The sequence below is a fragment of the Curtobacterium sp. 22159 genome (genome assembly GCF_052045775.1).
Taxonomy (GTDB): Bacteria; Actinomycetota; Actinomycetes; order Actinomycetales; family Microbacteriaceae; genus Curtobacterium.
Map to the genome: position 1 here is coordinate 45,580 of NZ_JBQEPN010000003.1, position 43,241 is coordinate 88,820.

Below are 43,241 nucleotides of genomic sequence, written 5' to 3' on the forward strand. Positions count from 1 at the left end.
CTGCGGCGAGAACGGCGCCGGCAAGTCGACGCTCATGAAGGTGCTGTCGGGCGTCTACCCGCACGGCTCCTTCGACGGCGAGATCCTGCTCGACGGCAAGCCCGTGCACTTCGGCGACATCAACGACTCCGAGGCCGCCGGCGTGGTCATCATCCACCAGGAGCTCGCGCTCAGCCCGTTCCTCTCGATCGCCGAGAACATCTTCCTCGGCAACGAGCAGTCGAGGGCCGGGTTCATCGACTGGAACAAGACGAACCTCGCCGCCGCCGAACTCCTGCAGCGCGTCGGGCTCAAGGACAACCCGGTGACGAAGATCGTCGACATCGGGGTCGGCAAGCAGCAGCTCGTCGAGATCGCCAAGGCGTTGTCGAAGGACGTCAAGCTCCTCATCCTCGACGAACCGACCGCCGCGCTGAACGACGACGACTCGGCGCACCTGCTCGACCTCATCCGGTCCCTGCAGGCCGAGGGCATGACGGCGATCATCATCAGCCACAAGCTCAACGAGATCAAGGCGATCGCGGACAAGGTCACGATCATCCGCGACGGCAAGACGATCGAGACGCTCGACATGCACGCCGACGACGTCTCCGAGGACCGGATCATCCGCGGCATGGTCGGCCGCGACCTGTCGAACCGGTACCCCGTCCGCGAGCACCCCGTGATCGGCGAGGAGCTCCTCCGCATCGAGGACTGGACCGTCCATCACCCCCTCGACGCGTCCCGCGAGATCATCCACCACGCGGACCTCGACGTCCGCGCCGGCGAGGTCGTCGGCATCGCCGGGCTCATGGGTGCCGGACGGACCGAACTGGCGATGAGCGTGTTCGGCCAGTCCTACGGCGCCGGGATCAGCGGCACCGTGTACAAGCGCGGCGTGCCGATCAAGACGCACACGGTGTCGCAGGCGATCGACAACGGCATCGCCTACGTCACCGAGGACCGGAAACGGTACGGCCTCAACCTCATCGACGACATCAAGCGGAACATCTCCGGCTCGGCGCTCGGGAAGCTCGCGAACTGGGGCTTCGTCAACGCATCGCAGGAGACGACGGTCGCCGCGCAGTTCCTCAAGAACCTCAACATCAAGGCGCCGAACGTCGACGTCGTCACCGGCAAGCTCTCCGGCGGGAACCAGCAGAAGGTCGTCCTGTCGAAGTGGATGTACGCCGACCCGGACGTCCTCATCCTCGACGAACCCACGCGGGGCATCGACGTGGGCGCCAAGTACGAGATCTACACGATCATCAACAGCCTGGCGGACCAGGGGAAGGGGATCATCGTCATCTCCTCCGAGCTCCCCGAACTGCTCGGCATCTGCGACCGCATCTACACGCTCTCCGAGGGCACCATCACCGCTGATGTGCCCCGCTCCGAGGCCACGCCCGAGGTCCTCATGCAGTACATGACCCAGGAACGGGAGACCCCTGTCAATGAACGCGCTTAAGTCCGCCGCCGGCTACCTCACCGGGCAGCTCCGACAGATCGGCCTGTTCATCGCGCTGATCGTCATCGTCATCTTCTTCCAGGTGGCGACGAACGGGATCACGCTCGCCCCGATCAACGTCTCGAACCTGATCGTCCAGAACAGCTACATCCTCATCCTCGCCATCGGCATGGTGATGGTCATCATCGCCGGGCACATCGACCTGTCCGTCGGGTCGGTGGTCGCGTTCACCGGCGCGATGGCGGGCGTGATGATCACCCAGTGGCACGTGCCGTGGCCGGTCGCGGTGGTGCTCTGCCTCGTGATCGGTGCGCTCGTGGGTGCGTGGCAGGGGTTCTGGATCGCCTACTTCGGGATCCCGGCGTTCATCGTCACACTGGCCGGCATGCTCGCCTTCCGCGGCGCTGCGCAGATCGTGCTGCAGAACCAGCAGATCTCGCCGTTCCCGAACGGCTTCCGCTCCCTCGGCTCCGGCTTCCTGCCGTCCTTCGGCACCACCGGGTACGAGCCGCTCACGATGATCCTCGGCTTCGCGGCCGCGGCGGTCATGGTCATCGCGGCGTTCCGGGGCCGCATCACGCGCCGCAAGTACCAGCTCGAGAGCGAGCCGTTCGCGTGGTTCATCGTGAAGACGGCGTTCGGTGTCGTGCTGGTGATCTACGTCGCGCTCCTGCTCGCCAGCTACAACGGCACCCCGATCGTGCTCGTCGTGCTCGGCGCCCTCGTGGTGATCTACTCGGTCGTCATGCGGAGCGCCGTGTTCGGTCGCCACATCTACGCCATCGGAGGCAACGCCCTCGCGGCGCAGCTGTCCGGCGTGAAGACCAAGCGCGTCACGTTCCTGCTCTTCGTGAACATGGGCGTCATCTCGGCCCTGGCCGGCGTCGTGTTCACCGGGCAGCTCAACCTCGCGGCGCCCGGCGCGGGCAACGGGTTCGAGCTCGACGCCATCGCGGCGGTGTTCATCGGTGGAGCAGCCGTCACCGGCGGCATCGGCACGGTGCCGGGCGCGATCGTCGGTGGTCTCATCATCGGCATCCTGAACAACGGCATGTCGATCCTCGGCGTCGGCACGGAGTTCCAGTCGCTCATCAAGGGCCTGGTGCTGCTCGCCGCCGTCGCGTTCGACGTGTTCAACAAGCGCCGGGCGGCGTCCGCGCGCAAGTAACGCTGCCGGCCTGCCGGCCGGCCTGACCCGAGACTCGGGCTGGGCGACACTCCTCGCGCCGATCGGCGAGAGAACGGTCGCTCAGTCCGAGTCTCGTCCGCGTCCGGTCAGCGGGTGAGCACGGCCCAGCCGGCAGCCGGGAGGCGCAGGGTCCCGTCCCGCAGGTCCGCACCGCCCGCCTCCACCCGCGTCGCGTCGGCGGCGGGCACCTCGACGGGATCGTCCGCCAGGTTCAGGGCGGTCACCACGGCAGCGTGCGCGGTCGCGGTCCGCAGCACGACCGCCGTGTTCGTCAGGTGCACGACGTCGGTGTGCGCACCGTGCAGCCACGGGTGCCGACGGCGGAGGGCCACGAGCGCCTCGTACGCGTGCGTCAGCGCGGTGGGTTCCGGCGGGACCGCAGGGAACTCCGGTCGCACCGCGTCGTCGCCGCCCTCGCGTTCCTCCTTCACACCGGTCCAGCCGTACTCGTCCCCCGCGTAGACGATCGGCGTCCCCGCGACCGTGAACAGCACCGCGGCGGCGTGCCCCGCGAACCGCTCCCCCACCGCGGTCGCGATCCGGCTCACGTCGTGGTTGCCGATGAACGTGGTGGGCACGAAGGTCCCGAGCAGGGTGTCGTGCCGCTCGACGGCGTGGGCGAGCTCGAACAGGTTGCGGTCGGCGATCCCGTGCCAGATCCCCTGCCACAGTTCGTACTGCGTGGTCGAGTCCACCGTCGAGGCGCGGACCAGCGCCGCCGCGTCCCCGTGGATCACCTCGCCGCTGAACCAGGCGTCCGGGAAGCGCTCCCGGACCCGCGGCAGCACGCGGGCCCAGAACGACGGGGGCACCGCGTAGGCCGCGTCGAGCCGCCACCCGTCGGCACCCCGTCCGAGCCAGTGGGTCATCACCTCGACGACCAGGTCCTCCACCGCGCGTGAGTCGTGGTCGAGCGCCACGAGGATGTCGTGCCCCTCGAAGGTGCCGGCGGGGACCGGGTCGCCCGGCGCCCACCCGGACCAGTCGACGGCGAAGAGGCCGGCGGTCGGCGCGGCGGGGCCCTGCTCCTCGACCGCTCGGAACGCCGGGTGCGAACGACCGACGTGGTTGAACACCCCGTCGAGCAGCACGCGCACGCCCCGGGCACGGGCCGCGTCGATCAGCGCGTCGAAGTCCTGGTCGTCGCCGAGCCGGGGATCGATCCGGAAGTGGTCGACCGTGTCGTAGCCGTGGGTCGCGCTCGCGAAGACCGGACCGAGCAGCAGGCCGTTCAGCCCGAGACCGACGACGTGGTCGAGCCACGGGGTCAAGCGCGCGAGCCGGTGCTCCACGGGCCGGTCGCCGACGGGCGTCGCGGGACGGACTTCCGCGCCGACGAAGCCGAGCGGGTACACGTGCCACCACGAGACGTGCTCGACCCAGGCGGGTTCGGACGGACGGGGGACGTCGTGGTCGGTGTGCACCGCTCCGATGCTGCCAGCCGAGCCTGGGCTGAGCGCGCGGCTGGACAACGGGACGAGGATGGCACCCATGGGACGAGCGATCAGGACGGCTGCCGACGCGGAGGCCGCGGCGGCGGCGCACGCCGAACGGACCTGCGCCTCCTGCGGGCGTCGGATGCCGGAGTCGGCCTCCCCCGAGGCGAAGTGGTGCTCAGCGGCGTGCCGGAAGCACGGGATCGACGCCACCGACCGTGCGCTCGAACAGCGGATCGACGAACTGCTCGCCGCTCGCGCCCGCACGTCGAGCATCTGCCCCTCGGAGGTCGCCCGGTCCCTCGACCCCGACGACTGGCGTGACCTCATGGAGCCGGCGCGACGAGCCGCGCGGCGCATGGTCGCCCGCGGCGAGGTGGAGATCACGCAGCACGGCAGCGTCGTCGACCCCTCGACCGCGAAGGGCCCGATCCGGATCCGCCGACCGCGCTGACATGGACGACGACCTCCTCGCCGCCACCCGCCGCGCCGACCGCCTCGCCCGGTCCGGCGCCACCGTCGTCGGCATCTCGCTGCAGGCATGCCTCGCGGGGCTCACGGTGCTCTGGGCGCTGCTGTCGTCCGTCGGGCTCGGCCGCCCCATCGGGATCGTCTGGACCGTCCTCGCCGGTATCGGGGCGGTCGTCACCGTCGTGGCCTGGATCCGGGCTCGCCGGACGGGCACCCTCGTGCCGTTCGTCGTCGCCGGAGCCGAACGGCCGGTCGCCGTGCTCGCCCCGGCACGACGACGGGAGCTCCGGCGGCAGCTGCGCCGGGCCGACCCTGTCAGCGAACCGTACGCGGGCCTCGTCCGCAGTCTGATCGGCTGGCAGCGTCGCTCGTCCCGCGCCGCCGTTCCCGTGCTCCTCGGGACGCTCATCACGCTGCTCGGGCTCTCGGGGTCGATCGCGATGGCCACCGGGCTGGGGTGGTCGTTGATGATCGGCACGGTCGCCGCAGCCGCGGTCGTCACCGTACTGGCCCGCGTCGAAGCACGCCGGTGGACCACGGTCCTGGAACAGGCCGAGGGCGATGGTACGGGTGCCACCGCCACACCTCGCGACCGCGGCCGAGACTCGGCCTGAGCGACGTTCCTCGCGCTCCGCCGCCCGAGGTCTGTCGCTCGGACCGAGTCTCGCGCCGGGGTGGCCGAGTCTCGCGCCGGAGTGGCCGAGTCTCGTGGACCGGCCCGGTCAGAAGGCGTAGCGGATGCGGCAGCTCGGCAGGTGCTCGGCCACGAGTTCGCGGAAGCGCTCGACGAGCTGCCCCTTCATGCCGGACCGGTAGCGGACGTTCACGGCGCCGTTCTGCGACACCTTCTGCTCCTGCAGGTCCGGACGCCACAGGAGTTCCTCGGCCTTGGGGTGCCAGCCGAGGTTCACCTCGTGCAGGGGCTGGTTGTGGGTGAGGAAGATCACCTCGGCCGCGAGCTGTGCCTTCGCCACGGGCGACAGCACGTCGTCGACCTGCCGGAGCAGCTCGGCCCAGTCGGACTCCCACGTGGGGGTGAGGATGACCGGCGAGAAGTTGAGGTGCACCTCGTACCCGGCGTCGACGAAGTCGTTCACCGCGGTGATCCGCTCGGCGATCGGGCTCGTCCGGATGTCGGTGACCTTCGCGGTGTCGTGCGGCATGAGCGAGAACCGGATGCGCGTCCGGCCCATCGGGTCCCAGTCGAGGAGGTCCCGGTTGACGTACTTCGTCGCGAAGGAGGCCTTCGCCGTCGGGCTCATCCGGAACAGGTCGCAGAGGTCCCGCACGTTGTCGCTGATCATCGCGTCGACCGAGCAGTCGCTGTTCTCGCCGATGTCGTACACCCAGGCGTCGGGGTCGCACTGGTTCGGCTCGGTCTTCGGGCCCTGCTTGGCGATGTTGCGGGCGACGTGCATCGTGATCTGGTCGATGTTCGCGAACACCGTCACCGGGTTGCTGTACCCCTTGCGACGAGGGACGTAGCAGTACGCGCACGCCATCGCGCAGCCGTTCGCGGTCGACGGGGCGATGAAGTCCGCCGAGCGCCCGTTCGGCCGGGTGACGAGGGACTTCTTCACACCGAGGACGAGCGCCTCGGTCTTGATGCGCACCCACCGCTGGACGTTGCGCTCGTCGCCGTGGACCTCGGGGATGTTCCAGTGCGACGCGACCGGGACGATCTCGGCGTCCGGCCACCGCCCGACAACCTCTTGCCCGCGCGGGAGGTCGAGCGCTGCCTGCTCGACGTAGATGCGACGGACGTCGAGCATCGGACGGGTGCGGGCTTCGCTCATCGTGCCCTGTCTACGCCACACCACCGACAGGGCAGACTCGACCCCATGACCGCCGAACCGGACGCGCACTTCTTCGTCGTCGACGGTCGACGGTGGCGCCGGACGGACCCAGCGCTTCCCGCAGATCTGGCCGCGGCGCTCCGATCACACCTGGGCCGCGGGCGGAACGCCGTCAAGCAGGCGAAGCGCACCGGCGACGAGGACGCCCTCGCCGAGGCGCGACGCCGGAACGGCCTCGCGAAGCACGGTCTCGGCGAGCGCGGGCCGGAGTGGTGGACGCGCCCGGAGGCCGACCGCATCGCCGACGCCCGACGCGCCCTCGCCGACCTCGACGCCCTGGACGTGGGCGAACGCTAGGGGCGGTACTCGTCCGGCTTCGTCGGCGGCGCGCTCGGCGTTCCCCCGTGCCCGACGACGCCGCCCGACCCCAGCGCGCCGAGCGCCCCTGCGAGTGCCTGCAACGTCGTCCTGAGCACCCGTCCGACCGCTCGGAGTACCTGCACCATCGTGTCCCCCTCGACGACCTGTCCGACCACGCCCCACCCGGTCCGGCCACGTCAGACCGGGTCCGACCGGCCCCGGGCCAGCCGGGGCGTCGCTCACGCCTCGGTGTGCCCGAGGTCCGGCTCGACGAGCAGGCACGCCGCGCGTGAGGCGGACGCGTGCACCTCGAACACGACGAGCTCGTTCCGGCCAGCCCGCAGGACCGGTCCGGGCACGGCCAGGGTCTGCTGCGGCCCGCGCGACCAGTACCGGCCGAGGCAGAACCCGTTGACCCAGGCGACGCCCTTCCGGAACCCGTCGAGGCAGAGGTAGCGGTCCTGCACGGTGTCGAGGTGGAACGAGCCGACCGCGAACGCGGGTCCGGCCAGCGCCTCGCCGTCGGCGGGTTCGATCGCGGCGAGGACGTCGAGCGCGGCGGGGGCGATGGGGTCGAGGGCGAGCGGCGACGCGGACCACCGGGCGATCGGGACGCCGTCGACGGCCACTCCCCCGACGAGGCCCTTCGGCTCGCCGATCCGGGGGCCGTAGTCGACGCGGCCCTGGTCCTCGACGAGGAGCTCGAGCGTGCCGGTGAAGGGTGGGAGCGCGATCGCGCGGTCGTGGTGCTCGCGTTCGAGGACACCGACGACCACCCCGTCGACGCTCACGACGGCACGGTCGCGGATCTCGGTGCCGACGGTCAGGACCCCGCCGTCGGGCAGGTCGACCTCCGCCCGGTACAGCACGAAGCCGGACGCGGCACCGAGTGCGTCGAACGTGGGGGTCGTGTCGTGCGTCGACCAGTCCGTGAGCGCGGGCAGCAGGGAGCGCAGCGACGCGACCCGGTCGAGGCGGACGGCGACGTCCGTGGCGGCGGCGGGCCGCGCCTCCAGGCCGGAGGAGGACAGGTGACCCGACCCGCCCGGCTGCATCGATGCGGGCAGCGGCGGGACGGGCGCGTAGCGCTCGATGACCGCGCGGAACGCGTGGAACTTCGCGGTCGGGCGGCCCGCTTCGTCCAGGGGAGCGTCGTAGTCGTAGGACGTCGTGATGGGCCGGTACACGCCCTTGTCGTTCGCGCCGTTCGTGAACCCGAAGTTCGTGCCGCCGTGGAACATGTAGACGTTCACGGAGCCGCCGGCGGCGAGGAGGACGTCGAGGTCGGCGGCGCTGTCCGCGGCGGAGGTCGTGTGGTGGTGCTCGCCCCAGCTGTCGAACCAGCCGTCCCAGAACTCCGAGCACATCAGCGGACCGGTCGGCTGCGCCTGACGGAGACGCGCCAGGCGCTCGGTGGAGCGGGACCCGAACGATCCGGTCTTGTGCAGGCTCGGCAGGGACCCGTCCTCGAGCATGGTGCCCATCGGCTGGTCGACGCTCGTGAACGGCACCGTGAGCCCGATGTCGCGGTGCATCCGCTCGAGTGCCCGCAGGTACTCCGGGTCGGACCCGTACGCGCCGTACTCGTTCTCGACCTGGACCAGCACGATCGGGCCACCCTGGTCGATCTGCCGGGGCACCAGGACGGGTGCGAGCTGCTCGAGGTACTGCTGCACGGCGGCGAGGAACCGCGGCTCGTTGCGCCGGACCCCGACGGTGCCGTCCGCGAAGAGCCAGTACGGCAGGCCGCCGTTGGTCCACTCCGCGCAGATGTACGGGCCGGGGCGGACGATCGCGTGCATGCCCTCGGCGTGGACGAGGTCGAGGAACCGGCCGAGGTCCAGCCCACCGGTCAGGTCGAACACGCCCGGCGACGGCGCGTGCGCGTTCCACGCCACGTACGTCTCGACGGTGTTCAGCCCCATGAGCTTCGCCTTCCGGATCCGGTCCGCCCACAGGTCGGGGTGCACCCGGAAGTAGTGGATCGCCCCGGACAGGATCCGGTGGGGCTCGCCGTCGAGCAGGAAGTCGGTGTCGCCGATGGCGAAGCGCATGGTGTGACTCTTTCAGGAGACGGGGCCGTACGGACGGATCCGCACGGCCCCGGTCGAACAGGGGAAGGGCTACTTGGTCGAGACCGTGAAGCCCTGGTCCTCGCCGTACTTGGCGAGGGCCTTCTGCCAGGCCTGGAGACCGCTCTCGAGCGAGGTGCCGTTCTCGTAGGACTGCCCGACGGTGTCGGCGTAGACGCTGTTCGCGTACACCTGGTACGGCAGGTACGTGAAGTCGTTGTCGGAGGACTTGGAGGCGTCGACGAGCACCTTGTTGATCTGCTGGCCGCCGAAGTAGGCCGGCTTCTCGTCGAGGAACGCCGCGGACTGGAGGTCGGCGGTGGTCGACGGGAACCCGCCGGACTCCATGAACACCTTGGTCGACTCCTTCGAGGAGTTGAGCCACTTCAGGAAGCCGGCAGCGAGCGCCGGGTTCTTCGACTGCTTCATGACGGCTTCGGCGCTCCCGCCGTTGTTCGCGGTCTGCGCGGTGCCGCCGTCGTAGGTCGGCATCGGGGCGACACGCCAGTCACCGCTGGCGTCCGCGACGCTCGCCTCGAGGTTGCCGGGCATCCACGCGCCCGTGATCAACGTGGCGATCTGGCCGTTGCCGAGCTGCTTGTACCAGTCGTCGCTCCAACCGACCGTCTTCGACAGCAGCCCCTGCTCGACGAGCTGGTCCCACGTCTTCGTCCACTTCTGGGTGCCGGCGTCCGCCAGGTCGATCGTCACCTTGTCGCCCTTGGTGGTGAACGGGGTGCCACCGGCCTGGGCGATCATGCTCGTGGTGAAGCCGGCGTCGCCGGAGTCCGCCGCGATGTACGCGTTCGGGTCCGCCTGGTGCAGCTTCTTCGCCGCGGCGACGTACTCGTCCCAGGTCTTCGGCACCGCGATGCCGTGCTCGTCGAACACCTTCTTGTTGTAGAACAACGCCATGGGGCCGGAGTCCTGCGGGAGCCCGTACACCTTGCCGTCGATGTCCACCGAGTTCCAGGTGCTCGATGCGAACTTGTCCTTCAGGTCCCCGAACCCGTACGACGACAGGTCGAGCAGCGAGTCGGACAGGGCGAACTGCGGGAGCGCGTAGTACTCGACCTGGGCGACGTCGGGGGCGCCCGAGCCGGCCTTCACGGTGTTCTGCAGCTTCGTGTACTGGTCCGCGCCGGTCCCGGCGTTGACGAGCTTGACCTTCACCTTGGGGTACGCCTTCTCGAAGGCGGCGACCTGGTCCTTCGCGGACGGCGTCCAGGACCAGTAGGTCAGCGTGCCGCCCTTGGCGAGGGCCTTGTCGATGTCGTCGGACGAGCCGCCGGAGGACGAGCCGCCGGAGGCGCAGGCCGACAGGGCGATGGCGGCGGTGACGCCGATGGCGAGGGCGCTGAGCCCGCGCCGGGTGCGCTTGTGCATTCGGGTGCCTTTCACTTCTTCGTGTTGGGGAGGGGTGCTGCTGCTGTGACGGAGGTCGAGGCGGTCCTGTCGGAGCCGACCCGTTCCTCCCGTCCGGTCAGGCCTTGACCGAACCGGCCGCGAGGCCGGACTGCCAGAACCGCTGGAGGAAGAGGAACGCGACCACGATCGGGATGATCGTGAGGAGCGATCCGGTGACGACGAGGTTGTAGATCGGCTGCGCGCCGGACCCGGTGGCCTGCGCGTTCCACTGGTTGAGGCCGACCGTGAGCGGGTACCACTTCGGGTCGCTCAGCATGATGAGCGGCAGGAAGTAGTTGTTCCAGGTCGCGACGACCGCGAAGAGCAGGACCGTCACGACACCGGGAGCGAGGAGTCGGAGCGCGATGGTGAAGAAGATCCGGAACTCACCGGCGCCGTCCATGCGCGCGGCCTCGAGGAGTTCGGCGGGGATCGCGTCCACCGCGTAGGTCCAGATCAGGTACATGCCGAACGGGCTGATGAGCGACGGCAGGATGATCGCCCACGGGGTGTTGGTCAGGCCGAACTGGGAGAACAGCAGGAACGTCGGGACGGCGAGCGCGGTGCCCGGGACGGCGATCGCGCCGAGGACCACGGCGAACACGGCTCGGCGGCCGGGGAACTGGAACTTCGCCATGCCGTAGCCCGCGATCGTCGCCAAGAGGGTCGCGCCGCCCGCTCCGACGACCACGTACAGCAGGGTGTTGCCGAGCCACTGCACGAAGATGCCGTCGTTGTACGTCAGCGTGTCGACGATGTTCTGCCAGAGGTTGAAGTCACCGCCGAACCACAGCCCGAACGTCGACAGCAGCGACGCCTGGGTCTTCGTGCTGTTCACCAGCAGGTAGAACAGCGGCGCGAACGAGTACACGACGAAGACGACCATGACCGCGGTCAGCAGGCCGGAGCGCTTCACCGTGCGCCCGTCGACCGGCTTGCGGGTCCTGCCGTTCGCCCTGGAGGCGCGGCTCGCCCGGTCGCGCGGGTCGCGCTGCGCCGTGGTCGCCTCGGTGACCGTGGCCGGTCCGGTCGCGCCGGCCGGGCCGGTCGCGGGGCTCCCGGGGCTCGCGGGGTGCTGCAGGGTGCTCATCGGTTCTCCTGGCGGGTTCCGCGGACCTGGACGACGTAGGCGATCACCGCGGTGATGACGCCCATGACGATGGCGACGGTGGCGGAGTAGTTGAACTGCTGCCCGCTGAACGACAGCGAGTAGGCGTACATGTTCGGGGTGAAGGCGCTCCCGATGACGTTCGGGGCGAGGGTCTTCAGCAGGTTCGGCTCGTTGAAGAGCTGGAAGCTGCCGATGATCGAGAAGATCGTGGCGATCACCATCGGACCGCGGAGCGCCGGGAGCTTGATCGACCAGACCGTCCGCAGCGGTCCGGCACCGTCGAGCTCCGCTGCCTCGTAGAGGTCGCCGGGCACGACGCGGAGTGCCGCGTAGAAGATCAGCATGTTGTAGCCGAGGAACTCCCAGGTGACGACGTTGCCGATCGAGGTGAGCACCCAGTCCGGGCTGAACGGCTGCAGCAGGTCGATGCCGAGCGCGTGGTTCGCGGCGCCGGTGAGGCCGAACTGGTTGCCGTAGATGAACCCCCAGATGAGCGCCGCGACGACACCGGGCACCGCGTACGGCAGGAACACGGCGATGCGGAAGAACGACGTGCCCCAGAGTCGGGCGCTGTCGAGGGCGAGCGCGGCGACGAGCGCGAGACCGAGCATGATCGGCACCTGCACGACGAGGAACAGCGCCACCCGGCCGAGGCCCGACCAGAACTTGGCGTCCTGGAAGAGCTGCACGTAGTTGGCGAACCAGACGAACTGGTTGCCGCCGATGAGCTGGTCGCGGAACAGGCTGAGCCACAGTGCGTACCCGATCGGCACGATGAGCATCGCGACGAGGACGAGGACGAACGGGCCGACGAAGAGCCATCCGGTCCACCGGCCGCGCGGCCTGGCGCGGCGTCGCGGGGGCGCGGTCGGAGCGGTTGCTCCGGCTGCGCGCGCTTCGAGCGTGCTCATGTGACTCCCTTGTCGTGCTGTCGTGCGGCTCGTTCATGTTGACGTCAACATCGAACGACGCGACGATAGCATGGCAACGTCAACATGCGCTAGCGTGCGGGGAACCGGGGTCGCACCCCGGTCGCGGTCCGGGTGTTCCGGGCCGTCGCGGTCCGGGTGTTCCGGCCCGTCGGGGTCCGGGTGTTCCGGCCCGTCGCGGTCCGGGTGTTCCGGGCCGTCGCGGTCCGGGCGGTCCGGTCCGTGAGCGAGTGCACCGGGTCCGTCGGCCGGTGCGGGAGGGGGCGAACGTGACCACCGAGCTGTCCACCGCCGCCCGCCGCTCCCCCTCGATGGCCGCGGTGGCCGAGGCCGCCGGGGTCTCCATGCAGACCGTGTCCCGGGTGGCGCGCGGGTTCGACAACGTCTCGCCGGAGACCCGCGACCGGGTGCAGCGTGTGATGGACGACCTCGGCTACCGACCGAACCGAGCCGCCCGGGCGCTGCGGTCCGGGCGCTTCCGCACCATCGGCGTGATCATGTTCACCCTCGCCTCGTACGGCAACATGCGCACGCTCGAGGCCATCGCCGACGCAGCCGGAGCCGCCGACTTCACGATCACACTGCTGCCCATGGCCTCCCGCACCGAGGAAGGGGTCCGCTCGGCGTTCTCCCGACTGCACGAGCAGGCCGTCGACGGGGTCGTCATCATCATCGAGTCGCACATCATCGACACGGCCGAGGTCGTGCTCCCCGACGGCGTCCCGATGGTCGTGGTCGACTCCACCGGCACGACCCAGCACCCGGCGATCGACACCGACCAGGCCGACGGGGCACGCCAGGCGACACAGCACCTGCTCGACCTCGGCCACGAGACCGTCTGGCACGTCGCCGGCCCGACGTCGTCCTACTCCGCCGCCCGACGGCTCGCCGCCTGGCAGGCCACGCTCGAAGCCGCCGGACGCACCGTCCCGCCAGTGTTCCACGGCGGCTGGAGCGCCGACTCCGGGTACCGCGCCGGCCTCGAGATCGCCCGGCGCCCGGAGATCACCGCGGTCTTCGCGGCGAACGACCAGACGGCGCTCGGTGTGCTCCGCGCCGCGCACGAGGTCGGTCGCCCCGTGCCGGCCACCCTGAGCGTCGTCGGGTTCGACGACTCCCCCGAATCCGACTCGTTCTGGCCGCCGCTCACCACCGTGCACCAGTCCTTCGACGAGGTCGGGCGCCGGGCGGTGACGAACCTGCTCGCCCAGATCGACGGGTCCCCCGCGCAGACGACCCCGGACCTGGTGCCGGTCCGGCTCGTCGAACGGGCGAGCACGGCCGCGCCTGGCCGCTGAGACTTCGCCGGGCGCACTACCGCGGCCAGCCGGCGCGGCGTACTGTTCGCCAGGAGCCGTCTTGCTGTCCGGCCCCGGGTGTGCGCCGTTTCCGTGTGTCCGGAGTACGCGTCGTCACCCCAGTGGTGCGATCGTCCTCACTCCTCCACCACGGCTCCTGGATCATGAAGAACATCGTCTACGGCCTCACCGCTGTGCTCACGTCCGACGAGGCTGCCGCCGCCGTGCTGGACTACGCCGCGGCCCTCGCCCACGCCGGCCTGGTGGACACGGTGGCAGTGCCGACCGTCGACGCGTTCGGGAGCACCACCACCACCTCGTTCCTGCTCGCTCCGGCGCTCGGGCTCCTCGTCGAGGACGCCGCGGAGGACCCGCTCGGGCCGGACACCGCGGCGTTCGTCCACGAGATCTCGTGGCGTGCGCGGGCCGTGCGGAGCGCGCCGCCGACGCTCTGACCGCAGCTCGCTCGGTCGCCGAGCGTGCGAAATACGTCACCCTCGGCGCTTCCTGACGGCAGGACCTGCGCGCTCGGCGACCTGCGGACGGCGCGTCGTGCACGTTCGGCGCGCCTCCGCCGACAGCCGGCGGACGGGAGGCGCGGTGCCCGCCCGCACCGCGCCTCCCGTCCCGCACGCCCGCCGGATTTCGCGCCCAGCGACAGATCTCGCGGCCGCCCGCCCGTGAAGTGTCGGCCAGCACGAGACTCGCCCGCGCGACCGCCCGACGGGAAGGCGGACTACTTCGCGTCCTGGACGTTCTTCTTGAGCTGGGAGACGTACTGCTCGGCCCCTTGCTTCGGCGAGGTCTTCCCGAACTGCACGTTCTGCCAGATCTGCGCCAGCAGGGTGTCCGCGTCCTGCGCGCCGACCGGCGTGATCGGCGCTGGGGGCCCGGACTCGGCGGTGACCTGCTTGACGTAGTCCATGACGATCTTGTCCGACCCGCTGAGGTCGGGAGCGATCTCCTTCTGGAACGCCGGGTTCGCCGGCATGCCCCGCTCGGCACCGAAGATCTTGCCCACCTTGGGATTCGTGGTCAGGAAGTCGATGAGCTCGGCGGCCTCCGCGGGGTGCGCGGACTTGCTGGAGATGGTCCAGTACATCGACGACTTGAGGTACTGCCACCCCTTCTTCGCGTCCGCCGCGGCGGGCATCGGGAGCATGTCGAGCTTCTGCGACGGCGCCGCGACCTGGTAGGCGCTGAGGTTGGACGGGATGAACGTCATGGCGACCTTGCCGGTGGCGATGTCGGACTGGTCGAGGGCAGCGTTCGTGCCTTCGGCGAGTTGTGACGCGCTCGGGGTGACGCCGGCGTGGATCTGATCGAGTGCGTACTGCCAGTAGTCGGCGAGCACCGACGGCTTGAGGACCACCTTGCCGTCGTCGTCGAACACGGCGTTCCCGTGCTGCCTGGCCCAGAGCGTGAGCGACGGCGTGTCCCCGCCGAACGGATCGAGCCCCTTGACCTTCCCGCCGGACTTCTCGGTGACCTCCTTGGCGACGCGGTTCATCTCGTTCCACGTCCAGTCCTTCTCGGTGGGCATGTCGATGCCGTACTCGTCGAGGACGGAGCGGTTCACGGCGACACCGATCGAGTTCAGGCCGATCGGGACGGCGTAGAGCTTGCCGTCGTACACGCCGGTGTCCCGGACGTTCTTCGTGAGGCCCGAGGTGTCGAGGTACTTGCCGTACTGCCCGAGTTCGGCGATTGCGCCGCGCTGGGCGTACGAAGCGATGTACACCTGGTCGAACTGCATGACGTCCGGGGCGCTGCCTCCGGCGACGGTGGTCGCGAGCTTGTCCCAGTAGCTGCCCCAGTCCGTCGACTGCGTCTTGACCGTGATGTTGGGGTGTTCCTTCTCGAAGAGCTTCACCGCCTTCTCGGTCTGGGTGACGCGCGCTCCGGCCCCCCACCAGTTGATGGAGATGGTGACCGGGTCCTTGCTCAGCGCGGCGTTCTTCCCGTTGCTGTTCCCGACGGCGCAGCCGCCGACGGCGAGGACGGACACGGTGGCGATCGCGACGGCGCCGATGACGCGTGATCTCAGTTTCATGATCTTCCTTGCTGTGTGGTGTGAGTGGAGCGACGTGGGGCCGACGCCGCGCGGCGCGGGTCGTGGCGTTGCCACGGAAGCGGTGTCAACTGCCGCGGATCGTGGCGATTCGGCGAGAGCGGCGTCACTTGCCGCCGGTCGTGGCGATGCCGCGCAGGAGGAACCGCTGCCCGAACAGGAAAGCGAGGAACACGGGGACGAGGGTCACGACACTCATCGCGAACAGCGCCCCGAAGTCGGACTGGCCCGTCGGATCGATGAACTGCCGGAGCGCGACGGAGGCGGTGTACTTGTCCGGTTCGGTGACGAAGACCAACTGGCTGAAAAAGTCATTCCACGTCCAGATGAACGTGAAGATCGCGGCCGTGGCCAGTGCCGGTTTCATGAGCGGCAGGATGATCTGGAAGAAGATCCGCGCGTGGCCGGCTCCGTCGATGCGTGCTGCTTCGTCGAGTTCGCGCGGGATCCCGCGGATGAACTGCACCATCAGGAAGACGAAGAAGCCGTCGGTGGCCAGGAACTTCGGCACGATGAGCGGCAGGAAGGTGTTGATCCAACCGAGCTGCGAGTAGATGACGTACTGCGGGATGATCAGCACCTGGATCGGCAACATCATCGTGAGGAGCATCGCAGCGAACGCGATCCGCTTGTACCGGAAGCTCAGTCGGGCGAACGCGTAGGCCGCGAGTGAACAACTGACGAGGTTGCCGATGATCGCGCCGAGCACGATGACCGCCGAGTTGAGCAGGTACACGCCGAACGGGCGCTGCAGCGCACTCCAACCGGTCGTGTAGTTCTTGGTGGCGAACGTGTCGAGCACGAGCCCGGGGTTGTCGAAGATGTGCCCCTCGGGGCGGAGCGAACTCACCACCATCCAGAGGACCGGGTAGAGCATGACGAGGCTCAGCGCGATGAGGAGTGCATGCTTCCCGATGCTCACCAGTCGCGACGGGCCGCTCTTCCTCGGCGCCGGGGTCCCCGCGCTGCGCGGACGCTCGTTCTCGGGTGCGGTGCTCCGGGCAGGACGGAGCGCGGTCGAGTGATCAGTCATCGTAGAAGACCCAGTACTTCGAGGCCCAGAAGTTGAGCGCGGTGGCGGCGCCGACGATGAGCAGGAGGAGCCACGCGATCGCGGAGGCGTACCCCACCTGCAGGCTGCCGAACGCCTTCTGGTAGAGGTAGAGCGTGATGAAGAGGGTCGAGTTCGTCGGCCCTCCCGACCCGTTCGAGATCACGTACGCCTGCGTGAAGGACTGGAACGCGCCGATGATCCCGAGCACGAGGTTGAAGAACACGATCGGGCTGAGCAGCGGCATCGTGATCGATCGGAACTGCCGCCAGGGGGTCGCTCCGTCCGTCGACGCAGCCTCGTAGTACTGGCGCGGGATCTGTCGGAGCCCGGCGAGGAAGATCACCATCGGCGCCCCGAACGTCCAGACGTGCAGGATGATGAGCGTGCCGAGCGCGGTGTCCGGCGAGCCGATCCACGAGGGCCCGTGCACGCCGAAGATCGCCAGGAACGCGTTGAGCAACCCGTCGCCGCCGAACACGAGCCGCCAGAGCACGGCGATGGCGACGCTACCTCCGAGCAGCGAGGGCAGGTAGAGCACCGAGCGGTAGAAGGACAGACCGCGCATGCCCCGGTCCAGCAGGACCGCGACGAGGAGCGCAGCGGCGAGCTGCAACGGCACCGAGATGACCGTGTAGAGGAACGTCACCACCAGCGAGCTGCCGAGGTTGGAGTCCTCGACCATGCGCTGGATGTTCGCCAGACCGGTGAACTCGGGGTTCTGCAGGAGGTTGTAGTTCGTGAAGGACAGGTAGAGCGAGGCGAGGATCGGGCCGAGCGTGATGCCGACCATTCCCACGAGCCACGGAGCGAGGAAGAGCGCGGCGGCCCGGTTGTCCGACCGATCGCTCTTCGTGCGGGACCCTCGAGGAGTCCGCTTCCCATCGGCGCGGAGCGCTCGGAGCTCTCCGAGCGCACTCACGTGCAGCTCGTTCCGTCGGCTTGGGAGCGTGACGCCATTTCCATCTCCTTCGATGGTGTCGATCAGGGACTGGCGCCAAGGTAATCGTTGTAATTCGAAATGGCAAGCGCTTTCCAACCTGTGCATGCGGACCGGAGAGGTCTGGGCTAGCTCAGCGCCTACGATGTGCACTCGGGGTCCGTCAACCGACTGCCGGGAAGGAATGCCACGATGGCCGAACGAGTCGGCGTGCGCCTCGAGGACGTCGCGCGGGCGGCCGGCGTCTCGGTGGCGACCGCGTCCCGGGCACTCAACGGGAGCGCACGCCGCGTCCGCCCGGAACACGCCGAGCGTGTCGCCGCGGCAGCTCGTGAGCTCCGGTACTTCCCGAATGCGCAGGCGCAAGCCATGGCACGCGGCACGACGACCGTGGTGTCGCTCGTCGTGGGTGACATCACCGATCCGTACTTCGCGGAGATCGCATCCGGGGCGATGCGTGCCGCCGACCAGGCAGGGCTCGTGCTCGTCATCACCTCGACGAGCGGAGATCCGGAGCGCGAGGCGACGGTCCTGCAGAGCACCGTCGGCCTCCGTCCCCGTGCCGTCGTCCTCGCCGTGAGTCGGCGGACGACGAGTTCTGCCGAACCGGGCATCCGCGCGCTCCACGAGGGCGGGGCGTCGATCGTCGCACTCGTGTCGGACGACCCGGACGGTCACGCGATCGGTGCGGCGTCCCCGCTGGTGATCGGGAACCGAGCGGGCGCCGCAGCACTGGCTGACGCCCTGGTGGGCCAGGGACACCGCGACTTCCTGGTGCTCGCCGGGGAGCCGGACGTGGTCACGGCCCGAGCGCGGACGGCAGGGTTCGTCGAGGGCCTCACCCGCCGAGGACGCACGCCGTCCGACGACAGCATCATCGCCGGCCCGTTCACGCGGGACGGCGGGTACGACGCGATGACCCGGTTGCTCGCCAGCGGTCGGCGCCCGGGCTGCGTGTTCGCCGTCAACGACGTGACCGCGGTGGGTGCCCTGGCCGCGATCCGGGATCACGGCCTCGAACCGGGCCAGGACATCGCGGTCGCCGGTTTCGACGACGTGCGGATGCTGGCCGATGTCACCCCCTCGCTCTCGACCGTCCACCTACCGCTGGACACGATCGGCGAGGCGGCGGTGCAGACCGCGCTCGGCGAGGACGCTGTCTCGACCTTCGCGGGCACGGTCGTGCTCCGCGCGAGTACACGTCCGCGGCAGTAGGGACACCGCCACTTCCCGTTCTGAGAACTTGCGTGTACGGTTCCGGCAAGCGCTTTCCATGCACGATGGCGCGTATCTGATCGACGGCGATTCCGGAGGAAGCCCGTGACACGACCACCACTCGGCATCATCATGAACGGCGTCTCCGGGCGGATGGGCTACCGCCAGCACCTGGTGCGCTCCGTCCTCGCCATCCGCGACCAGGGCGGCGTTCTGCTCCCCGACGGCTCACGCGTCCAGGTCGAGCCACTCCTCGTGGGTCGCTCCCGACCGAAGCTCGCCGAGATCGCTCAGCGACACGGGCTCGAGCACTGGACGACGGACCTAGATGCCGCGCTGGAAGACCCGCGCTGGGACGTCTACGCCGACTTCCTCGTCACGAGCGCCCGGGTCGGAGCGCTCCACCGTGCGATCGCAGCGGGCAAGGCGATCTACACGGAGAAGCCGACGGCGGAGACCGTCGACGAGGCACTCCGACTCGCCCGCGCCGCCCGGGACGCCGGCGTCAAGAACGGGGTCGTGCACGACAAGCTGTTCCTCCCAGGACTCCGCAAGCTCCGGCGAGTCCTCGACTCGGGGGCACTCGGCCGGGTGCTCAGCGTGCGCGGGGAGTTCGGGTACTGGGTGTTCGAGGGCGACTGGCAACCAGCGCAGCGTCCCAGCTGGAACTACCGCGCCGAGGACGGCGGCGGCATCGTGGTCGACATGTTCCCGCACTGGAACTACGTCCTGGAGGACTTGTTCGGGCGGGTCGAGAGGGTCTCCGCGCGTGCCGTCACGCACATCCCCGAACGCGTCGACGAGCAGGGGCGGCACTACCGCGCCACCGCCGACGACGCTGCCTACGGCGTGTTCGACCTGGCCGGTGGGATCACGGCACAGATCAACTCGAGCTGGACGGTCCGCGTCGATCGCGACGAGCTCGTCGAGTTCCAGGTCGACGGCACCGAGGGCAGCGCCGTCGCCGGGCTGTTCGGCTGTCGGGTGCAGCACCGCAGCACGACGCCGAAGCCCGTGTGGAACCCAGATCTGCGGGACGACCACGACTACCGCGACGACTGGCAGGAGGTCCCGGACAACGAGGTCTTCGAGAACGGCTTCAAGGTGCAGTGGGAGCAGTTCATCCGCCACGTGGTCGCGGACACGCCACATCCCTACGGCCTGCTGTCGGGCGCTCGCGGGGTCGCCCTCGCCGAAGCGGGCCTCCGGTCCGATCGCGAAGGTCGTCGGATCGACCTCCCCGAACTGCGCCTCGACCCGCCGACCTCCGAGCCGGTCGGGACCTCCGGCGAGCAGGAAGCCCCGCAGGTGCTCGCATGACCGACCTGACCCTGCTCGCTCAGGACGGCACGACGTCCACGGCGCCGTTGCGTGCTGCCCCGAGCTGGACACGGCCCGACGGCCCACTCACCCAGCGACTCGTCTACGCCGCTGCGCACGTCGTCCCGCGGACGGCCGGCGACAACACCCCGGGCGCACCGGCGGACATCGACTGGGATGCGACGCTCGCGTTCCGGCACCACCTGTGGTCATGGGGGCTCGGCGTGGCGGACGCGATGGACACCGCGCAGCGGAACGCGGGGCTCGACACCGCGTCGATGCGCGAGTTGGTGCGTCGCAGCTCGGCCGAGGCCCACGCCGTCGGCGGGCGGATCGCGGTGGGGGTGAACACGGACGACATCGCATCCGAGACAGCGACCCTCGACGAGATCGTGGGCGCGTACGTGTCGCAGCTCCGTCACGCCGAGGAACACGGGGCCGTCGCGGTCGTCATGGCGAGCCGTCACCTCGCGCGCGCCGCCCAGGGCAGCGACGACTACCGACGGGTCTACGAGCGGGTGATCGAGGCCGCGTCCGAACCGGTGGTGCTGCACTGGCTCGGCGCCGCCTTCGACCCGGCGCTCGACGGCTACTTCGGATCGACGTCCGTGCCGACGGCCGCGGACACGGTCGTCCGGATCATGGCTGACGCCGGTGAGCGCGTCGCTGGGATCAAGATGAGCCTGCTCGACGCCGATGCCGAGGTCGCGCTCCGGTCGCGACTCCCGGGCGCTGCTCGGATGTTCACCGGGGACGACTTCCACTACGTCGACCTCATGTCCGAGCGTGACGGCCGACACTCGGACGCTCTGCTCGGTGCCTTCGCCGCGATCGCACCGATCGCGTCGTCCGCGATCCAGGCGCTGACGTCCGGGGACGGCGACGCCCAGTTCCGTCGCGTCCTCGCACCCACCGTGGCACTCTCACGCCAGGTGTTCGAGGCACCGACCTGGCACTACAAGAGCGGGATCGCCTTCCTCTCCTGGCTGAACGGGCACCAACCGGCCTTCACGATGGTCGGAGGAATGCACGCGGCACGCAGCCTCCCGCAGCTGTCGGAGACGATCCGGCTCGCGAACGAATGCGGCGCGCTCGAGGACCCGGACCTCGCGGTGGCTCGCTGGCACGGCCTGCTCGCGCTGGCAGGGGTGTCGGTCGGTCCGGCCTGGACGAACGGTGCCGGCCCGCGGGTCCGCTCCGGGAGCGGAGTGGTCGCGTGAACACCGCGGCGCACCCCCGGCTGTCGCTCAACCAGGCGACGGTGAAGCACGCCACGCTCTCCGAGGTGATCACGGTCGCCCGGTCCGCCGGCATCGGTGCGCTCGGCACCTGGCGGGAGCCGGTCCACGACGTCGGACTCGACGAAGCGGCCCGCATGGTCAGCGGATCAGGGCTCCGCATCTCGTCGCACTGCCGCGGCGGGTTCTTCACGGCTCCCGAGGGCTCAGCGCGACGCGCTGCGATGGACGACAACCGGCGGGCGATCGAGGAGACCGCCACCCTGGCCCAGGCCGGGGCCCCAGGGTCGCGAGCGGTCCTGGTCCTCGTGGCCGGCGGCCTCCCCGACGACTCGACCGACCTCGCGAGCGCACGGGGGCGAGTGGCCGACGCACTCGACGAGCTCGTGGCCGAGGCATCGGCGGCAGGCGTGCAGCTCGCGATCGAGCCGCTGCACCCCATGTACGCCGCGGACCGCGCGGTGGTCTCGACGCTCGGACAGGCGCTCGACCTGTCGCAACCGTTCGACCCGGCCACGGTCGGGGTCGTCGTCGACTCCTTCCACGTCTGGTGGGACCCCGAACTGTTCGACGCCGTCGCCCGCGCGGGCCACCAGCATCGGATCGCGTCGTACCAGGTGAGCGACTGGCTCACCCCGATCGCCGCCGACGCGCTGCTTTCGCGAGGGGTGATGGGCGACGGGCACATCGACTTCGGGCCGCTGTCCGCCGCCGTCGACGCCGCGGGGTACACGGGCGACGTCGAGGTCGAGGTCTTCAACCAGGACGTCTGGGACGCGCCCGCAGCCGCCACCGTCGCTCGCGTCGTCGATGCGTTCGCCGAGCACGTCCCGGTCGCCGACGTCCGACCGGTGCTCGGATGACGGCAACGGCAACGGTGGTGCTGGTCGGGGTACGCGGCTTCGGCGCCGTGCACCTCAGCGATCTCCGGCGGCTCCGGGCGTCAGGTGTCGTGCGGATCCTGGGTCTGGTCGACCCGCTCGTCGAACCGGGTTCGGTCGACGACGCGCCGCTGTTCCCGACGCTCGCGCAGGCGTTCGCGGCCGTCGGCATCCCCGACGTCGTCATCGCGGCCGTTCCGATCCCCGTGCATGCAACCGTCACAGCCGAGGCACTCCGCGCCGGCGCCGACGTCCTCCTCGAGAAGCCCCCGTTCGCCCGCATGACCGACTTCGAGGCGGTGCTCGACCTGGAACGGAGGACCGGGCGTGTCGTGCAGGTGGGCTTCCAGAGTCTCGGCTCCCGCGCCCTGACCGACCTCGACACCGACCGCTTCCACCTCGGCACGGTCCGGCACGTGCGGGCGATGGGAACCTGGGTGCGCCGTGCGGCGTACTGGAAGCGTTCCCCCTGGGCCGGACGTCGCTCGCTGGACGGGGTCGACGTGGTGGACGGGGTCGTCACCAACCCGCTCGCGCACGCCGTCGCGACCGCGCTCCGTGTCGCGCACCTGCAGCAGGCGGAGGACGTCGAGCATGTCGACGTCGACGCCTACCGGGCCAACCCGATCGATGCCGACGACACCACGGCGCTCCGGATCGTCCCCGCGGGTCCGGACGGTGCGCGGCCGACGGTGTCCGCCGCCCTGACGCTGGCCGCGGCGGGCGAGGCCGATGTGCCACCGGTCGTCGAGGTCGTCGGAGAGCACGGCACCATCACCTTCCACTACACGGACGACGAGGTCGTCGACCCGTCCGGGGTGTCCTCGGTGAGCGGCCGGACCAATCTGCTCGAGAACCTGATCGCGCACCGCACGAGGGACGAGCCGCTCCTCGTGCCCCTGCGGTCGACGGGTGCCTTCATGCGGGTTGTCGAAGCGATGCGGACAGCGCCGGAACCAGCGCGCATCGAGGGCCGCTTCGTCGACGTCGTGGGCTCCGGCGACGACGCGCATCCGGTGGTGCGCGACGTGGCACGGTGGGTGCGGGCAGCAGCGGACGTCGACGGGACCTTCGTCGACGCTGGTGCACCCTGGGCCGCGGCCGTACGGGACGACGCCGTCGCCGTCGCCGCTCCTGGTCCTGCAGGGCCGCTGGTCACCCTGCAGGACGGCGCCGGGACATCAGCCACCTCGTCGCCGCGGCCCTTCCTCCACCCGGTCCGGACCGTCGGCGGTGTGCAGTTGACCGCTCGACGCCCGGCCGACCACGACTGGCACCTGGGCCTCGGCTTCACCGTCGCCGACGTCGGCGGGACGAACTTCTGGGGCGGCGGCACGTACGTGCAGGGGCGTGGTTACGTCGACGCGGACGACCACGGCCACCAGCGACTGGACCGCGTCCAAACCTCGAGCGAGTCCGGCGCCGACGTCATCACCGCGGAGCTCACCTGGATCGGCAGCGACGGCGCCGAACTGCTGCGGGAGGTGCGCACGGTGACCGCTCGCCCCATCGACGACGCGACGTGGCGACTCGACCTTCGCACAGTCCTCCGCACGGTCGGTGGCGACGTGGTGCCCTTGGGCAGCCCCGGATCGAACGGGCGCCACCGCGCAGGGTACGGCGGCTGGTTCTGGAGGTTCCCCGAGACCTCGGACGTCGAGGTTCGCACTGCCCATGCCCAAGGCGAGGACGCCGTCCTCGGCACCACGTCTCCGTGGCTCCTGTGGAGCGCGGACTTCCGGGGTGCGCCGGGAGCGACGGGGCCCGCGACGATCCTGCTCAGATCCGGCGACGACCGGACGGCCAGGGACCCCTGGTTCGTGCGGATGACCGAATACCCGGGTGTCGGCAGCGCCGTTGCGTGGGAGGAGCACGTACCGGTCGAGCCGGGCGTGCCGTTCGTCCGGTCCCTCCGCGCCATCGTCGCCGACGGCCGTCGATCGGCCGAGGCGCTCCGCCGCCACCTCTTCGACGACTGACCGGGCGGCGCCGCCGCATCTCGCGCTCAGCGACAGATCATGCGCTCGCCGGCCCGCGAACTGTCGGCCAGCGCGAGACTCGCGCCGCGCGGACCGGCCGCCGGACGGGAGGCGCGCTGCCCGCCTGCACCGCCCCTCCCGTCTCACACGCTCGCCGGATCTCGCGCTCAGCGACAGTCCACGCGCTCGGCGGCGCGTGAAGTGTCGGCCAGCGCGAGACTCGCGGAGCCCGGGGCCGTGCGTTGCGGGAGCCGCAGCACCCGCTGGCGCGAGACTCGCGCGCGGCCGCCCATCGGACGGGGGCGCCTCCCGTCCCGCGCGGCCGCCGGATTTCGCGCCCAACGACAGATCACGCGCTCGCAGACGCGTGAACTGTCGGCCAGCGCGAGACTCGCGCCTCGCGACCGGCTGCCGGACGGGAGGCGCGGTACCCGCCCGCACCGCGCCTCCCGCCGGATTTCGCGCTCAGCGACACATCACGCGCTCGGCGGCGCGTGAGGTGTCGGCAAGCGCGAGACTCGCCTCGCGCACCACCCACCGACCCGCCGCGCGCCCCGCGCACAGCAGAGGGCGCCGACCCGCGAAGCGGACCGGCGCCTCCGTGCTCACTCGACACCCGCCGCGGCGTGCGCCGAGGCGTCTCAGCCGATCGACACGGCGGTCCAGGAGACCGGGGGCAGCTCGATCGTGACGGTGTCGCCCTCGCGGCGGACGCTCTCGTTGGTCCGGAGACCCACGCGCGAGGTGTTCGCCAGGTCGTTCACGGCGTGCACGTCGTCGTCCCACACGCCCTCGGCGCGGACCTCCGCGTCGGCGGAGGCACCGAGCCCGGCCAGGTCGATCGTGACCGTCGTCGACTCCGACGGGTGCCGGTTGACCAGGAACACCGCGACGGCGCCGTCCTCGGAGACCGTGGCCGCCGAGTCGACCACGGGGACCTCGCCGTACTTGCCGCCGTCGACCGTGTCGCCCGAGGCCTTCACCTGCAGCGACGTGCCCTGGGCGAGCCGGGACGTGAGCGAGAACGGGAAGAACGTCGTCTGACGCCAGGCCGGGCCGCCGGGCTCGGTCATGATCGGACCGATCACGTTGACGAGCTGCGCGATCGACGCCGAGGCGACGCGGTCGGCGTGGCGGAGCAGCGAGATGAGCAGGCCGCCGACGACGACTGCGTCGGCCACCGTGTAGACGTCCTCCAGCAGCCGCGGCGCCACGGGCCACTCGTCGAGGGTGAACTCCTTCTGCTGCTCGTTCCACTTGGTGATCGACCAGACGTTCCACTCGTCGAACGAGATGTCGATGCGCTTGTCGGACTTCTTCTGCGCCTGCACGTGGTCGGCGGCGGTCGTGACCGTCTTGATGAAGTGGTCCATGTTGACGCCGGAGGCGAGGAAGGAGGCGAGGTCGCCGTCCTCCTCGTAGTAGGCGTGCGCCGAGATGTAGTCGACGTCGTCGTACGTGTGCTCGAGGACCGTGCGCTCCCACTCCCCGAACGTGGGCATCGACGCGCCGGAGGAGCCGCAGGCGACGAGCTCGAGGTCCGGCTGGATCTGCCGCATGGCCTTGGCGGTCATGGCGGCGAGCTTGCCGTAGTCGTCCGCGTTCTTGTGGCCGAGCTGCCACGGCCCGTCCATCTCGTTGCCGAGGCACCACATCTTGACCGCGAAGGGCTCGTTGCGGCCGTTCGAACGGCGGTACTCGGAGAGCGCCGTGCCGGCGTCGATGTTGGCGTACTCGAGGAGTTCGATGGCCTCGGCGGTGCCGCGCGTGCCGAGGTTCACGGCGAGCATGAGCTCCGAGCCGACCATGTCGAGCCAGTGCTGGAACTCGTGGAGACCGACCTCGTTCGTCTCGGTGGAGTGCCATGCGAGGTCGAGCCGGCGCGGGCGCTGCTCGACGGGGCCGACGCCGTCCTCCCACTTGTACCCGGAGACGAAGTTGCCGCCGGGGTAGCGGATGGTGGACACGCCGAGCTCCTTGACGAGCTCGACGACGTCCTGGCGGAAGCCCTGCTCGTCGGCGGTCTCGTGGGCGGGCTCGTGGATGCCGTCGTAGACGTGGCGTCCGAGGTGTTCGACGAACCCGCCGAACAGGCGACGTCGCACCGGCCCCACGGTGAACGCGGCGTCGAGGACGAGGTGTGTGCGGGGCATGGATCTCCTTCGATCGTGCGAGCGGGTCGTACGGGGAGCGGGCCACGACCGGATGCTGTACCGAGTCGGACCGTCACGAAAAGTGAGCGCTCACCCACGAGAAACGCTACCGGGTTCCAGCCCGGTGCGGAAGGGGTGGCGGATGATGGGACCGAGCGCTAATGTGAGCGCTCACGGAGCACCGACCCGCTGCTCCGTGTGCAGAGCAGCGATGCTCTGGCCCGGAGCACCGACCCTGTTCCGGTCTCGGCCCGTCCCGATGGAGTGATGCCATGCCGATCCGACCAGCAACACCCGCGACGCGGTTCTCGCGTCGCGGCTTCCTCGCCGCCGGAGCAGCGGCCGCGACGGTCCTGCCGCTCGCCGCGTGCTCGAGCCCGATCGCAGCCGGGCTCGCCGGAAGCGCGCTCAACCCCGAGACCCTCGTCTTCTGGAACCTCTTCGGCGGCGGCGACGGCGCCCGCATGCAGGCCATGGAGGCCGGGTACGCCAAGCAGCACGGCGGTTCCTCCTCGCTGCAGGCGACGACGTTCGCCTGGGGCAACCCGTACTACTCGAAACTCACACTCGCCACCGTCGGGAACAAGCCGCCGGACGTCGCGGTCGCCCACCTCACCCGGGCGAAGCCGCTCTGGGACGGGGACCTGCTCGACCCGATCACGAGCGACGACCTGGCCAGCGTCGGTCTGAGCGCCAGCGACTTCAACCAGAAGGCGTGGACGGCGCAGAAGACCGCCGGGCACAACATCGCCATCCCGCTCGACACCCACCCGTTCGTCCTCTTCTACAACGTTGACGTGTGCCGCAAGGCGGGCCTGATCGACAGCGACGGCAAGCTCAAGGACCTCTCCGGCATGGACGCGTTCGAGAGCGCCCTCGCCGCCGTGGCGAAGGTCACCGGCGGCACCGCCCTCAACGTCGCGAACGTCGTCCCCGAGACCGCCACGCCCTGGCGCTTCTTCTGGACGATGTACAACCAGATCAACGGCGCCACCCCGTTCATCAGCGACGGCGGCTCGAAGCTCACCGTCAACGAGGACGCCTACAACGAGGTCACCAGCCGCACCCAGAAGTGGGTGAAGCAGGGCTGGCTGAACAAGGCGCTCGACTACGCCACGGCCCAGTCGCTCATGTTCGACGGCAAGGCCGGGTTCTTCATGCAGGGCGAGTGGGAGATCAGCACCGCGCAGTCGATCAAGGGCCTGAAGTTCGGCATGGCGCCGATCCCGCAGCTCTACGACAAGCCCGCCACGCAGGCCGACTCGCACACGTTCGTGCTCCCCCGCAAGGACCGGACGCCCGAGCAGCGCAAGCAGCACATGCTCTTCATCAAGCAGATGCTCGAGCAGAGCATGACCTGGGCCGAGGGCGGCCACGTGCCGGCGTACATGCCGACGTTCGACAGCACCGCGTACAAGAAGCTCACGCCGCAGTCGAACTACGCAGCAGCAGCCGCCACGGCCGTGTTCGACGACGCCGCCTGGTACGGCGGATCGGGCTCGACCTTCGAGGGCATCGTCGGCGCGCAGCTCGCGCTCGTCCAGCAGGGCAGCTCCTCACCGGCCTCGGCACTCAGCGCCATCAAGGGTCAGCTCCAGACCTACCTCAACACCCCGAGTCCGCTGTGACCGGGCACGCGACGACCGCGGACGACGCGGGCACCGCGAACGACGTGAACCCCGCGCGAAAGGCACGATGACGTGACTGCAGCACCAGTCCTGACCCGTCCCACGGATGCGGCCACCGCTCCGCGACGGCTCCGCACCCGCCAGACCAGTCTCAGCCGCGGCCAGAGCCGCAGCGGATGGCTGTTCCTCGCCCCCTTCGGCCTGTTCTACCTGGCCTTCCTGCTCGGTCCGACGGTCTGGATGATCGTCTCGAGCTTCTTCAACACCTCAACCGTCCGTACCGGGCTCGGCTCGTTCGCCGGGTTCGCGAACTACGCGGAGATGCTCGGGCGCAGCGACTTCTGGTCGTCGCTCTGGCACACCCTGCAGTTCACGCTCTACACGACCCCGCCACTCGTGGTCCTGGCGTTCGTGTTCGCGGTGCTGACGAACCGCATGAACCGCGGCCAGTGGTTCTTCCGGCTGGCCTTCTTCCTGCCGTTCATCCTGCCGTCGGCGACGATCTCCCTCATCTGGGTGTTCATCTTCACGCCGGCGACCGGTCTGTGGGCCAGCCTGCAGACCCTGCTCGGGATGACCCCGGGCTCCGGCATGCTGTCCAGCCCGAACACGGCGATGATCGGTGTCGCGATCGCCACGGTGTGGTGGACGCTCGGCTTCAACTTCGTGCTGTACCTGGCGGGCCTGCAGGAGATCCCGCGCGAGCTGTACGAAGCGGCCGCGGTCGACGGCGCGTCGAACTGGCAGCAGATCAAGTCGATCACGCTCCCGCTCCTCGGGCGCACGACGACGCTGGTCATCCTGCTGCAGATCATCGCGAGCCTGAAGATCTTCGACCAGGTGTACCTGATGACGAACGGCGGTCCGGGCATCTCGACGCAGGTGTCACTGCAGCTCATCACGGGCGTCGGCTTCACCGACAACCGGCTCGGCGCCGCGTCCGCCGCGTCGGTGCTCCTGTTCATCGTGATCGTGGCGATCGCGGTCATCCGGCAGCTCGTCGAGCGCGCTGCCGCCAAGCGCGAGATCGGGGCCTGACATGACCACCACCGAGAGCATCACCACCCGCCCCAAGCTCCGCTCCGGCGTCTCCGCCGCCGCGCCCGCGAACGCCGCGAAGATCGGCGTCTCCGGCAGGGGCTTCAACATCGCCGCGGCCATCGTCCTGACGGTGTTCGCGATCATCTGGCTCATCCCGAGCCTGTTCGCGCTGAAGACCTCGCTGTCCGACAACGGCGTGGCCGCCCTCGGCGCGAACGCCATCCTCTCGAACTGGAACCCGACGCTGCACTCGTACGCGTCGCTGTTCCAGGCCGGCGACATCTGGAACTGGTACCTCGCCAGCGCGATCACGAGCGTGGTGACCGCACTGCTGACGGTGCTGTTCGCGTCGATGGCGGCGTTCGCGCTGTCCCGGCTCGTGTTCCGCGGCCGGAACGTCGCGTTCCTGCTCATCATCCTCGGGATCATGATCCCGACGCAGGTGCTGATCATCCCGATCTTCCAGGAGCTCAACGCGGTCGGCCTGCTCAACACCTACTGGTCGGTGATCTTCCCGCAGGTGCCCGCCGTGATCGCGGTGTTCATCTTCAAGCAGTTCTTCGACGGCATCCCGAAGGAGCTCGAGGAGGCCGCGCGCATCGACGGCGCGGGGATGTGGAAGATCTACTGGTCCGTGATCCTGCCGCTGTCGCGGCCGGTCATCGCGGCGGTGACGATCCTGACCTTCGTCGGGGTGTGGAACAACCTGCTGCTGCCGCTGTTCGTGCTGTCCAACCCGGACCTCATGACGATCCCGGTCGGGCTCGCCACGGTCCAGGGCAGCTTCGGTCAGCGCTACGCGGACATCCAGGCCGGGGCGATCCTGGCGGCGCTGCCGCTGATCATCCTGTACCTGATCTTCCAGCGGCAGATCGTCGAGGGCGTGACCGGTTCCGGTCTCAAGGGCTGACGCGACCCCACGGCGGACGGGAGGCGCGGTGCCGGCTNCGCCTCCCGTCTGTCCGCTCAGGCCGGGACGGACTCCCGCGCCTCGTGCTTCCAGAACCCGGAGAAGGTGATGCGGGACTTCGGGAGCCCGGCTCGGTGCAGGTGGCGACGTCCCTCGGTGGCGAGCGTCGACTCCCCCACCACGAACGCGTACCCACGGTCGTCCGCCGGCACGTGACGCTGCAGTTCGGCGAGCGCGGTGCGTCCGGGCACCGCACGGGGGTCGGCCTGCTCGCGGACGATCCAGGTGACCGAGACGCCCGGGGGCGCGTCGAGCTCGCGGACGTCGGCGGCGGTGGGGACCTCCTGGATGATCCGCCCGACGGTGTCCCGCGGCAGTGACGCGGCGATGCCGACGACGCCGGGCAGGCCGGTCTCCTCGGCGGCGATCACGACCTCGCTCGTGTCCGCCGGGCAGTCGAAGATGCAGCCCTGGTCGAGGATCGCCAGCTCGTCGCCGGGCCGGGCGGCCAGGGCCCAGACGGCGGCGCGTCCGTCGGGTTCGCCCTGGGCGTCGGTGTGCACGACGAAGTCGACGTCCAGCTCGGCGGTCCCGTCGGCGAGGACCCGGAAGTCGGCCACCGTGTAGTTCGCGCAGTGCGGTCGGACGTCCTCGGGGATGGCGAGGAACGTGGGCCACCACCGCTTGCCGTCGAGCTCCGGCATCCGGAACACGGCCTGGTCGGGACGCTGGACGAACAGCCGGAACCAGTGGTCGAACCCGAGGTACCGGAACTCGTGCAGGTCGTCGCCGGTGATCGTGACCCGGTGCATCGACGGGGTCGCACGCTCGCCCCGGACGACCCGTGCGCGGAAGAGCCGGGGGTTCTCGGGCAGGAGCCGCGGGGTCTTCGCCATGAGGCAAGGCTAACCTAAGATGTTCCCCGTGCCAGCCCCCTCCCCCGCCGTGGCCACCGTCCCCGAGGCCCGCGTCGTCGACCCGGCAGCCACCCTCGGCGCCCACCGCACCGCGGTCCGACGCCGTGTGCTCGTCGTCGTCGCGCTCGTCGTGGTGCTCGTCGTCGTCGCCGTGGGGAGCATGCTCCTCGGCAGCAACCGGATCGGGGTCGACCACGTGCTCGCGGGTCTGCTCCGGACGGGCAGCAGCACCGACGAGGCGATCGTCTGGGGCTCGCGGGTCCCGCGGACGCTCATCGGTGCGGCCGTCGGCGCCGCGCTCGGCGTCGCAGGTCTGCTCATGCAGGGGCACACCCGCAACCCGCTCGCCGACCCGGGCCTGTTCGGCGTCTCCTCCGGCGCCGGGCTCGCCGTCGTGGTCGGCGTGTACGTCTTCGGCGTGACGAGCACCGGTGCGACGGTGTGGTTCGCGCTCGTGGGCGCCCTCGTGGCGAGTGTCGTCGTGTTCTCCGTGACCATCGCGGGCAGCGGGACGGCGAGTCCGGTACCGCTCGCGCTCGCCGGCGCCGCCGTGTCGGCCCTGCTCGGAGCGCTCACGTCGTTCGTTGTGCTCACCGACCAGGACTCGCTCGACGCCTACCGCCTCTGGGTCGTGGGCTCGCTCGCGGCGCGGCAGCTCGACGTGCTCGGAGCCGTGTGGCCGTTCCTCGTCGCCGGCATGGTGCTCGCCGTGCTCAACGTGCGCGCCCTCGACGCACTGGGGCTCGGCACCGACCTGGCGAAGGGCCTGGGCGAGAACGTCCTCGTCGCACGACTCGTCGGCCTCGGGGGCATCACACTGCTGGCGGCGGGCGCGACCGCCGCCGCCGGCCCGATCGGGTTCGTGGGACTCACGGTCCCGCACGTCGCCCGCGCGCTCGTCGGCACGGGCCACCGGTGGACGGTGCCGGTCTCTGCGCTCGTCGGGGCAGCCCTCGTGCTGCTGGCGGACGTGGTCGGTCGACTGGTCGGCGGCTTCTCCGAGGTGGAGGTCGGCATCGTCCTCGCCGTCATCGGCGGCCCGGTGTTCGTCGCCGTCGCCCGACGCCGATCGCTGGTGTCGCTGTGAGCGCGGCGGACGTCACGCGTCCGGACGCCCAGGGCCCACCGGTGCGCGGGCGCCGCGGTGTCGTGGTCGGGCCGATCGGCCTCGCCTGGCGCCCCCGCGTGTTCTGGTCCACGATCGCCGCCGTCGCCGCCGTGGGCGTGCTCGTCGTCCTCGGCGTGGCGGTCGGCTCGACGTGGATCGCGCCGGGGACCGTCATCCGCTCGTTGCTCGGGGCGGAGACCGGCCCCGAGGCGTTCATCGTCTCGACGCTCCGCCTCCCCAGGGTGCTCACCGGGGCACTGGTCGGCCTGACCCTCGGCGTCGCGGGGGCGCTCACCCAGACCTTCACGCGGAACCCGCTCGGCACCCCCGACATCATCGGCGTGACCTCGGGCGCGAGCGTCGGCGCCGTCGCGGCCATCGTGCTCGGCGGCGGGACGTACTCGGTCTCGGCCGTCGTGCTCGGCGGCGGGATCCCCGTCGCAGCCACCCTCGGCGCCCTGCTCGCGGCGGTCGCCGTGTACGGCCTCGGCTGGCGCGGGGGCGTGCAGAGCTACCGGCTCGTCCTGGTCGGCATCGGGGTGAGCGCGACGCTCGACGCGGTGACGAGCTACCTGCTCGTCCGGGCGAAGATCACGGCCGCCGCCGCGGCGTCGCAGTGGCTCGTCGGCAGCCTGTCGAGCACCTCGTGGTCGAGCCTCTGGCCGTTGCTCGTCGTGGCCGCCGTCGCGGTCCCGCTCGCCCTCGCCACGAGTGCCGCCCTCGGGACGGGACAACTCGGCGACGAGGTCGCGACGGGCGTCGGACTCGCGGTCCAACGGCACCGGCTCGTCGTGATCGCCCTCGCCGTCGTCCTCACCGCCGCTGCGGTCGCGGCGGCGGGTCCGGTCGGCTTCGTGGCCTTCGTCGTCCCGCAGATCGGGCTCCGGATCGCGGGGACGAACCGCCCGCCGTTGCTGCTCGCCGGGGCCCTCGGCGCCGCACTCGTCCTCGCCGCCGACCTGCTCGCCCGGTCGGCGTTCCCCTGGCAGGTGCCGGTCGGCATCGTCACGACCGTGATCGGCGCCCCGTACCTGATCTGGCTCCTCATCCGCCACCGCAAGGAGATGTCCCGATGACCCCGACCCCGGACGCCCCGGTCCTCGAAGCCCGCGGTCTCGCCGTCGGGTACGACCGCCACCCGGTGCTCACCGACCTCGACCTCCGCATCGAGCGCGGCAGCGTCACGACGTTCCTCGGCGCGAACGGCTGCGGGAAGTCGACCCTGCTCAAGGCCTTCGGTCGGGTGCTCCGACCGCAGGCGGGCGAGGTCCTCCTGGACGGCGTCCCCATCCGACGGGAACCCGGTCGCGCCGTCGCCCGCAAGCTCGCGATCCTGCCGCAGTCGCCCGTCGCCCCCGCGGGCACGAGCGTGCTCGACCTCGTGATGCGTGGCCGGAACCCGCACCAGTCGTGGGCGAAGCCGTGGACGGCGGAGGACGCGGACGTCGCGGAACAGGCGATCGCCGCCACCGGTCTGGGCGACGTGGCACACCGGGACGTCGCGAGCCTGTCGGGCGGGCAGCGCCAGCGCGCGTGGATCGCCCTCGTCGTGGCCCAGCAGGCGGAGACGCTCCTCCTCGACGAGCCCACCACGTACCTCGACCTCGCGCACCAGCTCGAGGTGCTCCGGCTCGTCCGACGCCTGAACCGGGAGCATGGGTCGACGATCGTCATGGTCCTGCACGACCTGTCGCTCGCCGCGCGGTTCTCCGACCGGCTCGTGGTCCTGCACGAGGGCGCCGTCGCGGCGGACGGCACCCCGCACGACGTGCTCACGCCCGAGCTGCTCGAGCGCGCGTTCGGCCTGCACGCCCGCGTGGTCGCGGACCCGGTGACCGGTGCGCCGCTGATCGTCCCCGAGGCCGACGAGCACGAGGTGCAGGCCGCGGGCAGCTGGCAGGAGGAACTGGCGAGCGCCGCGGAGTTAGGTTAGCCTCTCCTAACGTGAAGATCCCCCGTCGCGGCTCCCTCCGAGCCGCCCTCGTGACCTCCGTGGCCGTATCGGCCCTCCTCCTCGCCGGCTGCTCGAGCAGCGGTGACATCGACCAGAGCAGCGACGGCAGCACCACCGCCGCGTCCGGCCCCTGGTCGTACGAGGACGCCACCGGCACCACCGTCAAGGTCGACCACACCCCGAAGCGCGTGGTCGTCCTCAACGACATCGCCATCTCGTTCGTCGAGTACGGCCTGCACCCGGTCGGGACGTTCGGGCAGCTGCCGATGAGCAAGGACGCCCGGTTCCGCGGTCTCGACACCGACGGCATCACGCAGCTCGGTACCTCCTACGGCGACATCGACCTCGAGGAGCTCGCCGCCCTCAAGCCCGACCTCGTCGTCACGTCCGTGTACCCGAAGGACGAGAAGGGCACGCTCGACACCACGCAGCCCGGCTACGGCTTCAAGGACATGGAGCAGCAGAAGCAGATCCAGGCGATCGCCCCCGTCGCCCAGGTGGAGTGGGGCGGCAAGGGCGAGGACGTCATCAAGGAGATCACCGGCCTCGCCGAGTCGCTCGGCGCCCGGGAGTCGACCGTCGCGAAGGCCGAGGACCGCTTCGACACGGCACGGGACCGCCTCCAGCAGGCGGCGAAGGAGCACGACCTCTCCGTCGTCTCGATGTACGCCGACGGCGACGGCGCGTACGTCACCCGTCCGAGCGACGAACCGACGCTGCAGATGTACTCGTCCTTCGGCGTCGACTTCGTGGACCCGAAGCCGAAGGGCTTCTACTGGGGCATCTACTCGTGGGAGAACGCCGGGCAGATCACCGGTGACGTCATCCTGCTCTCACAGCAGGGGTACCAGGTCGCCGACCTCGAGAAGCAGCCGACCTTCGCCGACAACGCCGCCCTCACGGCCGGCCAGGTGCACAGCTGGACCTTCCCGGCGCTCGACTACGCGTCGCAGGCCGACTACATGACGAAGCTCGCGGGCTGGCTCGACGACAGCAAGCAGCTGTCCTAGACGCTCCACCCCAGGACGGGAGGCGNCGCCTCCCGTCCTTCTGTCCCTGCGTCAGCCAGCGGGCAGTGCCGCGTTGACCGCCGTCTGGGCCTGCCGCCACACCGCCGCCCGGGTCCCCGCGTAGGTGCCCTCGGCGTTGGCGTGGTGGCGGAGGTTCGACGTGCCGCCGTCCGTGTTGCCCTGCCAGTACGCCGTCACCGCGCGTGACGTGCCGCCGACGAGCCAGATCTGGTCCGCGTCGTCCGTGGTGCCGGTCTTGCCGAACAGCGTCGCACCGTCCGGCGTCTGCCCGCCGGACGCGGTGCCGCCGTGGAACGCCCCCTGCATCACCGCGAACGCGGTCGCCGCCACCGTGGTCGACACCGCGCGCCGGCACGTGCGCGACTGCCCTCCCAGCTGCTCGTCGTCCGGACCGGTCACCTGGTCGACCACCACCGGCGCGCAGTACACACCACCGTTCGCGACCGCGGCGTAGGCGGCCGCCATGGTCAGCGGCGCGATGCTCGTCGTGCCGAGCACCGCCGCGGGGTTCGCCGGCAGCTCGCCGCCCGTCGCCGGGTGCACGCCGAGGCTGGACGCCACGTCGCGGATGTCGCACAGGTCGAGTTGCGCGGCCATGGACGCGTACGCGGCGTTCACGGACTGCGCCGTCGCCGCCCGGACCGTGTACGGGCCGCTCTGGCCGGGTGAGTCGTTCTTCGGGTTCCAGAACGCGTCGACCGTCCGGCCGCACTGCGTCCACGTGCTCCGCCCCTGGCGCGTCCCGTCGACGACCGCGTCTGGGCTCCGGCCCGCGGCGAGCCACTGCAGGAGCGTGAACATCTTGTACGTCGACCCGACCTGGAAGCCTTTCGAACCGCCGTACGCCTCGTCGGTGGCGTAGTTGAGGGACGTCGCGGTCGCCGGGGCGTGCGCGGAGCGGTCGTAGTCCGTGTTCTGCGTCATGGTCAGCACACGGCCCGTGCCGGCCTCCACGGTGTCGAGGGTCGCGCCGAGGGCGAACCGCGCCTCGGTGTTCGGATCGTACCGGTCGAGCAGCGCCTTCTGCTGACCGTTGAGGTCGAGGTCCAACGTCGTCTGGATCCGGTAGCCGCCCGTCCGCCAGGCGTCCTCGCGGCGCTCCGGGGTCGGGCCGAGCTGCGGGAGCTCCGCCGCGACCTGGACCGCGTACTGGCAGAAGAACTCGGCTCCGCGGGTGACGGCCTCGCACCCCTGCTCCGGCGGGGTCAGGTGGACGGAGTCGGCGGGTCGCGACGCCAGCGCCTCGGCGAGTTCGGCGCGGGTCAGGTGGCCCTGGTCGTGCATCGATCGCAGGATCACGTCGCGCCGTGCCACGTTGTCCGCGTCGTGCGACGGCGTCGACAGGTCCCGGCGCTCGGGCCACTGGACGATCGCGATGAGGGACGCCGCCTCGGCGGGCGTCAGGTCCGCGGCGTCCTTGCCGTAGTAGTGCTGCGACGCTGCCTGCACCCCGTAGGTCTGGTCACCGAAGTAGGCGATGTTGAGGTACGCCGCCAGGATCTCCCGCTTCGAGTACTGCTTCGCGAGACCGATCGCCAGCTTCATCTCGGCGAGCTTCCGCTGTGCCGAACGCTCCGACGCCTCCTCGTAGCCGGCTTCACGCTCCTGCGCCGTCGGGAGCTCGCTCGCCCGCTGGATCTTGATGTTCCGCACGAGCTGCATCGTGATCGTCGATCCACCGGAACCGCCCGCCGCGCCCGCCGCGACGACGCTCACGAGCGACCGGACCATGCTCGTCGCGTCCACGCCGCCCGTCTCGAAGAACCGCTTGTCCTCGCCGTCCACCGCCGCGTGCTCGAGGTGGTCGCTGATCCGGTCGAGCGGGAGCGCCTGGCGGTTCTGGGCCCACACGTCCGCCAGGTGCACCGGCGCACCGCCGCGGTACGCCCAGATCTCGTTGCGCTGGGGCAGGTCGCCGATCTCGATGTACTCCGGCAACGAGTCGAACACCCCGATCGCCGACGTCGTACCGACACCGGCCACGGCCAGGACCGGCGTCACGCCGACCCCGACCAGCAACCCCGCCAGCACACTGCCACCGACGAAGCCGAGCGCGGCTCCTCCTGCACGTCGCACCGTCATCTGTGGACCTCCCCCTCGTTGGACACCGCTGCCGCGGTCCCCGGAGCGTCCCAGCCGTGTTCGGACGACCGCCGGGACTTCCCCGGAGAAGTCCGCCGCAACGGCTGGGAAAGACCCGAGTCGGCACGGATCGTTACCCGACGTCGACGGCTACGCTCGACGGATGGCCGACCACGGATGGCGCGAGGACGTCCTCGGAGCACCGTTCGAGCGGCTCGAGCTTCCGCTGGGCGAGGACGACGAGGGACCGGTCGTGGCGACGCTCGTCCGCCGGAGACGCTCCCCGGCGGACCTGCTGCGGCAGGCGCACGGCCCGCTGCACGGTGTCGACGTCCTGTACGTCCACGGCTGGTCCGACTACTTCTTCCAGGTCGAGCTCGCAGAACGTGTCGAGCGCCTCGGGGCCCGGTTCCACGCCCTCGACCTCCGCAAGTACGGCCGGAGCCTGCGACCACGGCAGACACCGGGCAACATCGACGACCTCGCCACCTACGACGAGGACATCGGCGCCGCACTCGACGCGATCGCCGCCGAGCACCACGGCGACACCGGGCGACGACTCGTGCCGATGGGGCACTCGACGGGCGGCCTGACCCTGTCGCTGTGGGCGGCGCGGCACCCGGACCGCGTCGCCGGACTCGTCCTGAACAGCCCGTGGCTGGAGTTCCAGGCGAGCGCGGTCGGCCGCGCCCTCGTCGCACCGGTGATCAAGCTCGGAGCACGCCGGAACCCCCTCGCGCCGATGCCCGCCGTGGACCCCGGCTTCTACACGAGGACGGTCTCGGCTGCGGGCGAGGGCTCGTGGACGTACGACCAGCAGTGGCGACCCGACCGGGGGTTCCCGCTGCACCCGGGCTGGCTCGCCGCGGTGTTCGACGGGCAGGCGACGGTCGCCGCGGGACTCGGGATCGAGGTCCCCGTGCTCGTCATGCTGAGCGACAAGAGCATGCTGCAGCCGCGGTGGGACGACGGCATGGCACGCGCCGACGTCGCGCTCAACGTGGACGTCGTCGCGCACCGCGCGCTGTCCCTCGGGAGCGAGGTCACGGTGCGCCGCCTGCACGGAGCGGTGCACGACGTGGTGCTGTCCGTGCCGGACGTCCGCGAGCACGCGTACGACGCGATCGGTCGGTGGGCGGCCACGCTCCCGCGCTGACGCGACCGCCGGGGTCACGCGGGGCGGCTGAACAGGTTCACCAGGTTGCCGTCCGGGTCGCGGAACAGCGTGGAGCGGTTGCCCCACGGCATCGTCGCCGGCGGCAGCACGACGTCGTGCAGTCCGTCGCGCAGCCGCTCGAACGCGGCGTCGACGTCGTCGACGAGGAACTCGACGACGACGCTCCCGTTGCTCCGGGGCACGGGCGCTCCGTCACCGAGCATCGCGACCGTGGCCGGTGTGCCGAGTGCGAGCACCGCGCCTCCCGTCACGATCTCCGCGAACACCGGCGCCGGCCGCCGAGCGGACGTCCCGGTGACCCGCTCGTAGAACGAGACCATCCCGTCCAGGTCGTCGGTGATGATGCGGATCGATGCGAACTCCATGGCTGCCTTCCCGAGCGACCACCGTGGCCGCTCGGCACCGAGCATCCTCGCCCTCCGCGACACCGTCCTGTCGGTGTTCGACGAGATCGACCTCAAGATCCGAGGACGGGCCGGAGCACGCCGTGCGGGATGTCGAGGTCCTCGGTGCGCACGGCCCGCGGAGGGGCGAGCTCGCCGGTGTCCTCCACGGAGACGACCCGGTCGCCGCGGAACGCCCGGACGCCGTCGCGGAGGCGGCACCACGCCACCAGGTACCAGTCCTCGCCCTTGCCGATGTAGCCGAGTGGTTCGACCGTCCGTTCGGTGTCGTTCCCCGCGGCGTCCCGGTACCGCATCCGCACGACCCGTCCACCCGCGAGCGCACCGGCGAGCGCCGTCGGGGCAGGATTCCGGTCGCCGGCTTCGAGCAGGTGCACGCGGCTCGCCAGCCGTGCGGTCCGCAGGGCGTCGTCCTCGGTCAGGACCGCGGTCACTTTCCGGGCGGCGCTCCGTGCGGCGTCACGGAACGGACTGTTCCCGAGGACGCCGAGCCCGATCGCGACGGCGAGGGCCTCCTCGACCGTCAACCCGAGCGGCGGCAGCGTCGCGCTTGCGTCGAGCGTGTATCCGCCGGCACGCCCCGGTTCGGCCCAGATCGGGACGCCAGCCTCCTGCAGGGCGCGCAGGTCACGCTCGACGGTGCGGACGCTGACGCCGAACGCGTCCGCGAGCCGACGCGCGCTCCGCAGCGCGGGTGCGGCGGCGCGCAGCTCCTCGACGAGGGCGTAGAGGCGGTCGGTCCGGTTCACCGGACGCGCGCTCGGTCGCGGTCGGTGCGCAGTGTCGTCGCCATGGTGACGACGGTACCGACTGGAGGCGCGGTGCCAGCCCGCACCGCGCCTCCAGTCCGTGCGTGGGCCCGAACCTGAGGATGCACTCCTAGTCGTTGCACCGAGTGCATCGATGCACCTAATGTGCTCACCGTGACCCTGTCGATCGATCGTCGCGCCGCCCTCAAGGCGAAGCACCGCGCCGCGATCCTCCAGGCGGCGCGCGACCTCGTCGAGGAGCGCGGTGGCCGGGGATTCAGCGTGGAGGAGCTCGCTACACGCGCCGATGTCGCGCGGCGGACGGTCTTCAACCACTTCGCCTCCCTGGATGAGGTCCTGCTGGCGGTCTGTGAACAGGAGCTCTCGGTCATCATCGACCGCTTCCTCGCCGACATGGCGAAGACGCCGGTCGGTGACGGCAGCCGGGCGTCGATGTTCGACGAACTCGAATCAGCCGCACGCGGTGCCGACCTGGCGCCCGCGATCGCGAGCATGTACCGGATCCTCGGCGACCCCGGCAAGGACGACCCGAAGGCTGCGGTCCTCACGCAGACAGCATTCTCTCGCGTCACCGAGCGGCTGCGGGCCGAGGTCGCCCGCCGCCACCCGGCGGCGGACGCCCTCGACGCGGCGCTCCTGGTCGAGTCCCTGATGAGCGGCATCGTCGTCATCGCGGAACACTGGCTCACGACGACCGGCCCGCGCCTCGACGACGCAGCGCTCGACGCCTGGGACGCCCTGCTCGCGCGCCTCGTGCACAGCGTCCGCAGCGGCTACATGGCCACCGACTGACACCTCCCGAGGGGTCCACCGGCGCACCCCGCACCTCCACAGCACGTCACACGAAAGGAACGTAGGCAACCGCATGGCCGGTCTCCTCTACCGTCTCGGACGGTTCTCCGCACGACGCCACTGGCTCGTGATCATCGCCTGGGTGGTGATCCTGGGCATCGCGGGCGTGACCTACAGCCTGTTCGCCGGGACGATCTCGTCGTCGATCACGATCCCGAACACCAAGACGAGCCAGGTGCAGGACGAGCTCGCCGACAAGTTCCCGTCCGCGAACGGCGGCAACGGGACGATCGTCTTCGAGACGAAGAACGGCAAGGCGTTCACCGAGGCGCAGAAGTCCGACATCGCCGACTTCCTCGGGAAGGTCGAGAAGCTCGACGGCGTCAAGGGCGCGACCTCCGGCTTCGACACGCAGCAGAAGCTCGACGACCAACGGCAGAAGATCGTCGACGGCCGGAAGCAGATCAGCGACGGTCGCGCGAAGATCGCCAGTGGTCAGCAGCAGCTCGACGCGAAGAAGGCCGAGCTCGCCTCCGGCAAGCAGCAGCTCGAGCAGGCGCAGCAGCAGCTCGACGAGAAGAAGGCCCAGGCCGAGGCCGCAGGAGCCGCGGCAGCAGCGGCGGCCGAAGCCCAGCTCGCGCCGGCGCAGGCGCAGCTCGACGCCCAGCAGCAGCAGCTCACCTCGGGGCAGGCACAGCTCGACGCCGCGCAGAAGACGATCGACGAGAACACCGCGAAGCTCGACACGAGCGAGCAGCAGCTCGAACAGGGGTCGAAGCTCCTCGACCTGTCGAAGGACATCCGGTTCGTCTCGTCGAACGGCAGTGCCGTGATCGGCACCGTGCAGTTCACGAAGTCGACGTACGAGGTGCCAGCGGACACGAAGACCGCCATCGCGGACGACGCCGACTCGGCCGACATCAGCGGCGTGGACGTGTACGTGTCGAACGACATCGCGCAGGGCGTGCCGTCGATCCTGGGCCCGGGTGAGATCGGCGGCGTGATCATCGCCGCGATCGTGCTGTTCCTCATGCTCCGCACGATCATCGGCGCCGCCGTCCCGCTCGTCAGCGCCGTCCTCGGCGTCGGCGTGGCGTCGCTCGCGGCCCTGTCGTTCTCGAGCCTGGTCGAGTTCATCTCGGTCACCCCGGTGCTGGGGGTGATGCTGGGCCTGGCGGTCGGCATCGACTACTCGCTGTTCATCCTCAACCGGCACCGGACCCAGTTGAAGCAGGGCATGGCGGTGCACGAGTCGATCGGACTCGCGAACGGCACGTCCGGCAACGCGGTGGTCTTCGCGGGCGCGACCGTCATCGTGGCCCTGCTCGCGCTGAACATCACCGGCATCCCGTTCCTCGGCCTCATGGGCACGGTCGGTGCGGTCGCGGTGTTCTTCGCGATCCTCATCGCCACGTCGTTCACCCCGGCGCTGCTGTCGCTCATCGGCATGCGGATCCTCCGGAAGAAGGAACGCGCCAGCATCGGCGACACGGACTCGATCCGGGTCCCGAACAAGCCGATGTCGACCTGGCGCGCGGTCATCACGCTCGTCGCGGGCGTCGCGGTGCTCGGCACGATCGCCCTGCCGGCGACGCAGATGCGGCTCGGCCTGCCGACCGGCGCGTCCGAAGCGGTCGACTCCAGCCAGTACAAGGCGTACAAGGCCCTCGACGACGAGTTCGGCGCCGGTCAGAACGGCCCGCTGCTCGTCGTCGCGAACCTGCCGAAGGCCGTCAGCAAGGACGACGTCACCGCGACCGAGGTCACCATCGGGCAGGCGATCGCGAAGAACGACGACGTGAAGGCCGTGCTCCCGATCGGCTCGTCGAAGGACCGCGACATCATCGCGTTCCAGGTGAAGCCGGCCGGCGGCCCCGACAGCGTCTCGACCGAGACCCTGGTGAAGGACCTCCGCGAACAGCACGTCACCGTCGACGACGGCAGGGCCACGCTCGGCGTCGCCGGCAACGCCTCGGCGAACATCGACGTGTCGGAGAAGCTCGCGAACGTGCTGCCGCTCTACCTCGTGGTGGTGGTCGGCCTGTCGCTGATCATCCTCATCATCGTGTTCCGGTCGTTCCTCGTGCCGATCACCGCGACCGCCGGGTTCATCCTGTCGGTGCTGGCGTCGTTCGGCGGCCTGACCGCGATCTACCAGTGGGGTTGGCTCGGCAGCGTGTTCGGGGTGCACGACCCCGCACCGATCCTGAGCTTCCTGCCCATCATCGAGATCGGGATCCTGTTCGGGCTCGCGATGGACTACCAGCTCTTCCTGGTGTCCGGCATGCGGGAGGCGTACGCGCACGGCGCCTCGGCCAAGGTCGCCGTCCAGCGAGGTCTGCACGCCGGCCGCGCGGTGGTCACGGCAGCGGCGATCATCATGATCTCGGTGTTCGCGGGCTTCATCTTCTCGGACTCCTCCACCATCAAGCCGATCGGCTTCGGCCTGGCGTTCGGCGTCCTGGTCGATGCCTTCGTGGTGCGCATGCTGCTCATCCCGGCGGCGATGCACCTGCTCGGTCAGAGCGCGTGGTGGTTCCCGAAGTGGCTCGACCGGATCGTGCCGGACGTCGACGTGGAGGGCGCCAAGCTCGAGCGGACGCACCCGGCCGGCCACGGTGCCGAGGGCTCCGACCACCACGGGTCGCACGCGGCCGCCGTGGAGCCGGACGCGAACCCGCACGAGGGGCACACCCCCACGCACCGCGCGTAGCGCGACCGCACGGAGGCGCGGTGCCGGTCCGGTGGACCGGCACCGCGCCTCCGGCGCGTTGCGGGGCGTGGGGCGGCGGAACGGCGGGGGCGCCGACGAGGAACGACACTGTCGCTGTCGTACGACGACCACAACGTCGCAACCACGCGCGCGCAACTGTTGCAGCCGCGCGCGAGCGACACTGTCGCTGTCGTACGACAACGACAACGTCGCAACGCCCCACCCGCGAGCCCCAGCCTGCCCGGCCGCACCGCGCCTCCCGTGCGTCGCCTCGGCGCCGGCACCGGCACCGGTGGCCGACGCGGAACGACATTGTCGCGGTCGTACGACGACCACAACGTCGCAAGCAC

37 protein-coding genes are annotated in these 43,241 nt (G+C 70.5%); 22 read left to right on the top strand and 15 right to left on the bottom strand.

The genetic code is table 11. The features are described from left to right. A partial coding sequence (locus tag ACTJKO_RS04220) for an ATP-binding cassette domain-containing protein (RefSeq protein ID WP_440686012.1) occupies positions 1–1,447 on the top strand: 1,447 nt, incomplete at its 5' end. Next, positions 1,434–2,615 (top strand): multiple monosaccharide ABC transporter permease, encoded by a 1,182-nt coding sequence (gene mmsB, locus ACTJKO_RS04225; protein ID WP_440686014.1) that lies wholly within the window; start codon positions 1,434–1,436, stop codon positions 2,613–2,615. The genes ACTJKO_RS04220 and mmsB, both read left to right, overlap by 14 nt. A gap of 107 nt (positions 2,616–2,722) precedes the next feature. Here mmsB and ACTJKO_RS04230 read toward each other — a convergent pair whose 3' ends face one another. Further along, the gene (locus ACTJKO_RS04230) at positions 2,723–4,129 is read right to left on the bottom strand and encodes an alpha-amylase family glycosyl hydrolase (RefSeq protein WP_440686016.1); all 1,407 of its coding nucleotides are present in this window, start codon (positions 4,127–4,129) and stop codon (positions 2,723–2,725) included. On the opposite strand from ACTJKO_RS04230, the gene ACTJKO_RS04235 reads away from it, so the two are divergent. Together ACTJKO_RS04235 and ACTJKO_RS04240 are read left to right on the top strand one after the other, a co-directional pair. Then, complete coding sequence (locus ACTJKO_RS04235; protein ID WP_440686018.1) at positions 4,128–4,526, top strand: DUF3253 domain-containing protein; 399 nt, start codon at positions 4,128–4,130, stop codon at positions 4,524–4,526. The two genes, ACTJKO_RS04230 and ACTJKO_RS04235, sit on opposite strands and share 2 nt — an antisense overlap. Before the next feature lies 1 nt (position 4,527). Further along, a complete protein-coding gene (locus ACTJKO_RS04240; protein WP_440686020.1) occupies positions 4,528–5,157 on the top strand; it encodes a hypothetical protein in 630 nt (209 codons plus the stop codon). Positions 5,158–5,265: 108 nt separating this feature from the next. Here ACTJKO_RS04240 and ACTJKO_RS04245 read toward each other — a convergent pair whose 3' ends face one another. Continuing rightward, positions 5,266–6,339, bottom strand: coding sequence for a spore photoproduct lyase family protein (locus tag ACTJKO_RS04245; protein ID WP_440686022.1), 1,074 nt, complete (start codon positions 6,337–6,339; stop codon positions 5,266–5,268). Positions 6,340–6,384: 45 nt separating this feature from the next. On the opposite strand from ACTJKO_RS04245, the gene ACTJKO_RS04250 reads away from it, so the two are divergent. Beyond that, a complete protein-coding gene (locus ACTJKO_RS04250) occupies positions 6,385–6,696 on the top strand; it encodes a biopolymer transporter Tol (protein WP_440686024.1) in 312 nt (103 codons plus the stop codon). Here the strand turns inward: ACTJKO_RS04250 and ACTJKO_RS04255 are convergent. From ACTJKO_RS04255 to ACTJKO_RS04275, 5 genes are all read right to left on the bottom strand, one after another. Further along, positions 6,693–6,845, bottom strand: a complete 153-nt coding sequence (locus ACTJKO_RS04255) for a hypothetical protein (protein WP_440686026.1) — start codon at positions 6,843–6,845, stop codon at positions 6,693–6,695. The genes ACTJKO_RS04250 and ACTJKO_RS04255 overlap by 4 nt on opposite strands. Before the next feature lie 93 nt (positions 6,846–6,938). Continuing rightward, positions 6,939–8,753 (bottom strand): glycoside hydrolase family 35 protein, encoded by a 1,815-nt coding sequence (locus tag ACTJKO_RS04260; protein WP_440686028.1) that lies wholly within the window; start codon positions 8,751–8,753, stop codon positions 6,939–6,941. 69 nt (positions 8,754–8,822) lie between these two features. Next, entirely contained in the window at positions 8,823–10,157 is a 1,335-nt protein-coding gene (locus ACTJKO_RS04265; RefSeq protein ID WP_440686030.1) for an ABC transporter substrate-binding protein, read from the bottom strand. 97 nt (positions 10,158–10,254) lie between these two features. Next, complete coding sequence (locus ACTJKO_RS04270; protein ID WP_440686561.1) at positions 10,255–11,064, bottom strand: carbohydrate ABC transporter permease; 810 nt, start codon at positions 11,062–11,064, stop codon at positions 10,255–10,257. Positions 11,065–11,264: 200 nt separating this feature from the next. Continuing rightward, the gene (locus ACTJKO_RS04275; RefSeq protein ID WP_440686032.1) at positions 11,265–12,200 is read right to left on the bottom strand and encodes a carbohydrate ABC transporter permease; all 936 of its coding nucleotides are present in this window, start codon (positions 12,198–12,200) and stop codon (positions 11,265–11,267) included. A 329-nt stretch (positions 12,201–12,529) separates the two neighbouring features. Between ACTJKO_RS04275 and ACTJKO_RS04280 the strand changes: the two genes are divergently transcribed. Together ACTJKO_RS04280 and ACTJKO_RS04285 are read left to right on the top strand one after the other, a co-directional pair. Further along, positions 12,530–13,516, top strand: coding sequence for a LacI family DNA-binding transcriptional regulator (locus tag ACTJKO_RS04280; protein ID WP_440686563.1), 987 nt, complete (start codon positions 12,530–12,532; stop codon positions 13,514–13,516). Positions 13,517–13,680: 164 nt separating this feature from the next. Beyond that, positions 13,681–13,971 carry a hypothetical protein gene (locus ACTJKO_RS04285; protein ID WP_440686034.1) on the top strand — a complete coding sequence of 97 codons (291 nt, stop codon included), beginning with the start codon at positions 13,681–13,683 and terminating at the stop codon, positions 13,969–13,971. Positions 13,972–14,252: 281 nt separating this feature from the next. On the opposite strand, the gene ACTJKO_RS04290 is transcribed toward ACTJKO_RS04285, so the two are convergent. The 3 genes from ACTJKO_RS04290 to ACTJKO_RS04300 all read right to left on the bottom strand — a co-directional run bounded on the left by ACTJKO_RS04290 (position 14,253) and on the right by ACTJKO_RS04300 (position 17,560). Next, positions 14,253–15,569 carry an ABC transporter substrate-binding protein gene (locus ACTJKO_RS04290; protein WP_440686036.1) on the bottom strand — a complete coding sequence of 439 codons (1,317 nt, stop codon included), beginning with the start codon at positions 15,567–15,569 and terminating at the stop codon, positions 14,253–14,255. 124 nt (positions 15,570–15,693) lie between these two features. Next, entirely contained in the window at positions 15,694–16,509 is an 816-nt protein-coding gene (locus ACTJKO_RS04295) for a carbohydrate ABC transporter permease (protein WP_440686038.1), read from the bottom strand. A 103-nt stretch (positions 16,510–16,612) separates the two neighbouring features. After that, positions 16,613–17,560, bottom strand: coding sequence for a carbohydrate ABC transporter permease (locus ACTJKO_RS04300; RefSeq protein ID WP_440686040.1), 948 nt, complete (start codon positions 17,558–17,560; stop codon positions 16,613–16,615). A gap of 210 nt (positions 17,561–17,770) precedes the next feature. Between ACTJKO_RS04300 and ACTJKO_RS04305 the strand changes: the two genes are divergently transcribed. The 5 genes from ACTJKO_RS04305 (at position 17,771) to ACTJKO_RS04325 (ending at position 24,211) form a co-directional block, all read left to right on the top strand. Continuing rightward, positions 17,771–18,793: a LacI family DNA-binding transcriptional regulator gene (locus ACTJKO_RS04305; RefSeq protein ID WP_440686042.1), complete on the top strand. Its 1,023-nt coding sequence runs from the start codon at positions 17,771–17,773 to the stop codon at positions 18,791–18,793. A gap of 132 nt (positions 18,794–18,925) precedes the next feature. Continuing rightward, complete coding sequence (locus ACTJKO_RS04310; RefSeq protein ID WP_440686565.1) at positions 18,926–20,113, top strand: Gfo/Idh/MocA family protein; 1,188 nt, start codon at positions 18,926–18,928, stop codon at positions 20,111–20,113. Then, the gene (locus ACTJKO_RS04315; protein WP_440686043.1) at positions 20,110–21,333 is read left to right on the top strand and encodes a DUF993 family protein; all 1,224 of its coding nucleotides are present in this window, start codon (positions 20,110–20,112) and stop codon (positions 21,331–21,333) included. The genes ACTJKO_RS04310 and ACTJKO_RS04315 overlap by 4 nt, the downstream gene beginning before the upstream one ends. After that, entirely contained in the window at positions 21,330–22,214 is an 885-nt protein-coding gene (locus tag ACTJKO_RS04320) for a sugar phosphate isomerase/epimerase family protein (protein ID WP_440686044.1), read from the top strand. The genes ACTJKO_RS04315 and ACTJKO_RS04320 overlap by 4 nt, the downstream gene beginning before the upstream one ends. Further along, a complete protein-coding gene (locus tag ACTJKO_RS04325) occupies positions 22,211–24,211 on the top strand; it encodes a DUF6807 family protein (protein ID WP_440686046.1) in 2,001 nt (666 codons plus the stop codon). The genes ACTJKO_RS04320 and ACTJKO_RS04325 overlap by 4 nt, the downstream gene beginning before the upstream one ends. A gap of 641 nt (positions 24,212–24,852) precedes the next feature. On the opposite strand, the gene arfA is transcribed toward ACTJKO_RS04325, so the two are convergent. Beyond that, complete coding sequence (arfA, locus tag ACTJKO_RS04330; protein WP_440686047.1) at positions 24,853–26,364, bottom strand: arabinosylfuranosidase ArfA; 1,512 nt, start codon at positions 26,362–26,364, stop codon at positions 24,853–24,855. Between the two features lie 272 nt (positions 26,365–26,636). Here arfA and ACTJKO_RS04335 point away from each other — a divergent pair, with 272 nt between their 5' ends. The 3 genes from ACTJKO_RS04335 (at position 26,637) to ACTJKO_RS04345 (ending at position 29,943) form a co-directional block, all read left to right on the top strand. Further along, positions 26,637–27,992 (top strand): extracellular solute-binding protein, encoded by a 1,356-nt coding sequence (locus tag ACTJKO_RS04335; protein ID WP_440686049.1) that lies wholly within the window; start codon positions 26,637–26,639, stop codon positions 27,990–27,992. A 72-nt stretch (positions 27,993–28,064) separates the two neighbouring features. Beyond that, complete coding sequence (locus ACTJKO_RS04340; protein WP_440686051.1) at positions 28,065–29,030, top strand: carbohydrate ABC transporter permease; 966 nt, start codon at positions 28,065–28,067, stop codon at positions 29,028–29,030. A gap of 1 nt (position 29,031) precedes the next feature. Beyond that, positions 29,032–29,943: a carbohydrate ABC transporter permease gene (locus ACTJKO_RS04345; protein ID WP_440686053.1), complete on the top strand. Its 912-nt coding sequence runs from the start codon at positions 29,032–29,034 to the stop codon at positions 29,941–29,943. Between the two features lie 56 nt (positions 29,944–29,999). On the opposite strand, the gene ACTJKO_RS04350 is transcribed toward ACTJKO_RS04345, so the two are convergent. Next, positions 30,000–30,839, bottom strand: coding sequence for a siderophore-interacting protein (locus ACTJKO_RS04350; protein WP_440686055.1), 840 nt, complete (start codon positions 30,837–30,839; stop codon positions 30,000–30,002). A 28-nt stretch (positions 30,840–30,867) separates the two neighbouring features. Here ACTJKO_RS04350 and ACTJKO_RS04355 point away from each other — a divergent pair, with 28 nt between their 5' ends. Genes ACTJKO_RS04355 through ACTJKO_RS04370 form a run of 4 tightly spaced genes read left to right on the top strand, consistent with a single transcriptional unit; the run spans position 30,868 to position 34,932 of the window. Next, complete coding sequence (locus tag ACTJKO_RS04355; protein WP_440686057.1) at positions 30,868–31,947, top strand: FecCD family ABC transporter permease; 1,080 nt, start codon at positions 30,868–30,870, stop codon at positions 31,945–31,947. Positions 31,948–31,988: 41 nt separating this feature from the next. Beyond that, positions 31,989–33,044, top strand: coding sequence for a FecCD family ABC transporter permease (locus ACTJKO_RS04360; RefSeq protein ID WP_440686059.1), 1,056 nt, complete (start codon positions 31,989–31,991; stop codon positions 33,042–33,044). Next, a complete protein-coding gene (locus ACTJKO_RS04365) occupies positions 33,041–33,901 on the top strand; it encodes an ABC transporter ATP-binding protein (RefSeq protein ID WP_440686061.1) in 861 nt (286 codons plus the stop codon). The genes ACTJKO_RS04360 and ACTJKO_RS04365 overlap by 4 nt, the downstream gene beginning before the upstream one ends. Before the next feature lie 11 nt (positions 33,902–33,912). Continuing rightward, on the top strand, positions 33,913–34,932 hold the full coding sequence (locus tag ACTJKO_RS04370; RefSeq protein ID WP_440686063.1) for an ABC transporter substrate-binding protein: 1,020 nt from the start codon (positions 33,913–33,915) through the stop codon (positions 34,930–34,932). 51 nt (positions 34,933–34,983) lie between these two features. Here ACTJKO_RS04370 and ACTJKO_RS04375 read toward each other — a convergent pair whose 3' ends face one another. Beyond that, the gene (locus tag ACTJKO_RS04375; protein ID WP_440686065.1) at positions 34,984–37,035 is read right to left on the bottom strand and encodes a transglycosylase domain-containing protein; all 2,052 of its coding nucleotides are present in this window, start codon (positions 37,033–37,035) and stop codon (positions 34,984–34,986) included. Between the two features lie 163 nt (positions 37,036–37,198). Here ACTJKO_RS04375 and ACTJKO_RS04380 point away from each other — a divergent pair, with 163 nt between their 5' ends. Further along, the gene (locus ACTJKO_RS04380) at positions 37,199–38,191 is read left to right on the top strand and encodes an alpha/beta hydrolase (RefSeq protein ID WP_440686067.1); all 993 of its coding nucleotides are present in this window, start codon (positions 37,199–37,201) and stop codon (positions 38,189–38,191) included. 14 nt (positions 38,192–38,205) lie between these two features. Here ACTJKO_RS04380 and ACTJKO_RS04385 read toward each other — a convergent pair whose 3' ends face one another. Continuing rightward, entirely contained in the window at positions 38,206–38,577 is a 372-nt protein-coding gene (locus tag ACTJKO_RS04385; RefSeq protein ID WP_440686069.1) for a VOC family protein, read from the bottom strand. 92 nt (positions 38,578–38,669) lie between these two features. After that, entirely contained in the window at positions 38,670–39,365 is a 696-nt protein-coding gene (locus tag ACTJKO_RS04390) for a helix-turn-helix transcriptional regulator (protein WP_440686071.1), read from the bottom strand. 174 nt (positions 39,366–39,539) lie between these two features. Here ACTJKO_RS04390 and ACTJKO_RS04395 point away from each other — a divergent pair, with 174 nt between their 5' ends. Next, positions 39,540–40,178 carry a TetR/AcrR family transcriptional regulator gene (locus tag ACTJKO_RS04395; RefSeq protein WP_440686073.1) on the top strand — a complete coding sequence of 213 codons (639 nt, stop codon included), beginning with the start codon at positions 39,540–39,542 and terminating at the stop codon, positions 40,176–40,178. A 73-nt stretch (positions 40,179–40,251) separates the two neighbouring features. Continuing rightward, entirely contained in the window at positions 40,252–42,891 is a 2,640-nt protein-coding gene (locus tag ACTJKO_RS04400; protein WP_440686075.1) for an MMPL family transporter, read from the top strand. The last annotated feature ends 350 nt before the right edge of the window (positions 42,892–43,241 follow it).

What these genes read in the sequence shown, in the direction of transcription:
- mmsB (WP_440686014.1), top strand. Translation starts at nt 1,434, where the DNA reads ATGAACGCGCTTAAGTCCGCCGCCGGCTACCTCACCGGGCAGCTCCGA.
- ACTJKO_RS04235 (WP_440686018.1), top strand. Translation starts at nt 4,128, where the DNA reads ATGGGACGAGCGATCAGGACGGCTGCCGACGCGGAGGCCGCGGCGGCG.
- ACTJKO_RS04230 (WP_440686016.1), bottom strand. Translation starts at nt 4,129, where the DNA reads ATGGGTGCCATCCTCGTCCCGTTGTCCAGCCGCGCGCTCAGCCCAGGC.
- ACTJKO_RS04240 (WP_440686020.1), top strand. Translation starts at nt 4,528, where the DNA reads ATGGACGACGACCTCCTCGCCGCCACCCGCCGCGCCGACCGCCTCGCC.
- ACTJKO_RS04245 (WP_440686022.1), bottom strand. Translation starts at nt 6,339, where the DNA reads ATGAGCGAAGCCCGCACCCGTCCGATGCTCGACGTCCGTCGCATCTAC.
- ACTJKO_RS04250 (WP_440686024.1), top strand. Translation starts at nt 6,385, where the DNA reads ATGACCGCCGAACCGGACGCGCACTTCTTCGTCGTCGACGGTCGACGG.
- ACTJKO_RS04255 (WP_440686026.1), bottom strand. Translation starts at nt 6,845, where the DNA reads ATGGTGCAGGTACTCCGAGCGGTCGGACGGGTGCTCAGGACGACGTTG.
- ACTJKO_RS04260 (WP_440686028.1), bottom strand. Translation starts at nt 8,753, where the DNA reads ATGCGCTTCGCCATCGGCGACACCGACTTCCTGCTCGACGGCGAGCCC.
- ACTJKO_RS04265 (WP_440686030.1), bottom strand. Translation starts at nt 10,157, where the DNA reads ATGCACAAGCGCACCCGGCGCGGGCTCAGCGCCCTCGCCATCGGCGTC.
- ACTJKO_RS04270 (WP_440686561.1), bottom strand. Translation starts at nt 11,064, where the DNA reads ATGGTCGTCTTCGTCGTGTACTCGTTCGCGCCGCTGTTCTACCTGCTG.
- ACTJKO_RS04275 (WP_440686032.1), bottom strand. Translation starts at nt 12,200, where the DNA reads ATGAGCACGCTCGAAGCGCGCGCAGCCGGAGCAACCGCTCCGACCGCG.
- ACTJKO_RS04280 (WP_440686563.1), top strand. Translation starts at nt 12,530, where the DNA reads ATGGCCGCGGTGGCCGAGGCCGCCGGGGTCTCCATGCAGACCGTGTCC.
- ACTJKO_RS04285 (WP_440686034.1), top strand. Translation starts at nt 13,681, where the DNA reads ATGAAGAACATCGTCTACGGCCTCACCGCTGTGCTCACGTCCGACGAG.
- ACTJKO_RS04290 (WP_440686036.1), bottom strand. Translation starts at nt 15,569, where the DNA reads ATGAAACTGAGATCACGCGTCATCGGCGCCGTCGCGATCGCCACCGTG.
- ACTJKO_RS04305 (WP_440686042.1), top strand. Translation starts at nt 17,771, where the DNA reads ATGGCCGAACGAGTCGGCGTGCGCCTCGAGGACGTCGCGCGGGCGGCC.
- ACTJKO_RS04310 (WP_440686565.1), top strand. Translation starts at nt 18,926, where the DNA reads ATGAACGGCGTCTCCGGGCGGATGGGCTACCGCCAGCACCTGGTGCGC.
- ACTJKO_RS04315 (WP_440686043.1), top strand. Translation starts at nt 20,110, where the DNA reads ATGACCGACCTGACCCTGCTCGCTCAGGACGGCACGACGTCCACGGCG.
- ACTJKO_RS04325 (WP_440686046.1), top strand. Translation starts at nt 22,211, where the DNA reads ATGACGGCAACGGCAACGGTGGTGCTGGTCGGGGTACGCGGCTTCGGC.
- arfA (WP_440686047.1), bottom strand. Translation starts at nt 26,364, where the DNA reads ATGCCCCGCACACACCTCGTCCTCGACGCCGCGTTCACCGTGGGGCCG.
- ACTJKO_RS04335 (WP_440686049.1), top strand. Translation starts at nt 26,637, where the DNA reads ATGCCGATCCGACCAGCAACACCCGCGACGCGGTTCTCGCGTCGCGGC.
- ACTJKO_RS04345 (WP_440686053.1), top strand. Translation starts at nt 29,032, where the DNA reads ATGACCACCACCGAGAGCATCACCACCCGCCCCAAGCTCCGCTCCGGC.
- ACTJKO_RS04350 (WP_440686055.1), bottom strand. Translation starts at nt 30,839, where the DNA reads ATGGCGAAGACCCCGCGGCTCCTGCCCGAGAACCCCCGGCTCTTCCGC.
- ACTJKO_RS04365 (WP_440686061.1), top strand. Translation starts at nt 33,041, where the DNA reads ATGACCCCGACCCCGGACGCCCCGGTCCTCGAAGCCCGCGGTCTCGCC.
- ACTJKO_RS04375 (WP_440686065.1), bottom strand. Translation starts at nt 37,035, where the DNA reads ATGACGGTGCGACGTGCAGGAGGAGCCGCGCTCGGCTTCGTCGGTGGC.
- ACTJKO_RS04380 (WP_440686067.1), top strand. Translation starts at nt 37,199, where the DNA reads ATGGCCGACCACGGATGGCGCGAGGACGTCCTCGGAGCACCGTTCGAG.
- ACTJKO_RS04385 (WP_440686069.1), bottom strand. Translation starts at nt 38,577, where the DNA reads ATGGAGTTCGCATCGATCCGCATCATCACCGACGACCTGGACGGGATG.
- ACTJKO_RS04400 (WP_440686075.1), top strand. Translation starts at nt 40,252, where the DNA reads ATGGCCGGTCTCCTCTACCGTCTCGGACGGTTCTCCGCACGACGCCAC.